Genomic DNA, 56,777 nt, shown 5'->3' with positions numbered 1-56,777 from the left:
GATACCATGTGGCAATCGGTCAGTGCTGGCCGGACGCGTGCCGAGAGCGGAGAAGGGGTGGGGCGGCAGGAGCCGACCACGAGCCCGGCGCCGGGAAAGGGGAGCCGAAGTGGCCGACAGTGACGACAGGCAGGCGCGGGCCCAGGCGTGGGGCGCGGCCGTGGTGGTGGGGTCCGCGCTGGCCGTGGTCGCGGCCTACCTGGTCAGCGGGGCGCCACTGGTGCTCGTGGTCGCCGGGATCGAGACGCTGCTGGTCATGGTGTACGTCGGCCGCCGCTGGCAGGCGGCGCACCGGCGGCCGTCCCGGGCCGGGCACCGGCCGCGGCGCGGCATCCCGGACGCCGCCCACTGCGAGCGCTGCCGCCGGGCCCGGGAGGCACTGGACGAGCGGCAGGCGCGCGGACGGGCCGGGGCGGAGCCGCCGGAGTCCGCGGCGGCGGTGCGCTCCCCGCGGTCACGGTCGCAGGCAGGGCAGGCGCAGCGGGCAGGGCAGGCAGAGCAGGCACAGCCGGTCGACCGGCAGTCGGAGTCTGAGTTGGAGTCGGAGGCGGAGCCGGGTGCCGCCGACCACCCGCCGTACCCGCGCCGCCCGCAGGGCCGGGCCGCGTACGAGCGGCCCTGGACAGCCGAACGGGCGGCCACCCGGTCCACGGACCGGACGGCCGCCCGTCGGGGCGCGCCGGGTTCAGCCGGCCGCGCTGTACGCCACCAGTGAGACGCCGACGTACTGCACGATGAAGGCTCCGAGGGTGAAGGCGTGGAACACCTCGTGGAAGCCGAACCAGCGCGGTGAGGGGTTGGGCCGCTTGAGCCCGTACACCACGCCGCCGATGCTGTAGAGCACCCCGCCGACGATCATCAGCACCAGGACGGCGACGCCGCCGGTGCGCAGGAAGTCCGGCAGGAAGAAGGCGGCGGCCCAGCCCAGCGCGATGTACACGGGGGTGTACAGCCAACGCGGCGCGCCGACCCAGAACACCCGGAAGGCTATTCCGGCGAGCGCCCCGCCCCAGGCGACCCAGAGAAGTATCTGCTGGTCGGCGCCGTTGAGCAGCAGGATCGTGAACGGCGTGTAGGTGCCCGCGATGATCAGGAAGATGTTCGCGTGGTCCAGCCGCCGGAGCACGGCGTCCCCGCGCGGGCCCCAGTCGAAGCGGTGGTAGACCGCGCTGACGCCGAACAGCAGCCAGGCGCTGACCGAGTAGACCGCGCAGGCGATCTTGGCCGGTGTGGAGTCGGCCAGGCAGATCAGCACGATCCCGGCGGCGACGGTGGCGGGGAACATCGCGGCGTGCAGCCAGCCGCGCCACTTCGGCTTGTCCTCCCGGCTCTCGGCCGGGCTCTCCCCAGTGCTCTCCGCGAGCGCAGCAGCAGTCATGGGCAGCATGCTACCCGCTACCTACGGGACCGTAGGTTACTGATGCGTAAGGAAGTGGTGCTCATCACTCTTGGACGTTTTGGAGCAATCGGAGTGTGGCGCCGCGCACTCCGTCCGGGACGTGAACGACGCAATACTGGCCAGTAATCATACTTACTGTAGTAAAAGATGCGTCAATTTCGCCGCAGCGCCGCACTGGGGGCCAGGAGCCGGGTCTACGCTGCAAGCACCCTCAGACCACCGCTACGCCGTCTCCCCGCCGGGACGGCGTGAAACGGAGCGATCGTGTCGTACGAGATCTCTGCTCTCAGCGCATCCGCGCCCACCCGCCACAAGCAGCTGCTCGCTTGGGTGAGCGAGATCGCCGAGCTCACCCAGCCGGACCGCATCGAGTGGTGCGACGGTTCCGACGAGGAGTACCAGCGCCTCGCGGACCTGCTGGTGGCTCAGGGCACCTTCAAGAAGCTGAACGAGGAGAAGCGCCCCAACTCCTACTACGCCGCCTCGGACCCGTCCGACGTCGCGCGCGTGGAGGACCGCACCTTCATCTGTTCCGAGCAGGAGAAGGACGCCGGACCGACCAACCACTGGAAGGCCCCCGCCGAGATGCGCGAGGTCTTCCAGGGCGAGCAGGGCCTGTTCCGCGGCGCGATGAAGGGCCGCACGATGTACGTCGTGCCCTTCTCGATGGGCCCGGTCGGCTCCCCGCTGGCCGCGTACGGCGTCGAGATCACCGACTCCGCCTACGTCGCGGTGTCGATGCGCGTGATGACCCGCATGGGCAAGGCCGTGCTCGAGCAGCTCGGCGAGGACGGGGACTTCGTCAAGGCCGTGCACACCGTCGGCGCCCCGCTCGCCGAGGGCGAGGCGGACGTGCCGTGGCCGTGCAACAGCACCAAGTACATCTCGCACTTCCCGGAGACCAAGGAGATCTGGTCCTTCGGCTCCGGCTACGGCGGCAACGCCCTGCTGGGCAAGAAGTGCTACGCGCTGCGCATCGCCTCGACCATGGCCCGCGACGAGGGCTGGCTGGCCGAGCACATGCTCATCCTCAAGCTCACCCCGCCGTCCGGTGAGGTCAAGTACGTCGCGGCCGCCTTCCCGTCGGCCTGCGGCAAGACCAACCTGGCCATGCTCCAGCCGACCATCCCGGGCTGGAAGGTCGAGACCATCGGCGACGACATCGCCTGGATGCGCTTCGGCGCGGACGGCCGCCTCTACGCGATCAACCCCGAGGCCGGCTTCTTCGGTGTCGCCCCCGGCACCGGCGTGGACACCAACGCCAACGCCATCGACACCCTCTGGGGCAACACCGTCTTCACCAACGTCGCCCTCACCGACGACGGCGACGTGTGGTGGGAGGGCCTCACCGAGGAACCCCCGGCGCACCTCACCGACTGGCGCGGCAACGACTGGACCCCCGAGTCCGGCACCCCCGCCGCCCACCCGAACGCCCGCTTCGCCGTCCCGGCCGCGCAGTGCCCGACCATCGCCCCCGAGTGGGAGGACCCGGCGGGCGTGCCGATCTCGGCGATCCTGTTCGGCGGCCGCCGGGCCACCGCCGTCCCGCTGGTCACCGAGTCCTTCAACTGGCAGCACGGCGTCTTCCTGGGCGCCAACATCGCCTCCGAGAAGACCGCCGCCGCCGAGGGCACCGTCGGCGAGCTGCGCCGCGACCCGTTCGCGATGCTGCCGTTCTGCGGCTACAACATGGGCGACTACTTCGCCCACTGGCTGAAGGTCGGCGCCCAGGCGGACGCCGCCAAGCTGCCGAAGATCTACTACGTCAACTGGTTCCGCAAGAACGCCGAGGGCAAGTTCGTCTGGCCCGGCTACGGCGAGAACAGCCGCGTGCTCAAGTGGATCGTCGAGCGCCTGGAGGGCACCGCCGACGGCGTCGAGACCCCGATCGGCGTGCTGCCGAAGGTCGAGGGCTTCGACCTGGGTGACCTCAAGCTGTCCGAGGAGGACCTCGACCTGCTCTTCACCGTGGACACCGACATCTGGCGCCAGGAGGCCGCGCTGGTGCCGGCCCACCTGGAGCTGTTCGGCGACCACACCCCGAAGGAGCTGTGGGACGAGTACCGGAGCCTGGTCGCGCGCCTCGGCTGAGCCTGAGCCTCAGCCGAGCGAGAGGTCGGCGCGCGGCACGAACCGCGCGCCGACCGAGTGACGGGACGGCCGGAGTTCCGCCGGGTGGTCTTTCCCCGACCAAGGAGACCACCAGGGCCGGGACTCCGGCCGTAGTGTTTCCCCTCCTGTGGGGAGAGAGCGCCCCTCCGGCAGGAGGGTCAGGGCTGGGTGTAGCCGCTGAGGAAGTCGCCGATCCTGGTCACCGCGTCGGTGATCTCCTCCGGCCGCGGCAGCGTGACCAGTCGGAAGTGGTCCGGCTCGGGCCAGTTGAAGCCGGTGCCCTGGACCAGCAGGATGCGCTGGGAGCGCAGCAGGTCCAGCACCATCTGGGCGTCGTCCTTGATCTTGTAGACCTTCGGGTCCAGCCGGGGGAAGGCGTACAGCGCGCCCTTCGGCTTGACGCAGCTCACGCCGGGGATCTGGTTGAGCAGCTCGTACGCGGCGTCGCGGGAGGCGAGCAGCCGGCCGCCGGGCAGTACCAGGTCCTTGATCGACTGCCGTCCGCCGAGCGCGGCGGCCACCGCGTGCTGGGCCGGCATGTTGGCGCACAGCCGCATCGAGGCGAGCACGGTCAGGCCCTCGACGTAGCTGCGGGCGCGCTGCCGGTCGCCGGAGAGCACCATCCAGCCGGAGCGGAAGCCCGCGACCCGGTACGCCTTGGACAGTCCGTTGAAGGTGACGCAGAAGAGGTCCGGGGCCAGGGTGGCCAGCGGGACGTGCTCGGCGTCGTCGTAGAGGATCTTGTCGTAGATCTCGTCCGCGTAGACCACCAGCTGGTGCCGGCGGGCGATCTCGGCGATGCCCTCCAGCACCTCGCGCGGGTAGACCGCGCCGGTCGGGTTGTTCGGGTTGATCACCACGATGGCCCTGGTCCGGTCGGTGACCTTGGCCTCGATGTCGGCGAGGTCCGGGTACCACTCGGACTGCTCGTCGCAGCGGTAGTGCACCGCGGTGCCGCCGGCCAGCGAGACCGAGGCCGTCCACAGCGGGTAGTCCGGCGCCGGGACGAGCACCTCGTCGCCGTCGTCCAGCAGCGCGGTCATGGCGAGCTGGATCAGCTCGGAGACGCCGTTGCCGAGGAAGACGTCGTCGACCGAGAGCCCGTGCAGGCCGCGCTCCTCGTAGTGCATCACCACGGCGCGGCGGGCCGAGAGCAGGCCCTTGGAGTCGCCGTACCCGTGCGCGTTCGCGAGGTTGCGCAGGATGTCCTGGAGGATCTCCGGGGGCGCCTCGAAGCCGAAGGTGGCCGGGTTGCCGGTGTTGAGCTTGAGGATGCGGTGGCCCTGTTCCTCCAGCCGCATCGCCTCGTCGAGCACCGGGCCGCGGATGTCGTAGCAGACGTTGGCGAGCTTGCTGGACTGGATGACCTGCATGCCTGCCTACTTTAGGGGCACGCCGGGGCCCGGCGCCGGGTGTCCGGGGGGACGGCTCGCCGAGCCCGGAAGGGCCTCCTTGGATCACCAGGCGGGGGTGTCGAACGGCCTTCCAAACCGCTGCCCGGATGTCCGGAATGCTCGCGTATGCGAGGAACGCCGTCGATCCCTGCGGCGGATTCTCCGCCGGAACGAGACGGACGGCACACCGGCCGCCCGCCCCGGGCGGGAAGATGGGGCCGGTCGGTCGCCGGAGAGAGGTCGACGGAGCGCAGTCGGCGAGGAGAAGTCGACAAGGATAAGGAGAAGGGGGAGTGCCGGTGGTGACGGTCGTGGCCGGGGCGGTGCTGGGCGCCCTCCTGCTGGCTCCCGTGCTGCGCGCGCTGGTCGTCCGCTTCGCCGTGCCCGAGGGCGAACCCTGGTGCGAGGCCTGCCCGTTGTGCGGGCGCCCGGTGGGGCGGCTGCTGCCGCCGACCGGTCGCTGCCCGGGCTGCCGGGGGCGGCTGGGGGCCGGGCCGGGGGCGGTGGAGGCGGTCGCCGCGGCGGTCGCGGTCGCGGTCGCCTGGGCGGCGGACGGCCCGCAGGCGGCGGCGCTCGCCTGGGCGGGCGCGTTCGGGGTGGCGCTCGGCTTCACCGACGCCCGGGTGCGCCGGCTGCCGTACCGGCTGACCGGGCCGCTGCTGGCCGGGGTGGCCGTGCTGCTGGCGGTGGCGGCGCTGGCCGAGGGGCGCCCGGGGGTGCTGCTGCGCTGCCTGCTGGTCGCGCTGGCGGTCGGCGCACTGCTCGAAGTCGCCGTCCAGATCGGCGCGTTGGGCCCCGGGGACTCACCGCTCGGGCTCGCCCTGGGCGGGCTGCTGGGCTGGTACGGCTGGTGGGTCGCGATCGGTGGGTTGGCCGCGGCCGTGGTGCTCGCCGGCCTGTGGGGCACCCTGCGGGTCGCCGCCCTGCTGGTCCGCCGCCGCCCGTGGCGCGGACTGGAGGTCCCGGTCGGCCCCTTCCTGCTGCTCGGTGCGCTCACCGCGGTGCTGGCGCGGTAGCGGCGCGGGCCCGCCGTACCGGTCCGGTACGACGGGCCCCGCCGTCGGCGCGCCGACCCCACCCTCAAGGAGTGGCGCGCCGAGGGGAGTTGGGCCCGGAAGCGGCTCAGGGCAGCTTGTGGACGAACGGGCCGACCGTGTTGGAGAAGGCGTTGCCGTTGTTGGCGTCCCAGTTGGTGGACCAGGTCATCGCGCCCCGGATGGTGGGCCACTTGGCCGGCGGCACGAAGCTGCCGCAGTTGTTGCCGGTGGCCAGGCAGTTGAGCGCGTTGTTCACCACGGACGGGTCGACGTAGCCGCCGCCGGCCGCCTTGGCGGAGGCCGGGACGCCGATGCCGACCTGGTCGGGCCGCAGGCCGCCCTGGATGTGGGTGCAGACCTGCGAGGTGATGAAGTCGACCGTGCCCTGGTTGTAGACCTTGCCGTCGCAGCCGTTCATCCCGCCCGAGTTGTAGAACTGGGTGTTGACGACGGTCAGGATGTCCTTGGTGGCCAGCGCCAGCTGGAAGTAGGCGCCGGAGGTGCTGTACATCCCGATGGTCTCGGGGGCCATGGTCAGCACGAAGCCGGGGCCGACCTTGGCCTGCAGGGAGTGCAGCGCGGCCCCGAGCGGGCCGGCCTGGACGCCGTTCTCCAGGTCGACGTCGATGCCGTCGAAGCCGTAGTCCTTGATGATCGCGTAGGCACTGTCGGCGAAGTTCGCCCCGGCGGTGGCGTCGCCGACGGTGATCGCGCCGTTCTGGCCGCCGATGGAGAGGATGACCTTCTTGCCGGCCGCCTGCTTGGCCTTGATGTCGGCGCGGAACTGGGCGTCGGTGTAGCCGCCGAGCGCCTTGGACAGGCCCGGGTCCAGGGTGAAGCTGATCGCGCCGGTCCGGGTGGGCACGGCGTCGGCGAAGGAGACCGCGATGATGTCGTACGCGCTCTGCACGTCGCCCAGGCGCTGCGGGGTCGAGCCGTTGTCGAAGTTCTGCCAGTAGCCGGTGACCGCGTGGGCCGGCAGGCCGGTGGCCGGCGGGGTGGTGGTGGCGGTCGGCGTCGGGGTCGGCGTGGCCGTCGGGTTGGGCGTCGCGGTGGGGGTCTGGGTCGGCGTCTGGGTCGCCGTGGCGGTGGCCGTCGGCGTCGGGGTCGGCGTCCGGGTGGGGGTGGCCGTCGGGGACGGCGTGGAGGTGCCGCCCGGTCCGACCAGCGCGACGTCGTCGGCGAGGTAGGCGCCCTGCCCGTACCAGCCGTGCAGGTAGACGGTGACGCTGGTGGCGTTCGCCCCGGTGGTGAAGGTGCTGGTCAGCTGGTTCCAGCTGCTCTGGTTCGACCAGGTGGACGGGTCCGTCCCGCCGGTGCCGCGCGCACCGAGGTAGACGTACGGGCCCTGCACCCAGGCGCTCAGGGTGTAGCTGGTGTTGGGCAGCACGCTGATGGTCTGGGTGCACTCCGCGGTGTCGCTCGCGCCGGGGGCGGCCTGCAGCGCACCGGTGCCGGAGTGGGTCGGCGAGGACACCGCGGTCGCGCCGCCGGTGCAGGACCAGCCGGCCAGTCCGTTCTCGAAGCCGCCGTTGCCGACCAGGTTGCCGTCCGCCGCGCTGGCGCCGCCGGCGAAGAGGGCGAGGCCGCCGCCGGCCAGGGCGAGGGCGGTGGCGCCGGCCGCGAGGGCCGGGAGGGGGCTGCGCCGGCGCCGGTGCGCGGGCTGCTGCGGGGTACGGGCCATGGGGTGACGCTCCTGGGGGAGGAGCGGCCGCCGCGGTGGGGGGCGCGGCGGCCGCGTGTGGGGGAGGGGAGGTCCGCGGGTGACTCCGGGGGGCGGGATCGTTTCGTTCCGCCTCGGGTCAAAAGCTGGACTAGACCATTGCCGGTCGTCAAGGACGCAACATCCGGCTTACGGCTCCCTTAAGGAATCGGAGACCGTTCCGTGTCCACCCCCGGCACACCGCCCCGCAGGCCGTGACGCGCCCGTCGCGACAGACTTCGCACAGGACCGTGACCAGACCGCTACCTGCGGCTTTACCGCGTGCCTGCGCGCGGGAGTAGGCTGCGCCGGGGCGGTGACGCACCAGCCTGAACGAGTACGGAGGGGCCGGGAAACCATGGGTCTGCGCGATGTCGCCGAACGGACGCCGGGGCTGCGCACCCTGTTGGGCGGGCTGTACGGGCTCTACGGCCGACGGGTCGAGGTCCACCTCGCGCGCACCCCGCACCACATCGGCGTGATCCTGGACGGCAACCGCCGCTGGGCCAAGGCCGCCGGCGGCTCCACCGCGTACGGCCACCAGCGCGGCGCCGACAAGATCAGCGAGTTCCTCGGCTGGTGCGACGAGACCCACGTCAAGGTCGTCACCCTGTGGATGCTCTCCACCGACAACCTGGACCGCCCCGCCGACGAGCTGGTCCCGCTGCTCGGCATCATCGAGGACGCCGTCACCGGCCTGGCCGCCGCCCGCCGCTGGCGGGTCAACCCGGTCGGCGCGCTGGACCTGCTCCCGCAGCACACCGCCGACGTGCTCAAGCGCGCCGCCGAGGAGACCGCCGGGATCGACGGCATCACCGTCAACGTCGCGGTCGGCTACGGCGGCCGGCACGAGATCGCCGACGCGGTCCGCTCGCTGCTCCAGGAGCACGCCGGGCGCGGCACCCCGATCGAGGAACTGGCCGAGATCCTGACCGTCGAGCACATCTCGGAGCACCTCTACACCGCCAACCAGCCCGACCCGGACCTGATCATCCGTACCTCGGGCGAGCAGCGGCTGTCCGGATTCCTGCTCTGGCAGAGCGCCCACAGCGAGTTCTACTTCTGCGAGGCGTACTGGCCGGCCTTCCGCAAGGTCGACTTCCTGCGCGCGCTGCGCGCCTTCGAACAGCGGCACCGGCGGCTCGGCCTCTGATCCGGCGCCCGCCCGGCCCGCCGGTGGGCCCACCGGGCCTCCCGCCGGGCTCGCCGGGGGCGCCCGAGCGGCCGTTCCCCGGGCGGATCCCGGCCCCTCGGCCGTGCGTCCGGGCGAAATGACCGCCGTAGGCCTGGCCTACCCGGGCCGCGCGCGAGGCCAAACGTTCACCGGCAATGATCCGTCAGTTCGCCGGGGGCGCGAATGCACCGCTCCCCGCCTGGGAATACTCCAGTCAGTCCGGTCCCGAGGCCACCGGGGCAGCGGGGGCCGGCTTGCCGCGGATGACGCAGGGTCATCCGCTCTGGAGGCCTAGTGGTCAGTTCCAAGAGCCGCCGGACACCAGACCGGCGCACGTACGTTCTCGACACCAGCGTGCTCCTGGCGGACCCGCTCGCCATGACCCGCTTCGAGGAGCACGAGGTCGTCCTCCCGGTGGTGGTCGTCACCGAGCTGGAGGCCAAGCGCCACCACCCCGAGCTGGGCTACTTCGCCCGCCAGGCGCTGCGCCTGCTCGACGACTACCGCATCCGCCACGGCCGGCTCGACGAGCCGATCCCGGTGGGCGAGCTGGGCGGGACGATCCGGGTGGAGCTCAACCACTCGGACGTCTCGATACTGCCGGCCGGCTACCGGGCGGGCGGAGGCGAGGCGGACACCCGGATCCTGGCGGTCGCCCGCAACCTCCAGGCCGAGGGCTACGACGTCACCGTCGTCTCCAAGGACCTCCCGCTGCGGATCAAGGCCAGCTCGGTGGGGCTGCTCGCGGAGGAGTACCGGGCCGAGCTCGCGATCACCTCCGGCTGGACGGGCATGTCCGAGCTGCACGTCGCGGCCGACCAGGTCGACGCGCTGTTCGCGGCCGGCCAGGACGCCGCCGTGGACATCGACGGGGTCGACGAGCTCCCGGTGCACACCGGGCTGGTGCTCACCTCGGAGCGCGGCCGGGCACTCGGCCGGGTCACCGGCGACGGACGGGTCCGGTTGGTGCGCGGCGAGCGCGAGGCCTTCGGGCTGCGCGGGCGCAGCGCCGAGCAGCGGGTGGCGCTGGACCTGCTGCTCGATCCGGACATCGGCATCGTGTCGATGGGCGGCCGGGCCGGGACGGGCAAGTCGGCGCTGGCGCTGTGCGCCGGGCTGGAGGCGGTGCTGGAGCGGAGGCAGCACCGCAAGGTGATGGTCTTCCGGCCGCTGTACGCGGTCGGCGGCCAGGAGCTCGGCTACCTGCCCGGCAGCGAGGCGGAGAAGATGGGCCCCTGGGCCCAGGCGGTCTTCGACACCCTCTCGGCGGTCACCACCCCGGACGTGATCGAGGAGGTCATCGGCCGGGGGATGCTGGAGGTGCTGCCGCTGACCCACATCCGGGGGCGTTCGTTGCACGACGCCTTCGTGATCGTGGACGAGGCCCAGTCGCTGGAGCGGAACGTCCTGCTGACGGTGCTGTCCCGGATCGGCCAGGGCTCGCGGGTGGTGCTCACCCACGACGTGGCGCAGCGGGACAACCTCCGGGTCGGCCGGTACGACGGCGTGGTGGCCGTGGTGGAGAAGTTGAAGGGGCATCCGCTCTTCGCGCACATCACGCTCACCCGCTCGGAGCGGTCGCCGATCGCGGCGCTGGTCACGGAGATGCTGGAGGACATCCACCCGTGAACCGTCCCTGAACGGGGCATAGTCGGACAATAGGTTCAACTTGTTGTGTGGGGCCCGCTCCTGACGGAGCGGGCCCCGTCCCTTTCATCACATCGAGTGCTTTCTGTCCGGAGAACTTCCGTACGGTGAATGTGACATGCGCCACGCAGGCGGGAATTGCGTCGACAGTGCCCGGTGCGGCATGGTGTGGGTTCTGTCAGGCCCCGCGTACGGCGCGGCAGGACCTCCGCCCGTCGGAGGCCCGGCCCCGGAAGGTCCGCCAACTCCGGTCGGTGGACACACAATTGAAGACCGTTGAGCCGTACGCCGCCCGATTCCAACGCCCGGTCGCCGCAATCCGACCGGACGCCGGGCCAGTACCTCCCGTGACCAGAGCACCTGCGGAGGTCCGTGCCAAGGGGCATGTTGCGTCCGCACGGTCACGCGTGGGCGATGCTGGAAGGAATCCATGTGACTCGGATCTCGGTCCGGGGAGTTGCTGTGGCCTCTGCCACCGCGGTCACCGCTGTCGGTGCCGTCGTGGGCATGGCCTCGGGCAGCGAGGGCAAGACCACGCAGACGGTCGACGTCGCCGGCGCGACCCTGCTCGCCGAAGTCCCCTCTGGCTCCCAGGCACAGGCCATCAGTGACAACATCGGCCAGCAGGCGACCGCCCAGCAGGCCTCCGCCGACGCCGCCGCCAAGGCTGCCGCCGAGCAGAAGGCCGCCGAGGAGGCCGCGCGCCAGAAGGCCGCCGCGGACGCCCAGGCGAAGGCCGACGCCCAGGCCAAGGCCGACGCGGACAAGGCCGCCAAGGCCGCCGCCGACCAGCGGGCCGCCGCCGACGCCGCCGCCAACCGCTCCAAGGCGCGGTCGGCGATGTCCGCGGTGGACAACAGCGCGCCCCCCGTCTCGGTCAGCCCCGGCTCCGTCCAGGACATGGCCCGGCAGATCGTCGGCAACGACACCCAGTTCCAGTGTTTCAGCCAGATCGTGAAGCGCGAGAGCGGCTGGGACTACACCGCGACCAACAGCGGCTCCGGCGCCTACGGCCTGGTCCAGGCGCTGCCCGGCTCCAAGATGGCCTCGGCCGGTGCCGACTGGCGGACCAACCCGGCCACCCAGATCAAGTGGGGCCTCAGCTACATGAACAGCCGCTACGGCAGCCCCTGCGGCGCCTGGTCGTTCTGGCAGGCCCACAGCTGGTACTAGGAGGACCGCCGCCCCCGGGTGGCGCGACTCCCCGCGGCCCCCGGCCGCTCGTCCCGTTCGACGAGCAGCCGGGGGCCGCGGCGTTCCCGGGCGCGCCGGGTGGGGCGGCCGGGAAAGGGCGGGCCGCGCCGCCCGGGCTGCGCTGACCAAGGCGCCCACGGGCGGTGCGGTCCTGGTGCGGACGCGGGGCGCGGGGAGGGGTCCTGGTAGCTCCCCGCACCGGCCGGTCCGCCGGCGGTTGGCTCACATGGGATGGATGGGTTGATCCGGACGACCGGGCCCTACGGCACCGGTCGGCCCGATGGGACGACTCGGTATCCCGTTCGAAGTCCTCCCCCGTCGCGCCGGGGCGAAACCACCTGGAACCTGGCGTTTTGTCCTGTTTCGTGGGGTGAAGCGATCGAAGCCGAACCCCACGGCGGGCGGACTCGCCCCGTCCCCGCCGGGTAGCGTCATCCCTGACGGCCGTGGTGCGACCCACGGCGTTGCCGCCGGGCTCGGCGGATCCGGCAGGGAAGCGGTGGTAGCGAGGATGGCGCGGGGCGGAAAGGCTTTCAAGGCCGTGGCCAAGGGCATGGCCGTGGTGGCGAGTGCGGCCGCCGTGATCGAACGGCGCCGGCGCGCCGCGATGGCGGCCGACCCGCACGAGCTCCCCGTACCGGCCCTCGCCGAGGCGCCCGGCCCCGTCCCGGTGCCGCGCACCGACCCCGCGCCGGCGGCCGCGCCGCTTGCCGCCGGGGTGGCGCCCGCGGCCGAGGCCGACGCCGAGGCCGTCGCGGAGGCCCCGGCGCCCGCGACGGCCACGCCCCCCGCGCACAGCGGATTCGGCCGCGAGTACCACCCCGGCCGGCCCGCCACCCCCGCCGAGGCGGTGCCGTGGGGACTGCGGGTCGCCGCCGAGTCGACCTGGCGGCTGCTGCTGCTCGGCGCCGCGCTCTACGTCGTCTTCTACGTCGTCGACATGCTGCGGCTGGTCGCCTTCTCGGTGCTGGCCTCGCTGCTGATCACCGCGCTGCTGGAGCCCTCGGTCTCCTGGCTGCGCCGGCGCGGGGTGCCGCGCTCGCTCGCGGCCGGCGGGGTCTTCCTCAGCGGTCTGGCCGGGATCGGACTGGTCGGCTGGTTCGTGGTCTGGCAGGTGTCCACCAACCTGCCGGACGTCACCGCCCAGGTGAAGGACGGCGTCAACCAGCTCCGGGACTGGCTGATCACCGGGCCGCTGCACCTGACCCAGCAGCAGATCAAGGACTTCGCCGACCAGATCACCAAGGCGATCACCACCAACACCGATCAGCTCACCTCGGCCTCGATCACCGGCGCGCAGATCGCCGTCGAGATCCTGACCGCGCTGCTGATGACCTTCTTCACCACCTTCTTCCTCCTCTACGACGGTTCCAGGATCTGGAACTGGGCGCTGCGCGGCCTGCCCCGGCAGTCCCGCTTCGCGATGGCCGGAGCCGGGCCCAAGGCCTGGACCACGCTCACCGCGTACGTGCGCGGCACCGTCTGCGTGGCCTTCATCGACGCGCTCTGCATCGGCATCGGCGTCGACCTGCTGGGCGTGCCGCTGGCCATGCCGCTGGCCGTGATCATCTTCCTGGGCGCCTTCGTCCCGCTGGTCGGCGCCCTCGTCACCGGCACGGTCGCCGTCCTGATCGCCCTGGTCACCCAGGGGCCGTGGACGGCGCTGATGGTGCTGGTCGTCCTGATCGCGGTGATGCAGGTGGAGAGCCACATCCTCCAGCCGCTCATCCTCGGCCGCGCCGTCCGGGTCCACCCGCTCGGCGTGGTCCTCGGCGTCGCGGCCGGCGGCATCATCGGCGGCATCGGCGGCGCGGTCGTCGCCGTGCCGCTGATCGCCGTCACCAACACCGTGGTCGGCCACCTGCGCCGCCGCAACGAGGCCGGTCAGGCGGTCTTCACCGCCCTCGAAGCCGCCCGTGAGGCCGCCGAACGCACGGCCGCCACCCGGCCGGCGGCGGCTCAGCCGGCCACCGACTGACCGAGGGCGGACAGGGCGGACAGGGCGGACAGTACGGCGGCGAGGGAGACCGTTGCCCGGAGGACGGTGACCAGTACCGTCCACCTGTGGCTACTGCGGCTCCCGCGGGGTGCCGGGGCGAAGGTCAGTCATGACGTCCGGCCGCCGGGGTGATCCGGCTGGCGTGGCCGCTGACGATCCGTCCGATGTTGTCGACCGAGGTGCGGTCCTCGCCCGGGCCGTCGTCCCAGTAGGACGAGTGCGCGGTGAAGTCGGGGGACCCGCCGTCCACGGCGAAGCGGTGGGCGCCGAAGTCGACGCTCGCCGGATCCCTGGTGAACCAGCCCAGGTGCGAGATGTGGTCCCAGGAGGCGGCGCCGACGTAGGTGTGATCGGCTCCCACGGAGAACTCGGAGGCGTGGAAGGCGTCGGTGCCGGGACTGCCGACCAGGATGACGTCGTCGGCCGCGATCCCGGTCGGTTTCCTCGCGGCGAGGCCGACCAGGAGCGAACCGAAGCTGTGGCCCTCGGCCGTGACATGGGCCGGTGCGCCCTGGTGGGTGACGCGCTGCCCTTCGAGGAACCTGCGGTAGGCGTCGACGCCGCCCTGCGCGCGGCTCAGGTCGCCGGCCTCCGGGAAGCTGAGCGGCGCGTCGTACCCCAGCCAGGCGATGGACGCGGTGCTGCGGGTCGGGTCGGCGCGCTGGGCCGCGTCGTACACGGCTTTCGCCCGGTCCGCGTCGCCGCCGCCGATGCGCTGGAGGTCGGTGCCCAGGCCGCCGACCAGGGAGGTGACGTCGTCGGCGGTGTCGGGGTTGCCGAAGGAGATGATGCCGCGCCCCTGGCCTTCGTCGCCGATGCCGAGCAGGAGGACCGGGGGCTCCTGCCCCGCTGAGTCCAGCAGCCGCTCTTCGATCCTCCGGAAGCCCTCGAGTTTCCGCCGGCCCTGCCCGGTAGCCGGGGATCCGTCCCGCGCGTACTCCTCGATGTACCGGCGCAGCAGGATCCGGTTGGCCCGGTCGCGGGCGAGGGCGGGGATGCCGTCGCGGTTGCCCACGAGCTCCGGGTGCTCGGCGACGATCCACTGCTGCCGGTCGGCGGGGAGGCCGTTCCACCAGGCGTTGACCTCGGCGGGCGGGGCGCCGGGGCCGGGGACGGCGCCGGACAGCAGGTCGAGCGGGGCCAGCGTCGGGTCGAGTCGGTCCCGGCTCGCCACGGCCGGGTCGAGGCCGGTGCCGTCCTGGGCGCGGGTGGCGTAGTGCCGGAGCCGGGCGGCGAGGGCCCGGTCGACGGTGTCGGCCTCGGTGAGGGCGGTGGTGATGCGGGCGGCGAGGATCCCGGCGGTCCGGTCGCGGGACCTTCGGTGGTCGGGGTCGTGCCGGTCGGCGGCGGACGGGGCCTGCCAGCTGACCGCGCCGTGCTCGTCGACCGCCATGTCGGCGCTCCGGACGTCCTCCAGGGCCTTGCGGAGGGCCGACTGGGCGAGGACGAGGGCGTCCGCCCCGGCCCGGAGGGTCTTGCCGATCCGGCCGAGCTCGGTCCGGGCGGCCGTCAACTCGCCGGTGGTGAGCCGGAGGGCCGGTGTCGCCGCGTCGCCGGTGGGGCCGGTCCATCCGGTGGCGGCGACGCGTCGGTCGACCCCGGTGCGCCAGTTCTCCAGGTGCTGCCCGAACTCGCCGTGCAGCCGGTCGTACGCGTCGGCGGTGCCGTGGAGCAGGCCGAAGTCGGTGTCGCGCAGGGTCGCGAGGTCCACGCCGTCGGCCCCGCTACCCGAAGTGCCGGACGAAGTCGTGCCGTTGTGCCGTCGTGGGGTCGAACCCGGTGGCGGCCCGGTGGTCGGCGTCCCGGTAGCCGTGGGCGGCCGTTTCGAGGTGCCGGCCGTGGCGGCTCATCGTGCTGTGGAGGTCGTTCAGGAGGGTGTGCCAGGCGCCCGTGCAGCTGTCGAGCGCGGCGGCGCACCGGAGTCCGGGCAGGCCGGCGACGGCCTGGCGGGACGAGTCGAGCACGGCCCCGGTCTGGCCCGGGATCGGGGCCGCCGTCTCGCGGGCCGCTCCGGCGGCCTGGTGGAGCAGCCCGGCGTCGAGCTGGAAGCCCCCGCAGTTCTCCGGGTGGTCGGACACCTCGGTTCCCCTCCGGACCATGGGTTGTGCACGGATCGCCTTGCACTGTAGCCGAGTTGGGCCTGCCGGGGGCCGGAAACGCCGAGGGGCCCCTCCGTGCGGAGGGGCCCCTCGGGTGGTGCGGGTGGGTCAGGCGTTGACGTCGGCGAGGGCGGCCTCGGAGTCGAGGACGCCGGCCACGGCCTGGAGGACGGCGGCGATCTTCATCGAGGCCTGGATGACCTCACGGTCGACGCCGGCCTTGCGCAGCACGGCCTCGTGCGAGTCGAGGCACTGGCCGCAGCCGTTGATGGCCGAGACGGCGAAGCACCAGAGCTCGAAGTCGATCTTCTCGACGCCCGGGGTGCCGATGATGTTCATCCGCAGACCGGCCCGCATCGTGCTGTACTCCTTGTCGGAGAGCAGGTGCAGCGTCCGGTAGTAGACGTTGTTCATCCCCATGATCGCGGCCGCGCCCTTGGCGGCGGTGTACGCCTCCGGGGAGAGGTTGGCCTTGGCCTCGGGCTCCAGCTCGCGCAGCAGGCCGGGGCTGCGGGTGGCCATCGCGCAGGACAGCACGGTGCCCCAGAGCTGCTGGGCGGGGAGGTCGGAGTTGCCGATGACCGAGCCCAGGTTGAGCTTGAGGTCCTTGGCGTAGTCCGGAAGGGCGGCCTTCAGGTCGTCGAGGGCCATGGGTCAGCCCGCCAGGAGGGCCTGGGCGTCGAGGGTGTCCTCGCCCTTGTTCCAGTTGCACGGGCACAGCTCGTCGGTCTGCAGGGCGTCCAGCACCCGCAGGACCTCCTTGGGGTTACGGCCGACGGAGCCGGCGGTGACCATGACGAACTGGATCTCGTTGTTCGGGTCGACGATGAACACGGCGCGCTGGGCGGTGCCGTCCTCGCCCTCGACGCCGCAGGCGCGCATCAGCTCGTGCTTGATGTCGGCCAGCATCGGGAAGGGCAGGTCGCGCAGGTCCTTGTGGTCCTTGCGCCAGGCGTGGTGCACGAACTCGGAGTCGCCGGAGACGCCGAGGATCTGGGCGTCACGGTCGGCGAACTCGTCGTTCAGCTTGCCGAACGCGGCGATCTCGGTCGGGCAGACGAAGGTGAAGTCCATCGGCCAGAAGAAGACGATCTTCCACTTGCCCTCGTAGGTCTTGTGGTCGATGTCGGCGAAGGCGCTCGCGGCATCCAGGTCGACACAGGCCTTGAGGTCGAACTCGGGGAACTTGTCGCCGATCGTGAGCACGTTCGCTTCTCCTGAGGATGAGACTGCGGGGAGTTTTGTCCGGATTCCGGACGGCACCCACCATTCCACATCGTGGACTGATCAGGGAAATAGCTACACTTGATGTGTCTGATCGGAGATTGCTATCAGTACTGAATCACCCCTCTCTCGGCCTGCCCGGCGCGGGGCCGCCGCCGCCAAACCCGAGGCGGCTGTGGGGAGCACCACAGTCCGTACCCCGCGCACACCGACGGTCGCCCAGCTCAAGGCCTTCGTCGCGGTGGCGGAGCACCGGCACTTCCGGGAGGCCGCCGCCGCCACCGGGACCAGTCAGCCGGCGCTGTCCGGGGCGGTCGCGGCGCTGGAGGAGTCGCTGGGCGCGCAGCTGGTCGAGCGTACGACGCGCAAGGTGATCGTCACTCCGCTGGGGGAGCGTGTGCACGAGCACGCCCGCCGGGTGCTCGCCTCCTTGCAAGCCCTCACCGAGGAGGTCGACGCCGCCCGCCGTCCGTTCACCGGACCGCTGCACCTCGGGGTGATCCCGACCGTCGCACCGTACCTGCTGCCCACCGTGCTGCGGCTGGTCCGCGACCGCTTCCCGGAGCTGGAGCTGCACGTCCACGAGGAGCGCACCCCCTCGCTGCTGGAGGGCCTGGCCGCCGGCCGGCTGGACGTCCTGCTGCTCGCGCTCCCGGCCGGCGGCTCCTCGCCGACCCGGGACATCCCGCTGTTCGACGAGGACTTCGTCCTGGTCACCCCGCCCGGGCACCCGCTCGCCGGGCGGATCGACGTGCCGCGTGACGTGCTGCTCGACCTGGACGTGCTGCTGCTGGAGGAGGGCCACTGCCTGCGCGACCAGGCCCTCGACATCTGCCGTGAGGTCGGCGCCGACCCGGCCGGCTCCACCACCCGCGCGGCGGGCCTGTCCACCCTGGTCCAACTCGTGGCCGGGGGGCTCGGGGTGACCCTGCTGCCGGCCACCGCGCTGGACGTCGAGGCCGGCCGCACCGACCGGCTCGCCGCCGTACGGTTCGCCGCCCCGGCGCCCGGCCGCCGGATCGGGCTGGCCGTCCGGCCGGGTTCGGCCCGCAGCGCCGAGTACGAGCGCTTCGGTGCGGCGCTGCGCGAGGTGCTGGCCGAGCTGCCGGTCCGGATCGTCGACGGGCCCTGAGGCGTCAGTGCGCCGCCGGCGCGCCGAGGCAGAGGCCGACCGTGGTCGCCACCAGCAGGTCAAGTGCCTCCAGGGTGTCCGGCGCGGGCGCCTCGCCCGGCAGGCTCCGGATCAGGTGGCGGGCTGTCAGGCCGTCGAAGCCGGTCAGGAAGTGGGCGGCGATCCGGTCGGCGGGCAGCGCCAGGGTCAACCCGTGGGCGCCGGCGAGGGCGGTGAGCATCTCGGTGGCGGTGCCCTCCATGGCGTGCTGCAGCCCGAGCATGATCTCCCGGACGTCCGGGTCGCGCATCGCCAGCGTCTCGAACTCGCTGAGCAGGATGCACCGCCCGTCCTCGCCGGTGGCGGCCTCCCAAAGGGCGTGGACCAGGGTGCGGATCTGGTCGCCGAAGGGTCCGTCGCCGGGTGAGGCGGCGCGCACCTGCTCGATGAACTGGGCGGTGACCTCCTCGACGACGGCCCGGTAGAGGTCCTTCTTGGTGCCGAAGGTGTAGTGCACCGTCGCCTGTGCCACGCCCAGCTCCGCCGCGATCGCGCGGGTGCTGCCGGCGGAGACCCCTTCCCGGGTCATCAGGTCGATCGCGGCCCGGACCAGCTGCGGTCGGCGTTCGGAGGCGGGGACATGAGCCATTCAGCCAGGGTAGCGCCATGGTCGGGCAACTGTGTCGATCGATTTGGTCGGTCAACTTTGTCACCTGACAAAGTTAGGTCTACCGTGGGAGGGGTTCGCTCAGGCACCCGCCTGGCATCCGCCCGTCCGCCGACCGCACCGCGAGGGGTCAGACCTTGGCCACGTACCTGTACCGACTGGGCCGTTACTGCTTCCGGAGAAGGCGCGCCGTGCTGGCCGTCTGGGTCGCGCTGCTGATCGCCGTGGGTGGGGCCGCGGGCGCCCTCGCGGGCAGCACCAGCGACGAATTCAAGGTCCCGGGTACCGAGGCCCAGGCCACCCTGGACCGGATCAAGGACACCTTCCCCGAGCAGGGCCACGGCTCCGCCCAGGTGGTCTTCGCCGCCCCGGCGCCCGGCGGCATCGCCTCGCCCGAGACCGGCAAGGCGGTCGGCGAGGCCGTTTCCCGGATCGCCCACGTCCCCGGCGTGGCCGCGGTGCCCGACCCGTACGCCACCGGCGCGGTCTCCCCGGACGGCAGGGTCGCGATCGCGCTGGTCTCCTTCGACCACAAGCTCGCCGAGGTCACCGACCAGCAGCGGGACGCCGTCCGGGCCGCCGCCGAGCCGGCCCGCGCGGCCGGGCTGGAGGTGGCCTTCGGCGGCGACGCGTACAACAAGTTCGCCCAGATCGAGGGCGGCTCCGAGGCGATCGGCCTGGTGGTGGCCGGGCTGGTGCTGGTGATCACCCTCGGCACCCTGGTCGCGGCCGGGCTGCCGCTGCTGACCGCGCTGGTCGGCGTCGCCGTCGCGATGGCCGGGCTGCTGGCGCTCACCGGCTCGTTCGAGATCATCACCACCGCGCCGGTGCTGGCCCTGATGGTCGGCCTCGCGGTCGGCATCGACTACGCCCTGTTCATCCTGTTCCGCCACCGCCGCCACCTGGCCGAGGGCCTGGAGCCCGAGGAGTCCGCCGCCCGGGCCACCGCGACCGCCGGCAGCGCCGTCGTCTTCGCCGGGCTGACCGTGGTCGTGGCGCTCGCCGGACTGGCCGTCGCCGGCGTCCCGTTCCTCACCGTGATGGGCCTGGCCGCCTCCGGCGCCGTCGTGGTGGCCGTCCTGGTCGCGATCACCCTGCTGCCCGCGGTGCTCGGCTTCACCGGCCGCGCGATCGACCGGCTGCCGGTCTGGAAGCGGGCGCTGACCACCCACGGCAAGGTCACCGTCGGCGAGCGCTGGGCCCGCTTCGTGGTCCGCCGCCCGCTGCCCGTGCTGCTGGTCGGCCTGGCCGGGCTGGGCACCCTGGCGGTGCCCGCCGCGAGCCTGGACCTCGGCCTGCCGGGCGGCGGCTCACAGGCCGTCGGCACGGACGCCCGCAAGGCGTACGACCTGGTCAGCGACGGCTTCGGCCCGGGCTTCAACGCGCCGCTGGTGGTGGTCGTCGACGCCCACGGCGCACCGCGCCCCGAGCAGGCCGTCCAGGAGGTGGCGGGCCGGCTCCAGGGCTTGCCGGGCGTGCGGACGCTGCTGCCGCCGAAGGTCGACGCGGCCAGCGGCACCGCCCTGGTGCCGGTCATCCCGAAGACCGGCCCGGACCACCAGGACACCCGGGCGCTGGTCAACGAGATCCGTGACCAGCGCGACGGGATCCGGGCCGCGACCGGCGCGGGCATCGCCGTCACCGGCACCACCGCCGCCAACATCGACGTCTCCAGCAAGCTCGGCCAGGCCCTGCCGCCGTTCGTCGCGGTGATCGTCGGCATCGCCCTGGTGCTGCTGGCGCTGGCCTTCCGCTCGGTGCTGGTGCCGCTCAAGGCGGTGCTGGGCTTCCTGCTCAGCATCCTGGCCTCGCTCGGCGCGGTGGTCGCGGTCTACCAGTGGGGCTGGCTGGACGGCCTGATCGACGTGCCCAAGGTCGGCCCGGTGGTCAGCTTCGTGCCGATCCTGCTGATCGGCGTGCTGTTCGGGCTGGCGATGGACTACGAGCTGTTCCTGGTCTCCGGGATGAAGGAGCAGTACGTCCACGGCAAGGCGCCGCGCGAGGCGGTCGTCGGCGGGGTGAAGGGCGGCGCCCGGGTGGTGACGGCGGCCGCGCTGATCATGATCTCGGTGTTCGGTGCCTTCGTGTTCGGGCACGACCCGATCGTCCAGCCGATCGGCTTCGCCCTCGCGGTGGGCGTGCTGGTGGACGCCTTCGTGGTGCGGATGGCCCTGGTGCCGGCCGCGATGGCGCTGTTCGGCAAGGCGGCCTGGTGGTTCCCCAAGCGGCTGGAGAAGGTCGTTCCGAAGGTCGACATGGAGGGTGAGCAGCTGATCGCCCGGCTGGAGGAGGAGCGCCGGTCGGCGAGGGAGCCCGCCGGGGTCTGACGGCTCGGCGGGCCCGGCGCGGCTGAGGGCTCGGAGGTGCCCGGTGGGTCCGATGGCGTGACGGTGCCCGGTGGGATCCGCTCCCGCCGGGCACCGTCACGTCCCGGCGGGCAGCCGCTGCTCGAACCAGACCACCTTGCCGGTGCCCAGCCGGGTGGCGCCCCAGCGGTCCGCGCACCGGGCCACTATCTGCAGCCCGCGTCCGCGTTCGTCCTCCGGACCGGTACGGCGCGGCCGCGGCAGCAGCGGACTGTCGTCGCCGACCTCGCAGCGCAGCCGGGTGGTGCGCACCAGGCTCAGGGTGACCGGGCGGGTCGCGTGCTGGACGGCGTTGGTCACCAGCTCGCTGACCATCAGCTCGGTCGCCTCGCTCAGCTCGTCCAGCCCCCAGCGGCGCAGCGTGTGCGCGGCCAGCCGACGGGCCCGGCCCGGCGTCTCGTTGCGCGGCTGCAGGTACCAGTGGGCGACGTCCCCGGCCGGGATGCCGTCGAAGCAGGCGCCCAGCAGGGCGATGTCGTCGCCGCGGTCCCCGGGCGGCAGGATCCGCAGCGCCTCCTGGCACAGCTGCTCGGGGGACTGCCAGCGAGCGGCCGCGATCCGCGCGCGGAGCACCTCCAGGCCGTCGCTGAGCGGGCGGGTGCGGGTCTCCACCAGGCCGTCGGTGAACAGCAGCAGCGCCGATCCGGGCGGCGCGGGCAGCTCGACCGAGTTGAAGTCCACCCCGCCGACCCCGATCGGCGCCCCGGAGTCCAGCTCCACCAACTCGGCCGTGCCGTCCGGGCGGACCAGCACCGGCGGGACGTGCCCGGCGTTGGCCAGCACCACCCGGTTGGCGATCGGGTCGTACACCGCGTACACGCAGGTGGCCAGGTGCTGCTCGCGGCCGAGCCGCTGGGCCTGTTCGTCCAGGTGGTAGAGCACCTCGTGCGGCGGCAGGTCGAGCGCGGCCAAGGTCTGTGCGCTGGTACGGAGTTGGCCCATGATGGCGGCCGAGGTGAGCGAGTGGCCCATCACGTCGCCGACGATCAGGGCGACCCGGTTGCCGGGCAGCGGCACCGCGTCGTACCAGTCGCCGCCGACCTGGGCGCCGCGCTCACCGGGCAGGTAGCGCTGGGCGAGCCGGACGCCGTGCGACTGCGGCAGCCGCAACGGCAGCATGCTGCGCTGGAGTTCGTTGGCTATCTCCCACTCGCGGGCGTACCGCAGCGCGGTGTCCACCGCCAGCCCCGCCTGGGTCGCCAGGTGCGCGGCGGTCGCGGTGTCGGCCGCGTCGAAGGCCGGCCGGCCGGTGCGTTCAGGGGGCCGGCGGATCAGCACCAGCAGACCGAGGACGGCCTTGCGGCCGCGCAGCGGCAGGGCCACCACCGAGGTGCCGGCCGCCAGCCGGGCCAGCCCGCGGGGGCCGTACACCTCGCGCAGCAGCGCCTCGGTGCGCTCGGCGGCGGGCGTGCCCAGGACGGCGGACTCGGCGGGCCGGCGGCTCAGCAGGATGTGCGCCAGCGCACCGCCCCGGGTGACCGGGGTGGCCGGGCCGGTGTCCGCGGTCGAGCGGGAGCCGAAGCGCGAGCGGTGCCGGTCGTCCGCGCCGCTCTTGCGGCCGCGGCGGCCGATCCGGGTGCCGGTGCTGTGGTGGATCCGCAGCTCCTCCGGGAAGCCGGGCTCGCGCTCCACGTTGGGCAGCGGGTCGCGCAGGTGGACGACGGCGGCGTCGGCGAGGGTCGGCACCAGCACCCGGCCGATGTTGCGCAGGGTCGCGGCCAGGTCGAGGGCGCTGTTGATCCGCCGGGTCGCCGCGTCGAGGTAGGCGAGCCGGTCCGCCAGGCCGTCCGCCGCCCCGGTACGGTCCGGCCGCGCCGTCGGAGGCTTCGCCGGGGCCGCGGCCCTGACCGGTTCGTCCGGCCGGGCCGGGATCCGGACGCGCTGACCCGGGACGGCGGGCGGCTGCTCCGCCTCGGTCTTGAGCTGGTCGCGCACGGCTGCCTGTCCTGGATTCGGTGTGGTCGGGAGGTCTGGACGGTGAGCTGTTCTGGCCCTCTGGTCGGTCAGCCGACGCGTCGACAGCACAGGAACAGCTGTTCCTCCGGCGGCAGCGTGGTACTGGCCGGCGCGTACGGATGCCCCGAGCACTCCTCGACGGCGAAGCCGGCCGCGACCAGGACCCGTTCCAGATCCTCCCTCAGATACCCACTGATCCGCAGCTCTCTGCCAAGGAACGGAAGCGGAACGTGATCCAGGTCCGCCTCGACCATACCGAGCACCAGCAGTCCGCCCGGCCGCAGGAGTTCGCGCAACCGGCCGAGTACGATCGGGATCTCGTCCTGCGGCAGCAGGATCAGCGAGAAGAACGCGGTGACGGCGGCGAAGGTGCCGCGGCCCGCCGACCCCAGCGCGGGCACGCCCCACACCCGGTCGGCGCGCTCGGTGGCCAGATCGTACAGGTCGATGCGGTGGAACTCGGCCGGGTGCGCTCCCTCGATCCGAGCCCGGCGGGCCAGCGTCAGCATCACGTCCGAGAGGTCTATCCCGGTCACCCGCAGCCCGCCGGCGGTCAGCTGGCCCACGGTCGGCTCGCCGGTGCCGCAGCCCACGTCCAGCACCCGGGCGCCGGGTTCCAGCTCGGCGAGCAGCCGCCGCCCGCACTCCAACTGGCCGTCCTTGGCGGGGAAGGCCTCGCCGTACCCGGCACCGATGGTGTCGAAGGCGACCGCCTGCAGGGCCCGGGCCGCCCGGCGTCGCCGCACGTCGGGGCCCTCGGGGCCGTCGGGACCGTCGTCGCCCGCGTCCTCGCCGACCGGGAACGCGTCGGATATCTGTCCGGTCGTCACGTTGAGAGGCACCCTTCCACCCGTGGCCTCCGGTCGGCTCCTCCGCAGCCTCCTGGGCCGCTGCCGGTGGCGGTACGTCACGCTCCCCGCATCACACAGGCGGCCTGCACCCCGACCCGTTGCCGGCAGACACTCGTGTGTGTACTGGCATCTGAGAATATGCGCGATCACTGCGCCATGGGGTCCCTTTCCGGCCAACTCGTCATGCTTGGGCCGATGTGGGACGGGTCCGCGGAAGCACGGGGGTGCGGGCCGGGTGGTGCGAGCGGCCCCGCACGCCGCACGGCGCGCCGGGTCGGGCGTCGCTGACCTGCGGTTTCGCCGGTCCGCAGGCTGACAATCGGACGTTTATCGAACGTCAATCGGCGGGGTGCACAGTAATGACCAGCGCCGGGGAAGCGTTGAGGGCGCTCCCGCAGCCGGGGGGCTGCGGGAGCGCCGACGCGCGGATCGGGGGAGGTGCTCCGCGGGGGAGCGGAGGCCTCAAGGCGCGGGGGGAGAAGAGAAGGGCTCGGTGTGCTGTCGGGAGATGAGGTCCGCCACGGGGGAGGCCTCCGGCACACCGAGCCGCGTGAAGATCGCGTGCGCCTCCTGCAGACAGGCGAGCCCGCGGGCCGGCTGGGCGAGGGCGAGCAGCGCCTCGCCGAGCGCGGCGTTGGCGAGGCCCTGGCAGTAGTCGGAAGCCATCTCCTGCCCTATTGCCAGTGACTCGCCTGCTGCCTCGGCAGCTTCGGCCGGCTGCTCGGCGGCGAGCAGTGCGGAGGCGAGGCGGGCCAGGGTGTAGCCCTCCCAGAGCGCGTTGCCCTGGGACTGGTAGAGCCGGTGGGCCTCGCGCAGGTGCGGGACGGCCTCGGCACTGGAGAGCACCACGCCCAGCTGGTAGAGCGTTTGGGCGAGCAGCGGGCCGTTCTTGGATGCCCGGGCGGCTGCGACACCATCCCCGGCCGAGCGGATCGCCGTGTCCGTCATGCCGAGTCGATGCTGGACCCGGGCGAGGTTGCTGACGATCCGCGCCTCACCGAACGCGGTTCCGACCTGCCGGTTGATGGACAGGGCCTGTTCCAGGAACGGCAGTGCCTCAGCCGGACGGTTCCCCACACTGAGGATCACGCCCAAGGTGTTGGCGGTGGCCAGCAGCAGGACTGACGGGTCCTCCGGTTCCTGGTGATCGAGGCTGCGACGCAGTGAGTGCTCCGCATTCTGGAAGTCGCTGGTGACGGCTTTCAGCGCGCCGAGGGCGAAATGCAGCCGGGCAAGTGCGGCGGAGTCTCTCCGCTGCTCCGCCTCGCGACTGAGAGACTCCAGGATCGGTCGCATCTGGGGGCCGTGCGTGGGGTCCGGGCCGAGACCGTACAGCAGGATCAGCAGGTCGATCGCCGCGTGCTGCGAACCGGTGCTCCCGTTCGCCGCCGCGGCCATGGCATTGAGCAGCAGAGCGCTCTCGGTCCGGAGCCAGTCCTGAGCGGAGCTGCTGGTCGGCAGGCCCATTCCCGGAGCGGAGGGCGCGGTCAGCAGCTCCGGCTCGGCGTCGTCCGGTTCAATGGTCCGGGCCGCGTTGCGCACCGTGGGGATCAACAGGTCGAGCAGCCGCATCACTGCCTGCTCCTGTTCCCCGGTGTCCCCGATCCGCTCGTTCTTCCGCTGGGCGTAGAGCCGGAGCAGGTCGTGGTAGCGGTAGCGGCCGGGCGCGAAGCACTCCAACATGTTCGCCTCGACCAGCGCCTCGGCGAGGTCCTCGGCGGTGTACTCGTCCACGCCGAGCAGCGCCGCGGCGGCCGCCAGCGGGATGTCGGGCGAGTCGATCAGGGCGAGGAGCCGAAAGGCGCGGGCCTCGTCCACGGACAGCTGTCCGTAGCCGAGCCCGATGGTGGTCTCCACGGCGAGGTTGCCGAGCTGGAGTTCGTCCAGTCTCCGGCGTTGGTCGGCTAACCGACGGGCCAGGTCGGAGACGCTCCAGCGGGGGCGACTGGCAAGACGGGCCGCGGCGATGCGAACCGCCAGCGGCAGGAAGCCGCAGGCAGTGACGACCTTCATGGCCGCCTCCGGCTCGGCGATGACGCGGTGTTCGCCGACGATGGCCGAGAACAGTGCCAGGGCCTCCTCCGGGGTCAGCTCCTCGACGTCGAACAGCTGGGCGCCTGGGATTCCGGCCAGCCGGGAGCGGCTGGTGGCGAGGACGGCGCAACCGGAGACGCCGGGGATCAGCGGTCGGATCTGCTCGGCGTCGCGCGCGTTGTCGAGCAGGATCAGCATCCGTCGGCTGGCGAGCAGCGAACGGTAGAGGGCGGCGCGCTGTTCGAGCGAGTCGGGACTGTCGGTGACACCCAGCGCGTGCAGGAAGTCACCCAGGACCACCACCGGGTCCGCGGGCGAGGTGCCGGCTCCGCGCAGGTCGACGTACAGCTGCCCGTCCGGGAACTCGGCGCGGACACGGTGAGCGACGTGGACGGCGAGAGTGGTCTTCCCGACGCCGCCGATGCCTGCCAACGAGGTCACCAGCACGGCTTGGCCGGTGGCGTTCATCAGGACTGCCGAGAGCTCGCCCACCAGCTCGGAGCGTCCGCTGAAGTCCGAGACGTCAGCGGGAAGTTGGGCCGGTGCCGGAGGCGCGGTCGGGCCGTCCTCGCGGGGGGCCGGGGCGGGAACGGTCGTGAGCGTGAGCGTCGGGTCGGCGGCGAGGATGCGGTTGTGCATCGACGACAGGCCGACGCCCGGTTCGACCCCGAGCTCCTCGATCAGGAGCTTGCGGGTGTCGGTGTAGACACCGAGCGCCTCGGCCTGCCGGCCGCAGCGGTAGAGCGCCAGCATCAGCAGCTCGCGCAGCCGTTCGCGCAGCGGGTGCTCGGCCGTCAGGTTGTTGAGCTCGACGACGATCTCGGCGTGCAGACCGATGTCGAGGGCCGCGGCGCACAGCTCCTCGGCGACGGTGACCTGGCGTTCGGCCAGCCGGAGCCGCTGGGCGTCCGCGTACGGACCGGGGATGCCGGTCAGCGGACGGCCGCTGAACAGGTCGAGCGCCTGGGCGAACAGTCGGTGGGCCTCGCGCTTGTCGCCCGAGGTGCGGGCGGCCGCGGCCTCGGCGGAGAGCCGCTCGAAGACCGAGAGGTCGAGGGCCTCGCCCGGGATGCGCAGGGCGTACCCGTCGGCGATGGAGACCAGCAGTTCGGCGGGGCGGCGAACTTCCCGCTGCGGCTCGATGACGGAACGCAGACGCGAGACGTAGGTGCGGAGCGCGGCCACGGCCTGGGTCGGGGGCCGGTCGCCCCAGAGGGCGTCGACCAGGTCCTGGGTGGTGACCGGGCGTCCGGAGTGCAGCAGGAGAGTCGTGAGAACGGCCTGCTGCTGGGGGGAGCCGAGGGAGAGGGGTTTGCCGTCGAGCCAGGCCTGGACCGGACCGAGGACTTGGAAGCGCAGCGCAGGTGCCTGCGGCGTCTCCCGAAACTCCATGAAGTCCCCCGATGGCCTGTCGTGTTGATTCCGTGAAAGGGCGCTCGGCGGTCCGCCGTGGTGGTTCAGCTTAGGCGGACGCCCGACTCTGCCGGACGGCACCGCAGGCCGCACGATGTTTATCGGACATTTAATCAACCCTACGATACTGTCCCCGCGCCCGTGCCACGGAGGTCGGGCTGAACACATTTGATGACCGAAAGGCGGCCGCCCAATGGCCAACGACCCGAGCGCGAACCCGGCGCCGTCGACGCCCGACACTGGGACGAAGACCGAGGCTCCGGCCACCGCTGTGGAGGCGGGCAAGGCTGTCGAGGGTGCGGTTGCCGTGACCTCGCGCCCGACCGACTATGCCGTGCCGACCGACGCCGAGAAGGCGGCGATCGAGAACGACCTGTTCGGCGGCGAGGGCGCGGAGGACCCCGCCGCACCGGCCACCGGCGAGCCGGGCAAGACGTACGAGCCGGAGAACATCATCATGGGCCACCCGTAAGCGGCCCTCGCCCAGTGCCCCCGCGTCCCCGTCCGGGCGCGGGGGCACTTCTGGTGCTGTGCGTGCCAATTCGTGTGCGGGTCCATCGGGTGGCCGATTCCCACCCTCGATGCACGCATGGTGACGGCCGTTATCCGTAACGTGCCCGGCGGCAGGCCCCGGGCGTTCCGGAATTCCGGATTCATCGGGGGGATTACCGGGGCCCGAATGCCGTGGTTTGCGTGGATTTTGCCGCAATTACCGGGGCTGATCGCATTCAGCCGAATCGCGGGGCTCGGGGGCGGGTGAGACGTGGTTCGGTTCGGCGGTCCATTCGCGACCGCCGTGCTCGGGGCGCAGGTAGTGCTCGCCGCCGATGGTTCCCATGTAGATGCCGGTGCGTCCGGTCCTCCGGTCGAGGACGAGGTCACCCACCTGTGGCCGGTAGGCCTTGGGGTTGCGCTGTCGGGTGCTCACCTCACCGCTCCTTCGCTCTGTCGCGACTGGCCAGCATCTCTAGAGAAGCTAATATCTCTAGAGATGTCAACGGTCGTATCTCCTTACCGGCGGCCGTGGGCGCGCCTAGGATTGTCCGAAGGAGAGGGAGCGCGATGACCGGCAGCAGTGGCGACAAACAGCCCAAGTACCAGCGGATCGCCGACTCCCTCAAGGCTGCCATCGACCACGGCCGCTACCGCGCGGGGGACCGGCTGCCCGGCGAGAACGACCTGATGGACGAGTACGGCGTGGCCCGGATGACGGCCCGTCAGGCGCTCGGCGTGCTGCAGAGCGAGGGCATCGCGGAGGCCCGCAAGGGGTCCGGGGTGTTCGTCCGGGACTTCCGGCCGCTGCGCCGGCGCGGCATCCAGCGGCTGGCGCAGGGGCAGTGGGGCTCCGGCCGGTCGATATGGTCCGCGGACATCGACAACCGCAGCCTGGTGGTCGACCAGGTGTCGGTCACCGAGCAGGGCGCGCCCGAGCACGTGGCCCGGGTGCTCGGGGTGGAGCCGGGCGTCCCGATGTGCGTGCGGCACCGCCGCTTCGTCCTGGACGGCAAGCCGGTGCTGCTCTCCACCTCCTACCTGCCGGCCGTCCTGGTCGCGGGCACCGCGATCACCCGCGAGGACACCGGCCCCGGCGGCACCTACGCCCGGCTGGCCGAGATCGGCGCCAAGCCGGTGCACTTCCGCGAGGAGGTCCGCTCCCGGATGCCCGGCGCCGAGGAGGCCGCCCGCCTCGAACTCTCCGCCGGCACCCCGGTGATCCTGATCTGCCGCACCGCCTTCGCCGACGAGGGCCAGGTCGTCGAACTCAACGAGATGATCCTCGACGCCGCCTCCTACGTCCTGGAGTACGACTTCGACGCCTGAGGCGGACCGGGGCGGACCGGGACAGGCCGGGGTTCAAGCCAGAAGCGGAACCGCCCCGGCCGCAGGAGGGCGGCCGGGGCGGTGCGGGGGCGGGCGCGGGGCGCTCCGCGGGGGCTACTCCTTGGAGCGGATCCGCAGGTTGGTGATCAGCGGGCCCTCGGTGGTCTCGCGGAAGAAGTCGTTGCCCTTGTCGTCGACGACGATGAAGGCCGGGAAGTCCTCGACCTCGATGCGCCAGACGGCCTCCATGCCGAGCTCGGCGTACTCCAGCACCTCGACCTTCTTGATGCAGTCCTGGGCGAGGCGGGCGGCCGGGCCGCCGATGGAGCCGAGGTAGAAGCCGCCGTGGGCGGCGCAGGCGTCGGTGACCTGCTTGCTGCGGTTGCCCTTGGCGAGCATGACCATCGAGCCGCCGGCGGCCTGGAACTGGTCGACGTAGGAGTCCATCCGGCCGGCCGTGGTGGGGCCGAAGGAGCCGGAGGCGTAGCCCTCGGGGGTCTTGGCCGGGCCGGCGTAGTAGACCGGGTGGTCCTGGAGGTACTTGGGCATGCCCTCGCCGGCGTCCAGGCGCTCCTTGATCTTGGCGTGGGCGATGTCACGGGCGACGACGAGCGTGCCGGTGAGCGAGAGCCGGGTCTTGACCGGGTGCTTCGACAGCTCGGCGCGGATCGCGGACATCGGCTGGTCGAGGTCGACGCGCACCACGTCCTCGTCCAGGTGCTCGTCGGTGGTGTCCGGCAGGTACTTCGCCGGGTCGGTCTCCAGCTGCTCCAGGAAGACGCCCTCGGCGGTGATCTTGCCGAGCGCCTGGCGGTCGGCGGAGCAGGAGACGGCCATCGCGACGGGCAGCGAGGCGCCGTGGCGGGGGAGGCGGACCACGCGGACGTCGTGGCAGAAGTACTTGCCGCCGAACTGGGCGCCGATGCCGATCTTCTGGGTCAGCTCGGTGACCTTGGCCTCCAGCTCCAGGTCGCGGAAGCCGTGCCCGGTCCTGGCGTTGCCCTCGGTCGGCAGGTTGTCCAGGTAGTGCGCGGAGGCGTACTTGGCGGTCTTGAGCGCGAACTCGGCGCTGGTGCCGCCGATCACGATGGCCAGGTGGTACGGCGGGCAGGCGGCGGTGCCGAGGGAGCGGATCTTCTGCTCCAGGAACGAGAGCATGCTGGCCTCGTTCAGGATGGCCTTGGTCTCCTGGTACAGGTACGACTTGTTGGCCGAGCCGCCGCCCTTGGCCATGAAGAGGAACTTGTACGCGTCGCCGTCGGTGGCGTACAGCTCGATCTGGGCCGGCAGGTTGTTGCCGGTGTTCTTCTCGTCCCACATGGTGACCGGCGCCATCTGGGAGTAGCGCAGGTTGAGCTTGGTGTACGCGTCGTACACGCCGCGCGCGATGGCGGACTCGTCGGCGCCGGAGGTGAGCACGTTCTGGCCGCGCTTGCCCATGACGATGGCGGTGCCGGTGTCCTGGCACATCGGCAGGATGCCGCCGGCCGAGATGTTGACGTTCTTGAGCAGGTCGAGCGCGACGAAGCGGTCGTTCGGGCTGGCCTCCGGGTCGTCCAGGATGCGGCGCAGCTGGGCGAGGTGGGCGGGGCGCAGGTAGTGCGAGATGTCGTGCATCGCCTCGGCGGTGAGCAGGCGCAGCGCCTCGGGCTCGACCTGGAGGAAGGTGCGGCCGCCGGCCTCGAAGGTGGAGACACCCTCGGAGGTGAGCTTGCGGTACGGGGTCGGGTCAGCGCCCAGGGGGAGCAGGTCGCTGTACTCGAAGTCTGGCGTGGGAGCCATCGGGGCGGTCCTTAGGGGTCCAGTGGTCCGGCTGCGTCGGCGAAGCACCATCCAGGGTAGGACCCGGCCGCGGGACGCATGCGGACAGGTCTGCCTTGCGTGACCGGGCTCACTCGGGCGGGAGTGCGAGCGACTAGGCTTGGCCCGTGAACTACACGCCGGACAACACACCGGAGAATTCGCCGGAGAACTCGCCGTCGCAGGACGGTCCGGGGCAGCCGCCGGTGTCGGCGCCCGTTCCCCTGACCAAGCCCGAACCCGAGCCGCGGCCCGCACCGGTGGCCGCCCCGCGGACGCCCGCCGCCCCGGTGGCGGAGGCGGAGCTGCGGGTCTCGGACGCCGACCGCGAGCGGGTCGCGGAGCTGCTGCGGGACGCCTACGCCGAGGGGCGGCTGGACGCGGAGGAGCACGCCGAGCGGATCGAGGCCGCGTACGCCGCCAAGACCTTCGGCGACCTCGTCCCGCTGACCAGGGACCTGCCCGCGCACCGCTCGGTGTCCTTCGACAAGCCGCCGCTGGGCGCCGCGGCGCCGGCCCCCGCACCCGCCAGGCCGCTGCCGCCGGCGCGGCACGAGGCGCCGTCGGTGGTGGCGATCTTCGGCGGCGCCTCCCGCAAGGGCCGCTGGCGGGTGGGCTCGCACCTGACGGCCTTCACCGCGTTCGGCGGGGTGGAGATCGACCTGACCGACGCCGTCTTCGAGTCCCCCGAGGTGGAGATCACGGTGACGGCGGTGTTCGGCGGGGTCGACATCCGGGTGCCGGAGAACGTGACCCTGCTCGGTTCCGGGGTGGGCATCTTCGGCGGTTTCGACGTCCGGGAGCAGACCGCGGCGGACCCGTACGCTCCGGTCGTGCGGGTCAAGGGCCTTGCCCTGTTCGGCGGTTGCGAGGCCAAGCCGCGCCGGGGCAAGAAGCTCAAGGAGTGGGTGCGTAAGCAACTCGGGACGGATTAGCCCGAATTGACCTTTTGGGTGCCCGGCCGGGGATCAACTCCCGGTCGGGCACTCGGCGTTGTGTCCGGTGCACTCCGTAGTCGATTGCGTGCAGTGTGCATGAATCGCGGCCGGACGGGGTAGTTCCTTCCGCACATCGCTTCTTGTTACGGCTGTGCACCGGAGGCGGCCCAGCGGCCGCCCCGGGCGTTGGACAGCGGGGGCTCGCAGCCGGGCAGGGGAGCGAGGTTCCCCGTGTCCGAGAGCCTCGTCAGGAGTACGGCCGTGCTGCATCCGATCGAGTCCCGCACCACCTCGCCAGTCGCCGCCGCCCAGTTGCTGGAGCGCCGTCCGGCCGTCCCCCCGCAGCCGCAGCCCCCGGGCGGCACGGCGGGTCAGGCCGCGGGTGAGGACAATCCGTGGCACACCGGTGCGGCCTGTCGGCGGGACGAGGTGGGGCTGTTCTTCGCGCCCTCGAAGGAGCCGACGGCGGCCCGGTTGTCACGGGAGGAGCAGGCCAAGCAGGTGTGCGCCCGCTGCCCGGTGCTGCTGGAGTGCCGCGAGCACGCGCTGGCCCAGCCGGAGCCGTACGGGGTCTGGGGCGGGTTGACGGCCGCCGAGCGGCGGGTGGTGCTGGCCCGGCGCCGCCGCCGGGACGCGGAGCTGCGCGAGGCGGCCCGGGTGGCCACGGCCGGGCGCCGGATAGCGGGTTGACGCCGGGCCGAAGACCCGCGGCCGCACTTTCTGCGATGGTCGCCGCGGCGACCGGGACGGATACGCCGCGCGGCCCCGGCGGAGGGGGGAGTCCGCCGGGGCCGCGCGTCGGGACGACTGCTTCCGGTCCGGGTCAGTTGGCCCGGTCGAAGTCGATGGCGCTGTAGGCCCGCAGCTTCGACAGCTTGTGGACCGAGTTGATCTCACGGATGGTGCCGCTCTTGGAGCGCATCACCAGCGAGCTGGTGGTGGCGGTCTCCGAGCGGTAGTGCACGCCGCGCAGCAGCTCGCCGTCGGTGATGCCGGTGGCGACGAAGAACACGTTCTCGCCGCTGACCAGGTCGTTGGTGGTGAGCACCCGGTCCAGGTCGTGACCGGCGTCGAGGGCCTTCTGCCGCTCGGCCTCGTCCTTGGGCCACAGCCGGCCCTGGATGACGCCGCCCATGCACTTCATCGCGCAGGCCGCGATGATGCCCTCGGGGGTGCCGCCGACGCCCAGCAGCAGGTCCACGCCGGTGCCCTCGCGGGCGGTCATGATGGCGCCGGCCACGTCGCCGTCGGTGATGAACTTGATCCGGGCGCCCGCCTCGCGGATCTCCCGGACCAGGCCGTCGTGGCGCGGACGGTCGAGCACCATCACGGTGACGTCCTCGACGGCGCTGCCCTTGGCCTTGGCGACCCGGCGGATGTTGACGGCCGGCGGGGCGGTGATGTCGACGAAGTCGGCGGCCTCGGGGCCGCAGACCAGCTTGTCCATGTAGAACACGGCGCTGGGGTCGAACATGGTGCCGCGGTCGGCGACGGCCAGCACGGCGACGGCGTTGGCCATGCCCTTGGCGGTCAGCGTGGTGCCGTCCACCGGGTCGACCGCGACGTCGCACTCGGCGCCGGTGCCGTCGCCGACCCGCTCGCCGTTGTAGAGCATCGGGGCTTCGTCCTTCTCGCCCTCGCCGATGACGACGACGCCGTTCATCGAGACGGTCGAGACGAGGGTGCGCATGGCCTTCACGGCGGCGCCGTCGGCCCCGTTCTTGTCGCCACGGCCGACCCACCGGCCGGCGGCCATCGCGGCCGCCTCGGTGACCCGGACGAGCTCGAGCGCGAGGTTCCGGTCCGGAGCCTCGGGCGCGACCTCCAGGGCACTGGGAAGGTGGTGCGGGTACTGCGTGGTCATCGTCGTTACCTCTCTGTACGCGACGGCCAGTGAGCGCCCGACTACTGCCAGGTCGAACGCCGTGGTGAGGGTGATGCGATCGTATCTGCCCACGAGATGACTGTCTGTGGCGCGGGTCGCCATCCCGGGCGGAAGGCCCCGGTTCGTCCCGGTTCACCCGTACGTGCACACCCCGGGTGGCCGGGCCGGTGTGTGGATGAGTCACCATGGGTGGGTGGCTGCAGAGAGCAAGGGCATGAGGGGTCGGCAGACCGTACGGGACATGGTCCTGTCGATGCTGGCGGTCGGTTTCGTCGTCTGGATCGGTTACCTGTTCCTCCCGCACGACGCGAACGGCGATCCGGTGCACGTGGTCGCGTACAAGGTCGAGGCGGCCTCGGCGAAGCGCGCCGCGCCGTACCCGCTGCTGTCCCCGGAGGGGCTGTCCGACAAGTGGCGGGCCACCTCGGTCAGCTACACGCCGGCCGGCATCAACAACGGCAAGGGCAACGCCTGGCACCTGGGCTTCGTGACGCCCTCCGGCCAGTACGCGGCGGTCGAGCAGGCCGACGTCCCGCGCGAGAAGCTGCTCGCCGACAAGGTCGCCGGCGCCCAGCCGGACGGCACCACGGACACCGCCGGGCGCACCTGGGACCGGGTGCAGGGCGACAAGGCCCGCGCGCTGACCGTCCAGACCGGTTCGGCCACCACCATGATCACCGGCACCGCCTCCTACGAGGAGATGGCCGAGCTGGCCCAGGCGCTCAAGTAGCGCCGGGCCCCGCCCGGGCGCGGAGGCCCCGGCGCCCCACTCGGGCGCGGAACCCCCGGCGCCCCGGACACGCGGAAGGGCCCGCACCGGTACGAACCGGTGCGGGCCCTTCGCCGTCGCGGGGTGCGATCAGACCGTGGTGACGACCTGGTCGTACTCCAGGCGCGGGGAGCGCGGGAACCAGGCGTCGTCGCCCGGCTTGCCGATGTTGACCACGGCCAGCACCGAGTGCTCGCCGTCGCCGAAGAACTCCTTGTTGAGGCCCTCGGCGTCGAAGCCGGTCATCGGGCCGGCGGCCAGGCCGGCGGCGCGCACGCCGATGATGAAGTACGCGGCCTGGAGGGCGCCGTTCAGCGCGGCGGAGCGCTCACGGACGGTGCGCTCGGAGAAGAACACGTCCTTGGCCTGCGGGAAGTGCGGGAACTGGGTCGGCAGTTCCTCGTGGAACTCGTTGTCCGCGGCCAGGATGGCGACCAGCGGGGCGGTGGAGGTCTTGGCCTTGTTGCCGTCCGCCAGGTGCTGGACGAGGCGCTCGCGACCCTCGGCGGAGCGGACCAGGACGACGCGCAGCGGCTGCTGGTTGAAGGCGGTCGGGCCGAACTTGACCAGGTCGTAGATGGCCTGGACCTGCTCCTCGGTGACCGGCTCGTCGGTGAAGGTGTTGGCGGTGCGGGCCTCGCGGAACAGCAGGTCCTGAGCGGCGGCGTCGAGTACCAGGGCGTCGGTGGTCATGCTTTTGCACCTCATGCGGGAGGGGGTTCGTCGGGGTGACCGGCGGGGCCGATCGCTTCCTCCAACATAGGTGAAGATTCAACGATTCCCCAAGCCCTTGTGAGCTGCCTCACAGGCCGGGGCCGTGCGCCAGGGATCGTGTACTCGGGATCGTGTACCCGGGGCCGGGTCACTCCCCGGCCGGGCCCGCGCCCTCCTCGGCGGCCAGTGCGGCGTCCAGTCGGGCCCGGGCGCCGTCCAGCCAGCGCTGGCAGACCTTCGCCAGCTGCTCGCCACGCTCCCACAGCGCCAGTGACTCCTCAAGGGAGGTGCCGCCGTTCTCCAGCTGCCGGACCACGTCCAGCAGCGCGTCCCGGGCGTGCTCGTAGCCCAGCGCGTCGTCCGGGGTCGGCGCCGCCGCGTCCTGCTGCTCCTGCTGCTCTGCCATGCGTGCCAGCGTAGGGGCTGGTGCCGACAGGGGCGGGTTCCACGGGCCGAAACCCGGGTGCGGCCGGGCGGCCCGCGGCGTTAGCCTCCGCGGCATGATCGAAGTCCGCCCCGCCGCCCCCGCCGACGCGCCCGAGCTGGTCCGGCTGCGCAACGTGATGCTGCAGGAGATGCCCGGCATGGCCGCGTCGGCCGGTCCCGCCCACTGGCAGGCCGCCGCCGAGCGGATGCTGCGCGAACGGCTGGCCGCCCCGGCCGAGGAGCTCACCATGTCCGCCTTCGTGGTCGACGACCCGGAGCGCCCCGGCCGGCTCGCCGCCTGCGCCGTCGGCACCCTGGAGCACCGACTGCCCTCGCCCGGCAACCCGGACGGCCTGTTCGGCTCCGTCTTCAACATCTGCACCGACCCCGACCGGCGGCTGCGCGGCTACGCCCGGGCCTGCACCGAGGCGCTGCTGGACTGGTTCGACGGTCGCCGGGTCGGCCGGGTCGACCTGCACGCCAGCAGCGGCGGCGAGGCGCTCTACCGCAGCCTGGGCTTCGCCGAGTACTCGACGGCGCTGTCCCGCAAGCGCCCCTACTGAGGCTCCGCCGGGGCCTTCGGCTGAGGCTCCGCCGCGCGCCGGGGCTCCGCCGGGGTGTCCGGCGTCCCGGCGGCCACGGTGACGTCGAAGCCGCCGCCCGCGACCCGGGCGTGCAGCCCCTCCCCGGCCGCGAGCAGCGCCGGGTCCGTCACCACCGTGCCGTCGGTCCGCTGCAGCACCGCGTAGCCGCGCTCCAGGGTGGCCGCCGGGGAGAGCGCGACCACCCTGGCCAGGGTGTGGCCGAGGTCGCTCTGAGCGTGGTCCAGCCGGTGCCGCAGGGTGCGCCGGGACCGCTCCAGCAGGCCCTCCACCTCCTGGCCGCGCCCGTCCAGCATCCGGTGCGGGGCGGCCAGCGCCGGGCGGCTGCGCAGCCCGTCCAGCCCGTGCTGCTCGCGCTCGACCCGGGCCTGCACGTGCCGGCGGGCCCGGTCGCGCAGCTGGCGGACCTTGGCCAGCTCCTCGCCGACGTCCGGAACCACCCGTTTGGCGGCATCGGTCGGGGTGGAGGCGCGCAGGTCGGCGACGAAGTCCAGCAGCGGCTGGTCCGGTTCGTGCCCGATCGCGCTGACCACCGGCGTACGGGCGGCCGCGACCAGCCGCACCAGCCCCTCGTCCGAGAACGGCAGCAGGTCCTCCACGCTGCCGCCGCCGCGGGCCACGATGATCACGTCCACCTCGGGGTGCTCGTCCAGCTCCCGCACCGCCGCGCTCACCCGCTCCACCGCGCTGACCCCCTGCACCGGGACGTTGCGCACCTCGAAGCGCACCGCCGGCCAGCGCCGCCGGGCGTTCTCCAGCACGTCCCGCTCGGCCGCCGAGCCGCGCCCGGTGACCAGCCCCACGCACTGCGGCAGGAACGGCAGCCGCCGCTTGCGCTCCGCCGCGAACAGGCCCTCCCCGGCCAGGCGCCGCTTGAGCTGCTCCAGCCGGGCCAGCAGCTCGCCCAGGCCCACCGGGCGGATCTCCGAGGCCCGCAGCGACAGCTGCCCGCGCGCCGCGTACCACTCCGGCTTGGCGTGCACGACGACCCGTGAGCCCTCCTGCACCACGTCCGCGACCTGCTCGAACACCGAGCGGAAGCAGGTCACCGTGAGCGAGACGTCGGCCTGCGGGTCGCGCAGGGTCAGGAACACCACGCCCGCGCCGGGGCGGCGGCTGAGCTGGGTGATCTGCCCCTCGACCCACACCGCGCCGAGCCGGTCGATCCAGCCGCCGATCAGCGCGGAGACCTTGCCGACCGGGAGCGGGGCTTCGGGGGAGCTGGGGTTGGCCATGCGTACGAGGCTAGCGGCGCCCGCCGACACCGTCCCCGGCGGCGCCCGCCGACACCGTCCCCGGCGACGCCCGGCGACACCGGCCCCGGCAAGGCCCGGCAACGCTCGGCGGCACCGTGGCTAGCGGCGCCCGCCGACGCCGTGCGCCGTACTGCCCTGCACGCCGAGCACCACCAGGCCGACCGCCAGCCAGACCAGCCCGACCAGCTGCGCCGTGGTCGAGGCCTCGTAGACCACCGCGCCGATCACCGCGATCCCCAGCAGCGGGACGACCAGGTGCCGGAGCCGGTCGGGCGAGCCGTGCCGGACGGTGTACCAGCCGATCACCGAGGCGTGCAGCAGCGCGAAGGCGGTCAGCGCGCCCACGTTCACCACCGAGGTCAGCTGGTCCAGCCCGTCGTCCCGCTCGGCCGCCCAGACCGCCGCCGCCATGGTGACCACCGCGGCCGCCAGCAGCGCCCGGCGCGGCACCGCGCTGCCCGGGTCGACCGAGCCGAGCACGCGGGGCAGCCGCCCGTCCCGGGCCATCGCGAAGACCAGCCGGCCGGCCGCCGCCTGCCCGGCGAGCGCCGCGAAGGCCGCGCCGATCGCCTTGCTGCTCGCCACCAGCACGTGCAGCCAGTGGCCGATGCCGCCCTCCACGGTGTCGTAGAAGGCGGAGCCCTGGGCGGCCGGGTCGGCGGCCAGCTGCTGCGGGGTGTCGGGTTCCAACACCGCCGCCAGGTAGGTCTGGACGACGAACAGCAGCCCGGCCAGCGCCAGGCACCACAGCACCGCCCGGGCCACCGCGGCGGAGGCGCCGACCGCCTCCTCGACGAAGGTCGCGATCGCGTCGAAGCCCAGGTAGGAGAGCACCGCGACGGACACCGCCGAGATCACCGCGGTGAGCGAGAAGCCCCCGACGGCGGTGAAGGGCGTGTCCCAGCCGCGCCGCGCGCCGTCCCGCACCAGCACCACCACGGCCGCGACCACGAACACCGCCAGCACCGCGATCTCCAGCGCGAGCACCGCGAAGCCGACCGCGGCCGCCGTCCGCACCCCGGCCAGGTTGAGCGCGGTGGTCACCAGCACGGCGACCGCCGTCCACACCCAGCGCGAGACCCCGGGCACCAGCGAGTTCAGCGCGATCCCGGAGAACAGGTAGGCCACCGCGGGGATCAGCAGGTAGTCCAGCATCGCCATCCACCCGGCGATGAACCCCGGCCCCTCGCCCAGCCCGGCCCGCGCGTAGGCGAACACCGAGCCGGTCTGCGGCACCGCGCGGACCATCTGGGCGTACGAGAAGGCGGTGAAGCCCATCGCGACCGTCGCCGCCAGGTAGACGGCCGCCACGGCGCCGTGGCTCCGGGCGTCCAGCACGCCGAAGACGCCGACCGGGGCCATCGGGGCGATGAACAGCAGCCCGTAGACCATCAGATCGCGGACGCCCAGGGTGCGGCGCAGGCCGCTCGGCGTCGGCTGCTCGTTCACAGCGCTCATGGAGACCAGATTTGAGCAGATTCCGACCCTTTGCGACCGGAAAGCATCCGCCCCGCCCGGGGTGGCCCGCCCCGGGCGGTGGGACTCCCGGTCGCCCGTACGATGGGGGCATGTCCAACACCGCGCAGCGCCGTGTCCTGCTCGCCGCCCCCCGGGGCTACTGCGCGGGTGTCGACCGCGCCGTGATCGCCGTGGAGAAGGCCCTGGAGCAGTACGGGGCGCCCATCTACGTCCGCAAGCAGATCGTCCACAACAAGTACGTGGTGCAGACCCTGGAGAAGAAGGGCGCAATCTTCGTCGACGAGACGGAGGAGGTGCCCGAGGGCTCGATCGTGGTGTTCTCCGCGCACGGCGTCGCCCCCTCCGTCCACGACGAGGCGCGGGTCGGCAAGCTCGCCACCGTCGACGCCACCTGCCCGCTGGTCACCAAGGTGCACAAGGAGGCCGTGCGCTTCGCCGACGAGGGCTACGACATCCTGCTGGTGGGCCACGAGGGCCACGAGGAGGTCATCGGCACCATGGGCGAGGCCCCGGACCGGATCCACCTGGTGGACGGTGCCGAGGACGTCGCCAACGTCCAGGTGCGGGACGAGTCCAAGATCGTCTGGCTCTCCCAGACCACCCTCTCGGTGGACGAGACCATGGCCACCGTCGGCGAGCTGAAGAAGCGCTTCCCGGCGCTGGTCAGCCCGCCCAGCGACGACATCTGCTACGCGACCCAGAACCGCCAGGTCGCGGTCAAGCAGCTGGCCCCGGAGACCGACCTGCTGATCGTGGTCGGCTCCAAGAACTCCTCCAACTCGGTCCGCCTGGTCGAGGTCGGCCTGGAGTACGGCGCCAAGGCCGCCCACCTGGTCGACTTCGCCGAGGAGATCCAGGAGTCCTGGCTGGAGGGCGTCACCACGGTCGGCCTGACCAGCGGCGCCTCGGTGCCGGAGATCCTGGTCGACGGCGTGCTGGAGTTCCTGGCCGCGCGCGGCTACGACACGGTGGAGACGGTCAAGACCGCCGAGGAGCACCTGACCTTCTCGCTGCCCAAGGAGCTGCGCCGCGACCTGCGCGCCGAGGCGGCGGGCAAGCTCCAGTAGGGCGGTCCGACACGCCCCGGGCCTGCCACGACGGACCCGGTACCCCGCGCGGGGTACCGGGTCCGTCGTGCTGAGTGGGCCCGTCGATTGCGCTGCGCCCCCGCCCGGGCTCTCGTAGCTTTGTGCACAGGCTGTGGACGAGCCGGTCGACGGCCGAACGGCGGAAGCGAACGGCGGAAGGCGGAACGATGACGGCGGTATTCGGCGTGGACATCGGCGGCTCGGGCATCAAGGGCGCCCCGGTCGACCTCGCCCGGGGCGCCCTCACCCAGGAGCGGTACAAGGTGCTCACCCCGCAGCCGTCCGAGCCCGGGGCGGTGGTCGCGGCCGTCCGCGAGGTGGTCCGCCACTTCGACCACCAGGGGCCGGTCGGGCTGACCTTCCCCGGGGTGGTGGTCGGCGGCCGCACCCGGACCGCGGCCAACGTGGACAAGGGCTGGATCGACCTGGACGCCGAAGGCCTCTTCCGCGACGCGCTGGGCCTGCCCGCGACCGTGCTCAACGACGCGGACGCGGCCGGCCTCGCCGAGACCGAGCACGGTGCCGGGCGGGGCGAGTCGGGCGTGGTCCTGGTGCTCACCTTCGGCACCGGCATCGGCAGCGCGCTCTTCGTGGACGGCACGCTGGTGCCCAACACCGAACTGGGCCACCTGGAGCTGCGCGGCAAGGACGCCGAGCGGCGGGCCTCCTCGGCCGCCAAGGAGCGGCACGACCTGAGCTGGGAGCAGTGGGCCGGGCGGGTCGACGAGTACCTGGACCTGGTGGAGATGCTGTTCTCCCCGCAACTGATCGTGATCGGCGGCGGGGTGAGCCGCAAGCACGACAAGTTCCTGCCGCTGCTGAGGGAGCGCGGGGCGCGGGTGGTGCCGGCGGAGCTGCGCAACAACGCGGGCATCGTCGGGGCCGCCATGGCGGCGGCCCGGGCGGCGGGCTGACGGCCCGCGCGCCGGGCCGTCAGCGGGAGCGGTGGATCCGGCGCTGGGCGACGAAGCGGGCGAGCACGATCAGCGCGGCCAGCCCGGTGCCGGAGAACAGCCAGCCGGCCCGCAGCGCCAGCCCGGTCGCCAGCGCCACCACCTGGGCGGTGATGCCGGAGGAGCCGACCGGGGCGAGCGCCAGCAGCGCCACGGCGAAGGCGATCGGCCCGCTGATCGGGGCGGCCAGCAGGTCGGCGTAGCGGACCCGGACGGCCAGCTGGAAGCAGACCACCAGGTAGCCGAGGCCGAACAGCCAGCCGAGGTCGTCGAAGAGCAGCCGGTCCAGTCCGGCCACCGCCAGCGTGGCCAGCACCGCGACCACGCCGGTGCCGATCGCGGTCAGCCGGGTCGGCCGGCCGGTCCGGCGCCGTCCGTACACGCGCAGCCGGCGCTGCGGGGACGGGCGCGCGGCGGGCCGGTCGGCCACCGGGCGCAGCCGGGACGGGGGAGCCGCGGGGGCTCCGGCGCTCTCGGGCGCCCGGCCGGGACCGGGGACGGCGGCCGGGGCCGCGCCGGTCGGCGGACGGCGTCTGGGCCCTGGCGGCTGGGTACGGATGCTCTGCTCCACTCGCCCAACGTACGGTCCGATCATCGCCACACTGTGTAATGGACCGTTCAGGTCTTGTCCCGTGTCCCCGGATGGCGTACTCCTGTGATCGTCACTCAAGGGGCTGACCTGCTCGGCCGAGTCGACACATCATGATCATCCGATCACCGTACGGGGGACGACCGCATGACCGCCGACTTCACCTTCGAACGCCTCGACCACGTCCAGCTCGACATCCCGGCCGGTGCCGAGGACGAGTGTCGCGCCTTCTGGTCCGGCGTGCTCGGGATGACCGAGCTCCCGAAGCCCCCGGTGCTGGCGGCGCGCGGCGGCTGCTGGTTTCGCGGCGGCGGGGTCGAGGTGCACCTCGGCGTCACCCCGGACTTCCGCCCGGCCCGCAAGGGGCACCCGGGCATCCTGGTGAGCTCGCTGGACGCCCTGGCCGAGCGGCTCTCCGCGCACGGCCACGAGGTCACCTGGGACGACCACCACCCCGGCCACCGCCGCTTCTACTCCGCCGACCGGCTGGGCAACCGGCTGGAGTTCCTGGAGCCGCTGCCCGCGCCGACCGAGGCGTGAGCCCCGGCAGGCGCTGCCCGTAGACTTGGGGGTCGGCCCGTACGGTGCCGACCCAACTCCTCCAAGCCCACGGGACTGCGCTTCATGTCGCTCACGATCGGAATCGTCGGCCTGCCGAACGTCGGCAAGTCGACCCTGTTCAACGCCCTGACCAAGAACGACGTGCTGGCGGCCAACTACCCGTTCGCCACCATCGAGCCGAACGTCGGCGTCGTCGGCGTCCCGGACGCGCGGCTGGCCAAGCTCGCCGAGATCTTCGGCTCGCAGCGCATCCTCCCGGCCACCGTCGACTTCGTCGACATCGCCGGCATCGTGCGCGGCGCCAGCGAGGGTGAGGGCCTGGGCAACAAGTTCCTCGCCAACATCCGCGAGTCGGACGCGATCTGCCAGGTCGTGCGCGCCTTCACCGACCCGGACGTGGTGCACGTGGACGGCAAGGTGTCGCCCAAGGACGACATCGAGACCATCCACACCGAGCTGATCCTGGCCGACCTCCAGACCATCGAGAAGGTCCTGCCGCGGCTCCAGAAGGAGGCGCGCCTCAAGAAGGACACCGCCCCCGTGCTGGCCGCCGCCGAGGCCGCCCAGGCGGTCCTGGAGACCGGCAAGACCCTCTTCGAGGCCGGCTTCGACACCGCCCCGATCCGCGAGCTGCACCTGCTGACCGCCAAGCCCTTCCTCTACGTCTTCAACGTGGACGAGGACGAGCTGGCCGACGAGGACTTCAAGAACGCCCAGCGCGCGCTGGTCGCCCCGGCCGAGGCGATCTTCCTCAACGCCAAGATCGAGTCCGAGCTGATCGAGCTCGACGACGCCGAGGCCCTCGAACTCCTCCAGTCCATGGGCCAGGAGGAGCCCGGCCTCGCCACCCTCGCCCGGGTCGGCTTCGACACCCTCGGCCTGCAGACCTACCTCACGGCCGGCCCGAAGGAGACCCGCGCCTGGACCATCAAGAAGGGCGCCACCGCCCCCGAGGCCGCCGGAGTCATCCACACCGACTTCCAGAAGGGCTTCATCAAGGCCGAGGTGATCTCCTTCGACGACCTGGTCGAGACCGGCTCCATCGCGGAGGCCCGCTCCAAGGGCAAGGCCCGCATCGAGGGCAAGGAATACATCATGCAGGACGGCGACGTCGTGGAGTTCCGCTTCAACGTCTGACCGACCGCCACGCCAGAAGGGGCCGGACTCCCACGGGAGTCCGGCCCCTTCGGGGTTGTCCGGCCGGCTCAGTTCTCGTAGTGGTAGCGGCACTGGGCGATCAGGATCGAGTCGTCGGTGACCTTGTAGATCAAGCGGTGCTCGTCGTTGATCCGGCGCGACCAGTAGCCCTGGAACCCGTGCTTGAGCGGTTCCGGTTTGCCGATCCCCTCGTTGCCGTTGCGCGCGACGTCGGCGATGAGCGTGTTGATCCGCCTGAGGGTCTTGCGGTCCTGGGCCTGCCACCACAGGTAGTCCTCCCAGGCGCGGGAGGCGAAGGTGATCTTCACTCCGGGTCCGCCAGCTCCCGTACGGTCCCTCCGCCGTTCTCCAGCTCCTCGATGGAGGCCAGCAGGCGGCGGGCGTTCGCGGGGCTGCGCAGGAGGTAGGCGGTCTCCTTGAGGGACTGGTAGTCCTCCAGCGAGACGATGACCACCGGTTCGTGCCCGGCGCGGGTGATCACTATCTCCTCGCGGTCGTCCGTGACCGCGTTGAGCACCTCGGCGTAGCGTGCGCGGGACTCCGAGTAGGTCATCGTCCTCATGGCTCGACTCCCCTTCGATAGGTACAAGAAACTGTACGCCCGCGCTGGTACGGCGACAAGCTGCGAGTCCCCCGCCCGGGGCCGGGGGTCAGGGGTGGACGGTGAGGGTGAGGGTGCCGTCGGGGGAGGGGGTGACGGTGACGGTGGTGAGGGTGGGGGCGAGGGCGTCCGGGTGGTGGGCGGCGGCGCGGGGGCCGATGCCGATGACGCGCATGCCGGCGGCGCGGGCGGCGGCGATGCCGGCGCCGGAGTCCTCGAAGGCCACGCAGTCGGCGGGGGCGAAGCCGAGGGCGGCGGCGCCCTTGAGGAAGCCCTCGGGGTCGGGCTTGCTGACGCCGACGGACTCGGCGGTGACCAGGACGGGCGGCATCGGCAGGCCGGCGGCGTCCATCCGGACCCGGGCGAGCGGGAGGTCGGCGGAGGTGACCAGGGCGTGCGGGAGGCCGGCCAGCGAGGCGAGGAAGGCGTCGGCGCCGGGCACCTGGACGACGCCCTCGGTGTCGGCCCGCTCCTCGGCGAGCATCCGCTCGTTCTCGGCGAGGTTCTCCTCGACCGGGCGGTGCGGCAGCAGTTCGGCCATGGTCGCGTGGCCCTGGCGGCCGTGGACGACGGTGAGCGCCGCGACGGGGTCGAGGCCGTGCCGCTCGGCCCAGCGGGTCCAGCAGCGCTCGACCACGGCGTCGGAGTTGACCAGGGTGCCGTCCATGTCGAGGAGGAGGGCACGGGTGGTGAACCGGACGGGGGCGGCGGTCATGGGGCGGCTCCTGGAGGCGCGGAGGAGAAGTGAGCTCTTTGTTTCCCGATGATACAAAAGATCACGGGAGCAGGTGGGCGTTGACCGCCCGGGCCTCCGCGGCCAGCTCCGGCAGCTCCACCACCTCGACCCCGGCCGCCTCCAGCAGCGCGGTGCCCTGGCAGTCGGTGACGAAGAGGTCCGGCTCACGCCAGGCGACCACCACCCGGGGCACGCCCGCCGCGATGAGCAGCCGGGCGCACGGCACCGGGCGGGAGGCGCGCTGCCCGCAGGGCTCCAGGCTGCTGTAGACGGTCGCCCCGCGCAGTCGGGGGTCGCCCGCCGGGAGCTTGGCCAGGGCCGCCTCCTCGGCGTGGTCGTGCGCGTCCGCCTCCCGGCTGTAGCCCTCCGCCAGCACCTCGCCGTCGGCGCCGACGACCACCGCGCCGACCGAGAAGGCCGTCCCGGAGGGCGGGCAGCGGCGGGAGAGTTCGACGGCCCGGCGCAGGTGGTCGAGGTCAGTGGCGGCGGGGCGGTTCACGGCGCGGGCTCCTTCGGGGCGTACCTGAGCAGGACGACGTCGCCCACCGTACGTGCCTCCAGCAGTCGCATCCGCCGGGTCGGGCCGCCGGGGAACGCGGCCGGGCCGACGAACCGCGGCGCCCCGGGCTGGCCGACCAGCAGCGGGGCGACGGCCAGCTGGAGCTCGTCCGCCAGGCCCTGGGCGAGGAACTGGGTGTGCACCCCGCTGCCGCCCTCGACCATCAGCCGGCGCACCCCGCGCGCGCCCAGGTCGTCCAGCACCGCGCCGAGGTCGACCGAGTCGCCGAGCGCGACCACCTCGGCCAGCCCGTCGAGCCGGGGCCGCAGCACCGCCGCCCCCGCCTCGGTGGTGTAGGCGAGCTTCGCGCCGCCGGTGTGCCAGAACCGCAGGTCGGCGTCGAGTGCGCCGCTCGCGCTGAGCGTCACCTTGAGCGGGTGCTCCGGCCGCCCGGCGGCCGCCCGGGCGGCCCGTCGCGCGGGGTCGTTGACCAGCAGGCGCGGGTTGTCGGCGCGCAGGGTGTTGCCGCCGACCAGGATCGCGTCGGCGGCCGCCCGCTCCTGGTCGACCCGGTCGAAGTCGGCGGCGCCGGAGAGCAGCAGGCGGTCGGGGGAGGCGTCGTCGAGGTGGCCGTCGAGGGAGACGGCGGCGCTCAGCAGGACGAAGGGGCGCTGGCCGGGGCCGGGCATGGGCGGACCGTTCTCTCGGGACCGTGCGGTCGGGCGCCTCCACGGTACGGCCGCCGGTGCCGGCGGAGCCGCCCGGTGGTCGCCATGTGAGACGGTTCTTCTCGCCATCCGGGACGGGGCGTAGCGTCGGGGCATCGCGGAAACGGAAACACCGACCACGCCTCAGGGGGACCCCATGCCCGGACCGCAGCCTGCCGCCGCCTACACCCACGGCCACCAGGAGGCCGTGCTGCGCTCGCACCGCTCCCGTACCGCCGCCGACTCGGCCGGCTACCTGCTGGCCGAACTGCGGCCCGGCCAGGCGCTGCTGGACGTCGGCTGCGGCCCGGGCACGATCACCGCCGACCTGGCCGAGCTGGTCGGCCCCGGCGGGCGGGTGGTGGCCGTGGACACCTCCGCCGAGGTGCTGGAGCAGGCCGCCGGGTACGTCGCCGGGCGCGGCCTGGCCAATGTCGTGTTCGAGCTGGCCGACGTGCACGAACTGCCGTACCGGGACGGCGAGTTCGACGTGGTGCACGCCCACCAGGTGCTGCAGCACGTGGCCGATCCGGTGGGCGCGCTGCGCGAGATGGGCCGGGTGACCGCGCCCGGCGGGCTGGTCGCCGCCCGGGACGTCGACTACGCGACGATGACCTGGTTCCCGCAGGCGCCCGCACTGGACCGCTGGTTGGAGCTCTACCGGCGGACCGCCCGGGCCAACGGCGGCGAGCCGGACGCCGGGCGGCGGCTGCTGTCCTGGGCCCGGGCGGCCGGTCTGACCGACGTCACCGCGAGCACCGGCACCTGGACGTTCGCGACGCCCGAACGGCGCGAGTGGTGGGCCGGGATGTGGGCGGACCGGGTGACCGGGACGGCCTTCGGCCGGACGGCGGTGGAACGGGGCTTCGCGGAGCCCGCCGAGCTGGAGCAGATCGCGGCCGGCTGGCGGGAGTGGAGCGCCGCCGAGGACGGCTGGTTCTCGATGATCCACGGCGAGATCCTGGCCCGGGTCGGGGCGGAGCGGCCGGAGCGGCCGGGGCGGTGACGGCGGGGCGGCTGTTCGGAAAGATCGGGTAAAGTCGCGCGACCGTTCAGCTCGGGCCCGTCCGGCCCGGGCGGCGGTGTCGAGAGCCGAAACGCCGAGTCGAGGCCCGCCCCGGCGGGCAGGGGGAGTCCACGTGTCCGAGCCTGAGTCCGCGCCGCCCGCCGCTCCGGGGCCGGACCCGCGGGTGGACTTCCGCAAGGACCCGGGGCCGGCCGAGGCAGGGCCAGCCGCCACCGACCCCGCCCCCGACCCCTGGGCCCCGCCGGCCGAGGCCGGACCCCCGTCCCCGTCGGCCCCGCCCCAGCCACCGCCCCCGCCGCTGCCCGCCGGCGGCTGGGCCTCGGTGCCGCCCTCCGCCGAGTCCGGCCTCCAGCCCGGCCCTCACGCCCAGCCGGGCCCGCACCCCTACCCGCCGTACGTCCTCAACCCGTACGCCCCCCGGCCCGAGCCGCGCAGCAACGGCTTCGCCGTCGGCTCGCTGGCGACCGCGCTGAGCCTGCTCTCGCCGGTCGCCCTGGTACTCGGGATCCTCGCGCTGGTCCAGATCAAGCGCACCGGTCAGCGCGGCCGCGGCATGGCGGTGACCGGCCTGGTGCTCGGGACGGTGGGCACCCTGCTGCTGTCGCTCGCCCTGGGCGCGGGCGACTTCGGCCCCGCGCGGAACGGGCGGGGCGACCGGTACGCCGACAGGCCGCCGGCCGGGTCGGTCCGTTGGTCGGCGTTGAAGGTGGGGGACTGCTACCTCTCCTCGGGGACGAGCGGGCAGCCGGACGAGAACGGCGACGAGACGGTGTACTGGGTGCGCCGGGTGGCCTGCGCGGAGCGGCACAACGGCGAGGTGGCCGGCACCGCGAAGATCCCGGAGAGCAGCGGCGCCTACCCGGGCGCGACGGTCGTCCGCGAGCGGGCCGCCGCGCTGTGCCGCCGGGTGCTCGACGACTACGCGCTGGACCAGTGGGCCGTCCCCGACGGCATGGACGACGTCTACCTCTACCCGAGCGCGGGCAACTGGGCGGCTGGCGAACGGTACGTCACCTGCGCCTTCGAGGACCCGGACGACCAGCACCTGGGGACGGTCCGCACCGACCGCCGCAGCCTGACCTCCGTCCAGCTGGCCTACCTGGAGGCCGTCCGGGGCTTCAACGCGGCCTACCTGGACACCCCGAAGCAGGACGTGGCGGTCGCCGAGGCCGAGTACCGGTCCTGGGCCCGCCGGATGGCCACCGCCTCCCGGGCCGAGGCCGCCGCGCTGCGCAAGCCGACGGCGGAGTGGCCGACCGACGTCCAGCCGAAGATGGAGAAGCTGGCCGAGACCCAGTCCCAGGCGGCCGTCGCCTGGGACGCCGCGGCCTCCGGCAGCGACGTGGCGGGCGATCTGCGCCGGGCCCGGGCCCTGGTCGCCAGGTCGGTGCCGGTCAGTGTGGACATCCGGCGCTCGCTCGGCCTGTCCACCGGCGAGCAGGTGCCCGACCTCCGGGTCTGAGCCCACCCGCCCCGAACCCGCCCAGAGCCCACCCGCCCCGAACCCGCCCAGAGCCCACCCGTCCCGGGCCCGCCCGCCCCGGGCCGGTCGCCGGGTTACTCGGCGTTAACCCCGCCCGTACCTGCCGGTAGCGCGGGAGCCGTAGGGTCACCCGGGTGTCCCCGGCCAGACCCCCACGCCGGCCGGGGACACCGCGCCGGGGCCGCGCCGGATCCCGCGCCGGAACCCGGGCAAGAACCTGGGCCCCCGGAACCGGACCGTGCCCGGGCCCCACCCGGTAGCCTCCCGCCATGAGCACCTTCCGGGTGATGCGGCAGGACGACAACGGCAACCGCTTCCTGGTCGCCGACAACCTGGCCGAGGCCGAGGCGCACCGCCTGGCGGCCGAGTTCGAGGCGCGCGGCCACAAGCAGCTGTACTGGGTCGAGGCCCAGCGCCCGGACCCGGCCCCGTAGGGTCGGGGGCATGGAACAGGCCGGTGAGACCACTGTCGGAACCCCGCCGCGGATCGTCGTCGGCGGGGTGCTGATCCGCGGCGGCCGGGTGCTCGCCGCCCGCCGCAGCTCGCCCGCGTCGGTCGCCGGCCGCTGGGAGTTCCCCGGCGGCAAGGCCGAGCCCGGCGAGACCGAGGCGCAGGCGCTGGAGCGCGAGCTGCTGGAGGAGCTGGGCGTACGGGCGCGGGCGCTGCGGCGCCTTTCCGGCGGGTGGGCCGTGCGGCCGGGGCTGGAGCTGCGCTTCTGGGCCGCCGAGCTGCTGTCCGGCGAGCCGAGCGCGCTGGAGGACCACGACGAGCTGCGCTGGCTGGGCCCGGCCGAGCTGGACTCGGTGGACTGGATCGGGCACGACCGCGAGGTCCTGCCGCAGGTCGCCGAGCTGCTCGCGGCGGCGGGCGACGCGTAAGCCTCCGGATAGGTCAATCGGACAAGCCGACCCGGCAGCCGGGATAGCCTGGGTTCTGCTGGGTATGTCGCCTTTCGGCACCATTCGTCACCATCGGTGAGCCGTCCCAGCCGGCGACGCCGATCCCGACCAGAGCCGGAGGCCCCGTCGGTGTCGACAACCGGGAACGGCGGCGGGGGAGCGCGCCGGGCAGGCACCGCGGGAGGCGCCGCCGCCCGTGCCCGGCTGCGCCGTGCCGCCGCCGCGGCCGCCCCGCAGCCGCCGTCGTCCGGCCGTCGCCGTGGCGGGCCCGACATCCCGGTCGGCGCCCAGCCGGTCCAGCCCGCGCCGACCCTGGCCGCCCCCGAGCCCGGCGTCCGGCCCGCCCTGCGCAGCCGCCCCGGCCGGCCGTTCCCCGGCGGCCCGGCGGACGCCCGGCAGGGCCTGGACGCGCCGCCCGGGGGCAGCCTGCTGGACATGCTCAAGGTCGCCATCGCGATCCTGGACACCGCGGGCCGGGTGGTGCTGTGGAGCCCGGCCGCCGAGGAACTGCTCGGCTGGCCGAGCGAGCTGCTGGTCGGCCGCCGGATCGACGAGCTGATCCCGGACCAGGAGCAGGTCGCCCGGATCCGGGCCGCGGTCCAGGACACCCTGCGGCACGGCCGCTGGGCGGGCAGCGCCGAACTGCGCGACCGGGACGGCGCGCCGGTCGCCGTGGACGCCCGGATCTCCCTGCTGGTGGACGGCGACGGCACCCCGTTCCTCCAGGTCAACCTGGCCGAGGCGGCCGCCGTACGGGCCATCGAGCGGGACCTCGCGGTGCGCGACGCGCTCTTCGAACAGTCCCCGCTGGGCATCGCCATCCTGGACACCGACCTGCGCTACACCGCCGTCAACCAGACCCTGGCCGAGATGAACGGCGTCGCCCTGGCGGACCACGTCGGCCGCACCACCGGCGAGACCCTGCCCGAGCGGGCCGCTGACGAGATCACCGCGATCCAGCGCCAGGTGCTGGCCACCGGCGAGCCGGTCATCGACGTCACCCTCGCCTCCCCGGTCACCAACCGGGCCGGCTACCGCTCGATCTCCTACAGCCGGATGACCGACCGGGCCGGCCGGGTGCTCGGCATCTCCGGCACCGTGATGGACGTGACGGAGCGTTACCGGGCGGTGGCCAAGGTCGAACACGCCCGGCGCCGGCTCTCGCTGCTCAACGAGTTCGGGTCCCGGGTCGGAGACCTGCTCGACGCCGCCCGGATCGCCCAGGAACTGGCCGGCTCGGTGGTGCCCCGGCTGACCGACCACTCTGCGGTGATCCTGCTCCAGGCCGTCGCGCACGGTGACGACCTGCCCCGGCACGGCCACGACCGGCGCACCTCACTGCTCCAGCTCGGCACCGCCTCCGTCCAGGACGGCCCCGAGGTCGAGGTGATGCTCCGGCGCGGCGCCCGGATCACCTTCGCCGAGGACTCCGCCTGCGGCCGGGTGCTGCGCACCGGCGTGCCCGAGCTGCTGTCCGGCGCCGACCAGCTGGACGACGTCACCTACCCCGGCGACCCCAAGATGCAGGCTGCCCACGACCTGGGCGTGCACTCGATGCTGGTCGTCCCGCTGCGCGCCCGCGGCATCGTGATCGGCCTGCTGCTGGTCAGCCGGGCCGGCTACCGCGAGGGCTTCGACCGGGACGACCTCGCCTTCACCGTCGAACTCGCCGACCGGGCGGGCAGCTCGCTGGACAACGCCCGGCTGTACGCCCGCGAGCGCACCGCCGCGCTCACCCTCCAGCGCACCCTGCTCCCGCAGCAGGTCCCCCAGCCCACCGGTGTCGAGGTCGCCTACCGCTACGTGCCCGGCAGCAGCGGCACCGAGGTCGGCGGCGACTGGTTCGACGTCATCCCGCTGCCCGGCGACCGGACCGCGCTGGTGGTCGGCGACGTGATGGGCCACGGCCTGCGGGCCGCCGCCACGATGGGCCGGCTGCGCACCGCCGTCCGGGTGCTGGCCGCCCTCGACCTGCCGCCGGACGTCCTGCTGCGGCACGTCCACGAGCTGGCCGACGACCTCGCCCAGGGCCCGGACGAGGCGCTGCTCGCCACCTGCGTCTACGCCGTCTTCGACCCGGGCACGGCGAAGCTGACGGTGGCCAAGGCCGGGCACATCCCGCCGGTGCTGGTGGTGCCGGGCGAGGAGGCCGCGGAGCCGACCCGCACCGGCGGGCCGCTGCTCGGCGGCGCCGGGCGGATCCTCGACCTGCCCTCCGGCGCCCCGCTCGGCGTGGGCGGAGTTCCGTTCGAATCCGTCGAACTGAAGATCCCCGAGGGCAGCCTGCTCGCGCTCTGCACCGACGGCCTGGTGGAGTCCCGGGACAAGGACCTCGACGTCGGCCTGGGCCGGCTGCTCACCGTGCTCCAGGAGCCGCACGCCTCCATCCAGGCCGCCTGCGAGGCGGTGCTGGACACCATGGAGCAGGGCCGTGAGCCGGACGACGTCGCCCTGCTGCTGGCCCGGCTCGGGCACGGCCAGGCCGGCACCCCGACGGCCGGCTGGACGCTGCCCGCGGAGCCGACCGCCGTCTCCCGGGCCCGCCGGCTGGTCCGCGCCGCGCTCGCCGAGTGGGGTGTCGAGGAGCTCACCGACACCGCGGAGCTGCTGGTCAGCGAGCTGGTCACGAACGCCGTCCGGTATGCCAGCGCCCCGATCGGGGTACGGCTGACGCTCGGCGAGACCCTCCTGGTCGAGATCTCCGACCCGCTGCCGGACCCGCCCCGGGAGCGCCACGCGGCCGAGGCCGACGAGGGCGGCCGGGGCCTGGAGCTGGTCCACCGGCTCGCGCTGCACTGGGGTGCCCGGGCCGAGGGGATCGGCAAGGTCGTCTGGTTCGAGCTGGCCCTGCCGGGTACTGACCCCGGCGAGGAGTGACGCGAGTAGAGCGTCCGGATCGCCAGGAGAGCCGTGCTGCAACCGTGCTGCAACCGTGCTGCATATGCCAACGGGCGCCCAGGGGGAGCGCGCGCTCCGGAAGGGGGCGCGGGCGTGGCATTGTGGTTGCGCGGGCGGTAGGACAAAAACCTTCGCCCGATCTGATGTTGTGATGTTGAGGGCGTGTGAACGCACCCCTCGATGATGAATACTCGGTCTTCTCGACATCCGGACGGTCGCGGGTTTGGAGGGGTCGGTCCGTTGAACAGCACTCCGGCGCGGAACGCGCCGAGCAGCAGCGGTCATGCCGCTGTGCCCGGGCAGGCCGGTTCCCCGCACCTGCCCGTACCGCCGGCACCACCGGCCCGCGCCACCGCCGGCCCGGGCCGCGACGACCGCGCCGCGGCCCACCCGGCGGCCGAACCCCGGTCCTGGGGCGGCGGGGACCCGGGTTCGATCTACGACTACATCCGGGTCGCCACCTTCGCGATCGGCCCCGACGGCCGGATCAGCCAGTGGAGCGAGCGCGCCGCCGAGTTCTTCGGCGTCCCGGCCGCCGAGGCCGTGGGCGCCGACCCGATCAGCACCTTCGTCCCCCGCGAACTCTGGCGCCGCGGCCGCGCCCGGCTGGAGCGCACCCTGGCCGGGGAGGAGTGGGTCGGCACCACCCCCTACCGGGACGCCGCCGGCGGCGAGGGACTCGCCGAGCTCTACCTGATGCCCGACAGCGCCCTGCCCACCGCGGGCGCCACCTGTCTGGCGGTCGACCTCGGCCGGCTGCGCCGGATCGAGACCGACCTCGCCGCCTCCGAGGCCGTCTTCGGGCAGACGCCCACCGGCTTCGTGCTCTTCGACGACCGGCTGCGGCTGCAGCGGGTCAACGACGCCTTCGCCTCCGGGATGGGCCTGGTGCCCACCGACCTGGAGGGCCTCACCCCGCACGACCTCTTCCCGCCGTCCGAGGCCGACCGGCTCAGCGCCGCCCTGCGCAAGGTCCTGGCCACCGGCGAGCCCGTCTTCGACCTGCGCTTCCACAGCGCCGTCCCGACCCGCGAGGGCAACCGGCTCTGGGCCGTCTCGCTGTACCGGCTCAACGGCTCGGCCGGGCAGCCGATGGGCGTGGCCGGGCAGGTCTCCGACGTCACCAGCCGGCACGTCGCCGAGCGCGAGGCCGACGGCGTGCGCCGCAACCTCGCCCTGCTCAACGAGGCCAGCGCGCACATCGGCTCCACCCTCGACCTGGAGACCACCGCCAAGGAACTCCTGGACGTGGTCGTCCCGCCGTTCTGCGACCTCGCCACCGTCGACCTGTACACCGCGCTGCTCTCCGGCGAGACCGTCCCCAGCGCCGGCCGCCTCGGCGACACCGTGCTCACCGACGGCAGCGGCGAACTGCGCCGGGTCGCCGTCTCCAGCGTCATCGGCGGCGCCTCCTCGGTGCTCGGCTCGGTCACCGGACTGCCCATCGCCGAAGCCGGCGGCACCCTCTGCTACCCGCGCCGCTCCCCGCACGCCCGGGCGCTGCGCACCGGCCGCAGCGTCGTCCCCGAGCCCGGCCGCGACCCGCTGCTGCGCTCCACCCTGATCGTCCCGCTGGTCGCCCGCGACCAGGTGCTGGGCCTGGTCCAGCTCTCCCGGGCGATCGGCAGCGAGCCCTTCGACGCCCGCGACGTGGCGATCGCCGAGGAACTGGTGGCCCGCGCCGCCGTCTGCATCGACAACGCCCGGCTCTACCGCCGCGAGCACGAGCGGGCGCTGATCCTCCAGCGCAGCCTGCTGCCCCCGGGCAACCCGGCCGCCAGCGGCCTGGAGATCGCCTGCCGCTACCTGCCCAGCAACAACAACACCGAGGTCGGCGGCGACTGGTTCGACGTCATCCCGCTGCCCGGCAACCGCACCGCCCTGGTCATCGGCGACGTGATGGGCCGCGGTCTGCGCGCCGCCGTCGCGATGGGCCAACTGCGCACCGCGGTACGGACCCTGGCCATGCTCGACCTCGACCCGGCCGAGGTGCTCGGCGCGCTGGACGAGATCGCCCGCGGCCTCGGCGACGACTCCGTCCCGGTCGGGCCGCCCACCGCGTACGGCCGGCTCACCTCGACGGCCGACGAGGAGGCCCGCGAGGTCTACCTGGCCACCTGCGTGTACGCCGTGTACGACGCCGTCACCCGACGCTGCATGTTCGCCAACGCCGGCCACCTGCCGCCCGTCCTGCTCAGTCCCGGCGAGCCCGCCCGGATGCTCGACGTGCCGCCCGGCTTGCCGCTCGGCGTCGGCGGCGAGCCCTTCGAGGAGGTCGAGCTGACCCTCCCGGACGGCGCGGTGCTCGGCCTCTACACCGACGGCCTGGTGGAGAGCCGCAAGCACCAGCTGGACGAGGGCCTGCGCGCCTTCCGGGCCGCGCTCAGCGACCGCGGCAAGGGCCTGGAGGACCTCTGCGACCACGTCCTCGGCGAGCTCGACCCGCACCACGGCGAGGACGACATCGCCCTGCTGATGGCCAAGGTGCACGCCTTCCCCGAGGACGCGGTCGGCAACTGGTTCCTCCCGCCCGAGCCGACCTCCGTCGCCAAGGCCCGTGAACTGGCCTGTAGTTGGCTGCTCGCCCGGGGGCTGGACGAGCTGGTCGACACCACCGAGCTGCTGGTCAGCGAGCTGGTGACGAACGCGCTCAAGCACGGCCGGGGCGAGATCCGGCTGCGGCTGCTGCGCGAGCGCAGCATGGTCTGCGAGGTCTGGGACGACGGCTACGCCCAGCCCCGGCAGCGGCGCGCCCAGGAGACCGACGAGGGCGGGCGCGGCCTGCAACTGGTCAGCCTGCTGGCCGAGCGCTGGGGCAGCCGGCGCACGCCCAAGGGCAAGATCGTCTGGTTCGAGCTGGCGCTGTAGCGCCCGGCGGGGCTGGGCCGTACGGGTGCAGTCGCCCGGCGGCCCGCCGTGTCGGCGCGGGCCGGGTGGGGCGGGCGGCGTTCGATGGCCGCCATGCGTGTCCGCCAGCTCACCGCCGCAGCCGCCGCACTGCTGCTCTCCGCCGGGCTCGGCGGCTGCTCCGACGACCAGGGCCGCGGCCCCTCGCCCGCGCCGACCCGGGCCGAGCCCACCGCCACCACCGGGGACGTCCGCGCCGCCGACCGCGGCGCCGTCCGGGACGGCGGCACGCTGCACTGGGCGCTGGACGGTGTCCCGGCCACGCTCAACGTCTACCAGCGCGGGGCGGGCGCCGACTCGGCGCTGCTCGCCCACGCGCTGTACCCCTCGCTGTTCCGGCCCGACGAGCACGGCCGGCTCGTCCCGGACCCGGACTACCTGGTCGGCGCCGAGTCCACCCCGCCCGGGCAGCAGCCGCAGGTGGTCACCTACCGGCTCAACCCGCAGGCCGTCTGGACCGACGGCACCCCGCTGTCGGCGGCCGACCTCAGTGCCCAGCGAGCCGCCCTGTCCGGCCTGGACCCGGCCTACCGGGGCGGGCCGGCGGCCGGGTACGAGGCCATCGACTCGGTCGCCCAGGGGGCCGACCCGCACGAGGTCAAGGTGACCTTCCGGCGGCCGTACGCCGAGTGGCGGGCCCTGTTCGGGCCGCTCTACCCGGCCGCCGAGACCGCCACCCCGGCGGCCTTCAACCGGGCGCTGACCGGCACCGGCCACCTGAGCGCCGGGCCGTACGAGCTGACCCGGTACGACGAGGACGGCGGGCGGGTCACCGTGGAGCGCAACCCGCTGTGGTGGGGGGACCGGCCGAAGACCGACCGGATCGACTTCCTGGCCGCGCCGCCCGAGCGGCGGCTGGACGCGCTGGACCAGGGCCGGCTGGACGTCGCCCCGCTCACCGCCGCGGTGGACCGGGCGGTGCCGCCGCCCGCGCCGTCGCCCTCGGCCGTACCGTCGTCATCGCCCTCGCCCTCGGCCGTACCCTCGCCCTCGTCGTCGGGCAAGGGCGGTTCCGCGACGGCCGCCGCCCCGCCCGAGGCGGTGCCCGAGGCGGCGGTGCTGGCCCTGCGGCGGGCCGAGTCGCTGCCCGGGGTCACCGTGCACCGGGCGGCCGCCCCCTCGCTCACCCAGCTCACCCTCAACGCCGCCCGCGGCCCGCTCGGCGACCCGGCCGTGCGGCAGGCGGTGGCCCGGGCGGTGGACCGGCGCTCGATCGCGGAGGCCGCGCTCGGCCCGCTCGGCCTGCCCGGCGCCCCGCTCGGCAGCCACCTGCTCGCCGGGGACCAGGAGGGCTACCGGGACGACAGCGCCGCGATCGGACCGGCCGACCCCGCGACGCTGCTGGACGGGGCCGGCTGGAAGCTGATGCACGGGGGCACCCGGACCAAGGACGGCAAGGAGCTCGCCCTCACCCTGCTCGTCCCGGGCGGCTCCGCGACCGCCCGGCGCACCGCCGACGCGCTCGCCGTGGACCTCGGCGCCTTCGGCATCGCGGTCACGACGCGGGCCGTGCCGGCCGACACCTTCGTCCCGGAGCAGCTGGCCGACGGCGACTACGACCTCGCGCTGTTCTCCTGGCCGGCCGGCCCCAGTCCGGCCGT

Annotated in this window: 48 protein-coding genes and 1 pseudogene (1 of these 49 only partly in view); 26 read left to right on the top strand and 23 right to left on the bottom strand. The window is 73.4% G+C overall.

The window, feature by feature from the left end:
• Positions 1–109: 109 nt before the first annotated feature.
• Positions 110–715: a hypothetical protein gene (locus tag AB0F71_RS11335; protein ID WP_360231010.1), complete on the top strand. Its 606-nt coding sequence runs from the start codon at positions 110–112 to the stop codon at positions 713–715.
• Here AB0F71_RS11335 and AB0F71_RS11330 read toward each other — a convergent pair.
• Positions 686–1,378, bottom strand: a complete 693-nt coding sequence (locus tag AB0F71_RS11330; protein ID WP_360231008.1) for a hemolysin III family protein — start codon at positions 1,376–1,378, stop codon at positions 686–688. The two genes, AB0F71_RS11335 and AB0F71_RS11330, sit on opposite strands and share 30 nt — an antisense overlap.
• A 285-nt stretch (positions 1,379–1,663) precedes the next feature.
• Here AB0F71_RS11330 and AB0F71_RS11325 point away from each other — a divergent pair, with 285 nt between their 5' ends.
• Entirely contained in the window at positions 1,664–3,490 is a 1,827-nt protein-coding gene (locus AB0F71_RS11325) for a phosphoenolpyruvate carboxykinase (GTP) (protein ID WP_360231006.1), read from the top strand.
• Between the two features lie 179 nt (positions 3,491–3,669).
• Here AB0F71_RS11325 and AB0F71_RS11320 read toward each other — a convergent pair whose 3' ends face one another.
• Positions 3,670–4,884, bottom strand: a complete 1,215-nt coding sequence (locus AB0F71_RS11320; RefSeq protein WP_360231004.1) for a pyridoxal phosphate-dependent aminotransferase — start codon at positions 4,882–4,884, stop codon at positions 3,670–3,672.
• Positions 4,885–5,198: 314 nt separating this feature from the next.
• Between AB0F71_RS11320 and AB0F71_RS11315 the strand changes: the two genes are divergently transcribed.
• Positions 5,199–5,921: a prepilin peptidase gene (locus AB0F71_RS11315; RefSeq protein ID WP_360231002.1), complete on the top strand. Its 723-nt coding sequence runs from the start codon at positions 5,199–5,201 to the stop codon at positions 5,919–5,921.
• 106 nt (positions 5,922–6,027) lie between these two features.
• Here AB0F71_RS11315 and AB0F71_RS11310 read toward each other — a convergent pair whose 3' ends face one another.
• Entirely contained in the window at positions 6,028–7,626 is a 1,599-nt protein-coding gene (locus tag AB0F71_RS11310; protein ID WP_360231000.1) for a glycosyl hydrolase family 18 protein, read from the bottom strand.
• A gap of 376 nt (positions 7,627–8,002) precedes the next feature.
• On the opposite strand from AB0F71_RS11310, the gene AB0F71_RS11305 reads away from it, so the two are divergent.
• The 4 genes from AB0F71_RS11305 (at position 8,003) to AB0F71_RS11290 (ending at position 13,637) form a co-directional block, all read left to right on the top strand.
• Complete coding sequence (locus tag AB0F71_RS11305; RefSeq protein WP_360230998.1) at positions 8,003–8,797, top strand: isoprenyl transferase; 795 nt, start codon at positions 8,003–8,005, stop codon at positions 8,795–8,797.
• Between the two features lie 315 nt (positions 8,798–9,112).
• Positions 9,113–10,447 (top strand): PhoH family protein, encoded by a 1,335-nt coding sequence (locus AB0F71_RS11300; protein ID WP_360230996.1) that lies wholly within the window; start codon positions 9,113–9,115, stop codon positions 10,445–10,447.
• A gap of 450 nt (positions 10,448–10,897) precedes the next feature.
• Positions 10,898–11,638, top strand: a complete 741-nt coding sequence (locus AB0F71_RS11295) for a transglycosylase SLT domain-containing protein (RefSeq protein WP_360230994.1) — start codon at positions 10,898–10,900, stop codon at positions 11,636–11,638.
• A 532-nt stretch (positions 11,639–12,170) separates the two neighbouring features.
• Positions 12,171–13,637, top strand: coding sequence for an AI-2E family transporter (locus AB0F71_RS11290; RefSeq protein WP_360230992.1), 1,467 nt, complete (start codon positions 12,171–12,173; stop codon positions 13,635–13,637).
• A gap of 124 nt (positions 13,638–13,761) precedes the next feature.
• Here AB0F71_RS11290 and AB0F71_RS11285 read toward each other — a convergent pair whose 3' ends face one another.
• The 4 genes from AB0F71_RS11285 to AB0F71_RS11270 all read right to left on the bottom strand — a co-directional run bounded on the left by AB0F71_RS11285 (position 13,762) and on the right by AB0F71_RS11270 (position 16,963).
• Entirely contained in the window at positions 13,762–15,369 is a 1,608-nt protein-coding gene (locus tag AB0F71_RS11285) for an alpha/beta hydrolase (RefSeq protein ID WP_360230990.1), read from the bottom strand.
• Between the two features lie 13 nt (positions 15,370–15,382).
• Positions 15,383–15,736, bottom strand: a complete 354-nt coding sequence (locus AB0F71_RS11280) for a hypothetical protein (protein ID WP_360230988.1) — start codon at positions 15,734–15,736, stop codon at positions 15,383–15,385.
• A gap of 129 nt (positions 15,737–15,865) precedes the next feature.
• Positions 15,866–16,408 carry an alkyl hydroperoxide reductase gene (locus AB0F71_RS11275; RefSeq protein ID WP_360230986.1) on the bottom strand — a complete coding sequence of 181 codons (543 nt, stop codon included), beginning with the start codon at positions 16,406–16,408 and terminating at the stop codon, positions 15,866–15,868.
• A 3-nt stretch (positions 16,409–16,411) separates the two neighbouring features.
• Positions 16,412–16,963, bottom strand: coding sequence for a peroxiredoxin (locus AB0F71_RS11270; protein ID WP_350506050.1), 552 nt, complete (start codon positions 16,961–16,963; stop codon positions 16,412–16,414).
• Between the two features lie 193 nt (positions 16,964–17,156).
• On the opposite strand from AB0F71_RS11270, the gene AB0F71_RS11265 reads away from it, so the two are divergent.
• Positions 17,157–18,113 (top strand): LysR substrate-binding domain-containing protein, encoded by a 957-nt coding sequence (locus AB0F71_RS11265; protein WP_360230984.1) that lies wholly within the window; start codon positions 17,157–17,159, stop codon positions 18,111–18,113.
• Positions 18,114–18,117: 4 nt separating this feature from the next.
• Here the strand turns inward: AB0F71_RS11265 and AB0F71_RS11260 are convergent, their stop codons facing one another.
• Positions 18,118–18,741, bottom strand: coding sequence for a helix-turn-helix domain-containing protein (locus AB0F71_RS11260; protein WP_360230982.1), 624 nt, complete (start codon positions 18,739–18,741; stop codon positions 18,118–18,120).
• 155 nt (positions 18,742–18,896) lie between these two features.
• Between AB0F71_RS11260 and AB0F71_RS11255 the strand changes: the two genes are divergently transcribed.
• A complete protein-coding gene (locus AB0F71_RS11255; protein ID WP_360230980.1) occupies positions 18,897–21,086 on the top strand; it encodes an MMPL family transporter in 2,190 nt (729 codons plus the stop codon).
• A gap of 96 nt (positions 21,087–21,182) precedes the next feature.
• Here the strand turns inward: AB0F71_RS11255 and AB0F71_RS11250 are convergent, their stop codons facing one another.
• From AB0F71_RS11250 to AB0F71_RS11240, 3 genes are all read right to left on the bottom strand, one after another.
• Complete coding sequence (locus AB0F71_RS11250; RefSeq protein ID WP_360230978.1) at positions 21,183–23,060, bottom strand: ATP-binding SpoIIE family protein phosphatase; 1,878 nt, start codon at positions 23,058–23,060, stop codon at positions 21,183–21,185.
• A gap of 68 nt (positions 23,061–23,128) precedes the next feature.
• Positions 23,129–23,911 (bottom strand): class I SAM-dependent methyltransferase, encoded by a 783-nt coding sequence (locus AB0F71_RS11245; protein WP_360230976.1) that lies wholly within the window; start codon positions 23,909–23,911, stop codon positions 23,129–23,131.
• A gap of 483 nt (positions 23,912–24,394) precedes the next feature.
• Positions 24,395–27,358: a BTAD domain-containing putative transcriptional regulator gene (locus AB0F71_RS11240; protein ID WP_360230974.1), complete on the bottom strand. Its 2,964-nt coding sequence runs from the start codon at positions 27,356–27,358 to the stop codon at positions 24,395–24,397.
• 214 nt (positions 27,359–27,572) lie between these two features.
• Between AB0F71_RS11240 and AB0F71_RS11235 the strand changes: the two genes are divergently transcribed.
• Positions 27,573–27,851 carry a hypothetical protein gene (locus AB0F71_RS11235; RefSeq protein ID WP_360230972.1) on the top strand — a complete coding sequence of 93 codons (279 nt, stop codon included), beginning with the start codon at positions 27,573–27,575 and terminating at the stop codon, positions 27,849–27,851.
• Between the two features lie 237 nt (positions 27,852–28,088).
• Here the strand turns inward: AB0F71_RS11235 and AB0F71_RS11230 are convergent, their stop codons facing one another.
• Positions 28,089–28,307 carry a hypothetical protein gene (locus tag AB0F71_RS11230; RefSeq protein WP_360230970.1) on the bottom strand — a complete coding sequence of 73 codons (219 nt, stop codon included), beginning with the start codon at positions 28,305–28,307 and terminating at the stop codon, positions 28,089–28,091.
• 134 nt (positions 28,308–28,441) lie between these two features.
• Between AB0F71_RS11230 and AB0F71_RS11225 the strand changes: the two genes are divergently transcribed.
• Positions 28,442–29,200 carry a GntR family transcriptional regulator gene (locus tag AB0F71_RS11225; protein WP_360230968.1) on the top strand — a complete coding sequence of 253 codons (759 nt, stop codon included), beginning with the start codon at positions 28,442–28,444 and terminating at the stop codon, positions 29,198–29,200.
• A gap of 114 nt (positions 29,201–29,314) precedes the next feature.
• On the opposite strand, the gene AB0F71_RS11220 is transcribed toward AB0F71_RS11225, so the two are convergent.
• On the bottom strand, positions 29,315–30,982 hold the full coding sequence (locus AB0F71_RS11220) for a fumarate hydratase (RefSeq protein WP_360230966.1): 1,668 nt from the start codon (positions 30,980–30,982) through the stop codon (positions 29,315–29,317).
• 278 nt (positions 30,983–31,260) lie between these two features.
• On the opposite strand from AB0F71_RS11220, the gene AB0F71_RS11215 reads away from it, so the two are divergent.
• Positions 31,261–31,935, top strand: a complete 675-nt coding sequence (locus AB0F71_RS11215) for a DUF1707 domain-containing protein (RefSeq protein ID WP_360231301.1) — start codon at positions 31,261–31,263, stop codon at positions 31,933–31,935.
• Between the two features lie 264 nt (positions 31,936–32,199).
• Positions 32,200–32,628 (top strand): WhiB family transcriptional regulator, encoded by a 429-nt coding sequence (locus AB0F71_RS11210; protein ID WP_360230964.1) that lies wholly within the window; start codon positions 32,200–32,202, stop codon positions 32,626–32,628.
• A gap of 133 nt (positions 32,629–32,761) precedes the next feature.
• On the opposite strand, the gene glpX is transcribed toward AB0F71_RS11210, so the two are convergent.
• A complete protein-coding gene (gene glpX, locus AB0F71_RS11205; protein WP_360230962.1) occupies positions 32,762–33,802 on the bottom strand; it encodes a class II fructose-bisphosphatase in 1,041 nt (346 codons plus the stop codon).
• Positions 33,803–34,016: 214 nt separating this feature from the next.
• On the opposite strand from glpX, the gene AB0F71_RS11200 reads away from it, so the two are divergent.
• Complete coding sequence (locus tag AB0F71_RS11200) at positions 34,017–34,553, top strand: DUF4245 domain-containing protein (protein WP_360230960.1); 537 nt, start codon at positions 34,017–34,019, stop codon at positions 34,551–34,553.
• A gap of 129 nt (positions 34,554–34,682) precedes the next feature.
• On the opposite strand, the gene AB0F71_RS11195 is transcribed toward AB0F71_RS11200, so the two are convergent.
• Both AB0F71_RS11195 and AB0F71_RS11190 read right to left on the bottom strand, forming a co-directional pair.
• The gene (locus AB0F71_RS11195) at positions 34,683–35,285 is read right to left on the bottom strand and encodes a malonic semialdehyde reductase (protein ID WP_360230958.1); all 603 of its coding nucleotides are present in this window, start codon (positions 35,283–35,285) and stop codon (positions 34,683–34,685) included.
• 169 nt (positions 35,286–35,454) lie between these two features.
• Positions 35,455–35,712, bottom strand: coding sequence for an exodeoxyribonuclease VII small subunit (locus tag AB0F71_RS11190; protein ID WP_360230956.1), 258 nt, complete (start codon positions 35,710–35,712; stop codon positions 35,455–35,457).
• A 94-nt stretch (positions 35,713–35,806) separates the two neighbouring features.
• Here AB0F71_RS11190 and AB0F71_RS11185 point away from each other — a divergent pair, with 94 nt between their 5' ends.
• Positions 35,807–36,295 (top strand): GNAT family N-acetyltransferase, encoded by a 489-nt coding sequence (locus AB0F71_RS11185; protein WP_360230954.1) that lies wholly within the window; start codon positions 35,807–35,809, stop codon positions 36,293–36,295.
• Here the strand turns inward: AB0F71_RS11185 and xseA are convergent.
• Both xseA and AB0F71_RS11175 read right to left on the bottom strand, forming a co-directional pair.
• Positions 36,289–37,569 (bottom strand): exodeoxyribonuclease VII large subunit, encoded by a 1,281-nt coding sequence (xseA, locus tag AB0F71_RS11180; RefSeq protein ID WP_360230952.1) that lies wholly within the window; start codon positions 37,567–37,569, stop codon positions 36,289–36,291. The two genes, AB0F71_RS11185 and xseA, sit on opposite strands and share 7 nt — an antisense overlap.
• A 120-nt stretch (positions 37,570–37,689) precedes the next feature.
• A complete protein-coding gene (locus AB0F71_RS11175) occupies positions 37,690–39,048 on the bottom strand; it encodes an APC family permease (RefSeq protein WP_360230950.1) in 1,359 nt (452 codons plus the stop codon).
• A gap of 110 nt (positions 39,049–39,158) precedes the next feature.
• On the opposite strand from AB0F71_RS11175, the gene AB0F71_RS11170 reads away from it, so the two are divergent.
• Together AB0F71_RS11170 and ppgK are read left to right on the top strand one after the other, a co-directional pair.
• Positions 39,159–40,136, top strand: a complete 978-nt coding sequence (locus AB0F71_RS11170) for a 4-hydroxy-3-methylbut-2-enyl diphosphate reductase (protein WP_360230948.1) — start codon at positions 39,159–39,161, stop codon at positions 40,134–40,136.
• Positions 40,137–40,324: 188 nt separating this feature from the next.
• Positions 40,325–41,071 (top strand): polyphosphate--glucose phosphotransferase, encoded by a 747-nt coding sequence (gene ppgK / locus AB0F71_RS11165; RefSeq protein ID WP_360230946.1) that lies wholly within the window; start codon positions 40,325–40,327, stop codon positions 41,069–41,071.
• A 19-nt stretch (positions 41,072–41,090) separates the two neighbouring features.
• On the opposite strand, the gene AB0F71_RS11160 is transcribed toward ppgK, so the two are convergent.
• The gene (locus AB0F71_RS11160; protein WP_360230944.1) at positions 41,091–41,681 is read right to left on the bottom strand and encodes a DUF6542 domain-containing protein; all 591 of its coding nucleotides are present in this window, start codon (positions 41,679–41,681) and stop codon (positions 41,091–41,093) included.
• A 165-nt stretch (positions 41,682–41,846) separates the two neighbouring features.
• Between AB0F71_RS11160 and AB0F71_RS11155 the strand changes: the two genes are divergently transcribed.
• Both AB0F71_RS11155 and ychF read left to right on the top strand, forming a co-directional pair.
• The gene (locus tag AB0F71_RS11155) at positions 41,847–42,239 is read left to right on the top strand and encodes a VOC family protein (RefSeq protein WP_360230942.1); all 393 of its coding nucleotides are present in this window, start codon (positions 41,847–41,849) and stop codon (positions 42,237–42,239) included.
• A gap of 84 nt (positions 42,240–42,323) precedes the next feature.
• On the top strand, positions 42,324–43,397 hold the full coding sequence (gene ychF, locus AB0F71_RS11150; RefSeq protein WP_360230940.1) for a redox-regulated ATPase YchF: 1,074 nt from the start codon (positions 42,324–42,326) through the stop codon (positions 43,395–43,397).
• A 68-nt stretch (positions 43,398–43,465) separates the two neighbouring features.
• Here the strand turns inward: ychF and AB0F71_RS11145 are convergent, their stop codons facing one another.
• The 4 genes and pseudogenes from AB0F71_RS11145 to AB0F71_RS11130 all read right to left on the bottom strand — a co-directional run bounded on the left by AB0F71_RS11145 (position 43,466) and on the right by AB0F71_RS11130 (position 45,943).
• Positions 43,466–43,726: a Txe/YoeB family addiction module toxin gene (locus AB0F71_RS11145; RefSeq protein ID WP_360230938.1), complete on the bottom strand. Its 261-nt coding sequence runs from the start codon at positions 43,724–43,726 to the stop codon at positions 43,466–43,468.
• Positions 43,723–43,980: a type II toxin-antitoxin system prevent-host-death family antitoxin gene (locus AB0F71_RS11140; RefSeq protein ID WP_360230936.1), complete on the bottom strand. Its 258-nt coding sequence runs from the start codon at positions 43,978–43,980 to the stop codon at positions 43,723–43,725. The genes AB0F71_RS11145 and AB0F71_RS11140 overlap by 4 nt, the downstream gene beginning before the upstream one ends.
• Before the next feature lie 88 nt (positions 43,981–44,068).
• Positions 44,069–44,734 carry an HAD-IA family hydrolase gene (locus tag AB0F71_RS11135; RefSeq protein WP_360230934.1) on the bottom strand — a complete coding sequence of 222 codons (666 nt, stop codon included), beginning with the start codon at positions 44,732–44,734 and terminating at the stop codon, positions 44,069–44,071.
• Between the two features lie 61 nt (positions 44,735–44,795).
• Positions 44,796–45,943 (bottom strand): annotated as a pseudogene (locus AB0F71_RS11130) (dihydrofolate reductase family protein).
• Between the two features lie 175 nt (positions 45,944–46,118).
• Here AB0F71_RS11130 and AB0F71_RS11125 point away from each other — a divergent pair.
• From AB0F71_RS11125 to AB0F71_RS11095, 7 genes are all read left to right on the top strand, one after another.
• Positions 46,119–46,967 (top strand): methyltransferase domain-containing protein, encoded by an 849-nt coding sequence (locus tag AB0F71_RS11125; protein ID WP_360230932.1) that lies wholly within the window; start codon positions 46,119–46,121, stop codon positions 46,965–46,967.
• A gap of 133 nt (positions 46,968–47,100) precedes the next feature.
• Positions 47,101–48,450: a DUF4190 domain-containing protein gene (locus AB0F71_RS11120; protein WP_360230930.1), complete on the top strand. Its 1,350-nt coding sequence runs from the start codon at positions 47,101–47,103 to the stop codon at positions 48,448–48,450.
• A 290-nt stretch (positions 48,451–48,740) separates the two neighbouring features.
• Positions 48,741–48,905: an SPOR domain-containing protein gene (locus AB0F71_RS11115; RefSeq protein WP_360230928.1), complete on the top strand. Its 165-nt coding sequence runs from the start codon at positions 48,741–48,743 to the stop codon at positions 48,903–48,905.
• A 10-nt stretch (positions 48,906–48,915) separates the two neighbouring features.
• Positions 48,916–49,350 carry an NUDIX domain-containing protein gene (locus AB0F71_RS11110; RefSeq protein ID WP_360230926.1) on the top strand — a complete coding sequence of 145 codons (435 nt, stop codon included), beginning with the start codon at positions 48,916–48,918 and terminating at the stop codon, positions 49,348–49,350.
• 150 nt (positions 49,351–49,500) lie between these two features.
• Complete coding sequence (locus AB0F71_RS11105) at positions 49,501–52,248, top strand: SpoIIE family protein phosphatase (protein ID WP_360230924.1); 2,748 nt, start codon at positions 49,501–49,503, stop codon at positions 52,246–52,248.
• A 456-nt stretch (positions 52,249–52,704) separates the two neighbouring features.
• Positions 52,705–55,137, top strand: coding sequence for a SpoIIE family protein phosphatase (locus tag AB0F71_RS11100; protein WP_360231298.1), 2,433 nt, complete (start codon positions 52,705–52,707; stop codon positions 55,135–55,137).
• A gap of 93 nt (positions 55,138–55,230) precedes the next feature.
• Positions 55,231–56,777: the 5' portion of an ABC transporter family substrate-binding protein gene (locus AB0F71_RS11095; protein WP_360230922.1), read on the top strand. It continues 304 nt past the right edge of the window; 1,547 of the gene's 1,851 nt are visible here — the first part of the coding sequence; it begins with the start codon at positions 55,231–55,233; its stop codon lies beyond the right edge, outside the window.

The organism is Kitasatospora sp. NPDC028055 (assembly GCF_040637885.1).
GTDB lineage: Bacteria > Actinomycetota > Actinomycetes > Streptomycetales > Streptomycetaceae > Kitasatospora.
The sequence above is the reverse complement of the archived record's forward strand: the minus strand, read 5'-3'. Positions and strand labels throughout refer to the sequence as shown.

Bases quoted from the DNA above. Each gene is read 5' to 3' on its own strand.
- AB0F71_RS11330 (WP_360231008.1), bottom strand. From the start codon at position 1,378: ATGACTGCTGCTGCGCTCGCGGAGAGCACTGGGGAGAGCCCGGCCGAG.
- AB0F71_RS11320 (WP_360231004.1), bottom strand. From the start codon at position 4,884: ATGCAGGTCATCCAGTCCAGCAAGCTCGCCAACGTCTGCTACGACATC.
- AB0F71_RS11310 (WP_360231000.1), bottom strand. From the start codon at position 7,626: ATGGCCCGTACCCCGCAGCAGCCCGCGCACCGGCGCCGGCGCAGCCCC.
- AB0F71_RS11305 (WP_360230998.1), top strand. From the start codon at position 8,003: ATGGGTCTGCGCGATGTCGCCGAACGGACGCCGGGGCTGCGCACCCTG.
- AB0F71_RS11290 (WP_360230992.1), top strand. From the start codon at position 12,171: ATGGCGCGGGGCGGAAAGGCTTTCAAGGCCGTGGCCAAGGGCATGGCC.
- AB0F71_RS11275 (WP_360230986.1), bottom strand. From the start codon at position 16,408: ATGGCCCTCGACGACCTGAAGGCCGCCCTTCCGGACTACGCCAAGGAC.
- AB0F71_RS11260 (WP_360230982.1), bottom strand. From the start codon at position 18,741: ATGGCTCATGTCCCCGCCTCCGAACGCCGACCGCAGCTGGTCCGGGCC.
- AB0F71_RS11240 (WP_360230974.1), bottom strand. From the start codon at position 27,358: ATGGAGTTTCGGGAGACGCCGCAGGCACCTGCGCTGCGCTTCCAAGTC.
- AB0F71_RS11235 (WP_360230972.1), top strand. From the start codon at position 27,573: ATGGCCAACGACCCGAGCGCGAACCCGGCGCCGTCGACGCCCGACACT.
- AB0F71_RS11225 (WP_360230968.1), top strand. From the start codon at position 28,442: ATGACCGGCAGCAGTGGCGACAAACAGCCCAAGTACCAGCGGATCGCC.
- AB0F71_RS11220 (WP_360230966.1), bottom strand. From the start codon at position 30,982: ATGGCTCCCACGCCAGACTTCGAGTACAGCGACCTGCTCCCCCTGGGC.
- glpX (WP_360230962.1), bottom strand. From the start codon at position 33,802: ATGACCACGCAGTACCCGCACCACCTTCCCAGTGCCCTGGAGGTCGCG.
- AB0F71_RS11195 (WP_360230958.1), bottom strand. From the start codon at position 35,285: ATGACCACCGACGCCCTGGTACTCGACGCCGCCGCTCAGGACCTGCTG.
- AB0F71_RS11190 (WP_360230956.1), bottom strand. From the start codon at position 35,712: ATGGCAGAGCAGCAGGAGCAGCAGGACGCGGCGGCGCCGACCCCGGAC.
- AB0F71_RS11185 (WP_360230954.1), top strand. From the start codon at position 35,807: ATGATCGAAGTCCGCCCCGCCGCCCCCGCCGACGCGCCCGAGCTGGTC.
- xseA (WP_360230952.1), bottom strand. From the start codon at position 37,569: ATGGCCAACCCCAGCTCCCCCGAAGCCCCGCTCCCGGTCGGCAAGGTC.
- AB0F71_RS11175 (WP_360230950.1), bottom strand. From the start codon at position 39,048: ATGAGCGCTGTGAACGAGCAGCCGACGCCGAGCGGCCTGCGCCGCACC.
- AB0F71_RS11170 (WP_360230948.1), top strand. From the start codon at position 39,159: ATGTCCAACACCGCGCAGCGCCGTGTCCTGCTCGCCGCCCCCCGGGGC.
- ppgK (WP_360230946.1), top strand. From the start codon at position 40,325: ATGACGGCGGTATTCGGCGTGGACATCGGCGGCTCGGGCATCAAGGGC.
- AB0F71_RS11155 (WP_360230942.1), top strand. From the start codon at position 41,847: ATGACCGCCGACTTCACCTTCGAACGCCTCGACCACGTCCAGCTCGAC.
- ychF (WP_360230940.1), top strand. From the start codon at position 42,324: ATGTCGCTCACGATCGGAATCGTCGGCCTGCCGAACGTCGGCAAGTCG.
- AB0F71_RS11140 (WP_360230936.1), bottom strand. From the start codon at position 43,980: ATGAGGACGATGACCTACTCGGAGTCCCGCGCACGCTACGCCGAGGTG.
- AB0F71_RS11135 (WP_360230934.1), bottom strand. From the start codon at position 44,734: ATGACCGCCGCCCCCGTCCGGTTCACCACCCGTGCCCTCCTCCTCGAC.
- AB0F71_RS11125 (WP_360230932.1), top strand. From the start codon at position 46,119: ATGCCCGGACCGCAGCCTGCCGCCGCCTACACCCACGGCCACCAGGAG.
- AB0F71_RS11115 (WP_360230928.1), top strand. From the start codon at position 48,741: ATGAGCACCTTCCGGGTGATGCGGCAGGACGACAACGGCAACCGCTTC.
- AB0F71_RS11110 (WP_360230926.1), top strand. From the start codon at position 48,916: ATGGAACAGGCCGGTGAGACCACTGTCGGAACCCCGCCGCGGATCGTC.